Below are 55,772 nucleotides of genomic sequence, written 5' to 3'. Positions count from 1 at the left end.
GTCACCTCGCTCGCCTCGCCACGCCGGTAATGCGCATAGTCCTCGATCAGGCCGTCGGCCTGCCAGGGATCCATCCCGAGTTGGTCGAGCGCCGCACGCATCTCCTGAGGGGACACGTCGACGAAGGCGACGGGCCGTCCGGTCGCCGCGGCGATCCTGCTCGCCATCTCGGCGTGGCTCAGAGCTTCCGGCCCGGTCAGCGTATAGATCCTTCCGGCATGGCCATCGTCCGTCAGCGCCGCCACGGCCACGGCGGCATTGTCGCGCACGTCGACGACACTAACGCGGGCGCTGCCTGCCGCGGCGAAGAAGCGGCCCTGTTCGGCGATCGAGCCGGCAAAGGCCAGCAACCCCTGCATGAACAGGTTGGGCCGCAGGAAGGTCCATGCCATGCCGCTTGCACGGATCGCCTCCTCGACCGCCGCGTGGTAGCGCAGGAAGCGCACCGGCGAATCCCGATCCGCGGCGAACTGCGAGAACTTGACGATCTGGCGGACGCCTGCCGCCTGGGCCATCTCGACGAAGCGGAGTTGCCGCTCTTCGGCCTTCGCGGTGGAGGGCGTCAGAAGCAAGGCCCGCTCCACGCCATCCAGGGCATCCCGAAGCGATGCCGGATCGTCGAAATCGCCGCCGACCAGCTCGACGCCGTCGCACCTCGCCAGATCACCCGCCTTGGCGGGCGAGCGCACCATGGCGCGCACCCGTGCGTTCGCCTTCGCGAGCAGATCGACGACCTGCCGGCCGTTGGCACCCGTCGCACCCGTCACCAGGATCATGCGCTTCTCCTATCGATGGCCGCCCCGTCCGGCCCATCAGGCACTGTATCGAAGGCTTACGACAGTCCTCGGCCCTGAATCCTGCGGAATATCGACGGTCAGCGCCGCGGCTTCAGGGTCCGCATCTTTTCCGCTGTGTCCTCGAAGCTGCGGATGCCGGCGTCCGAGCCGAGGCCGGTGGCGACCAGCCCGGACGCGGCGGTGGCGAGGCGCGCCGCCGTCTCCAGGTCCATGCCCCAGGCGAGCCCGGCAATCATCCCGGCCACATAGGCATCGCCGCAACCGGTCGTGTCGACCACCGGGACGGCGAAGGCCGGGATGCGCAGGACGGTGCCGCCGGCATCGGCGACCACCGAGCCGCCGGCCCCGAGTGTCACCGCCACCGTGCCGGCGCCCTGATCGAGAAAGAACCTGGCGGCCTCGACCGGATCGTCCATTCCCGACAGGACGCGGGCCTCCTCGATGGACGGCATGAAATAGTCGACGAACGGCAGGAGTGGTCCGACCAGCGCCAGCCCGTCCTCCCCTGGCGCGATCAGGTCGAGGCTGGTCCGGCAGCCGGCCGCTCTGGCCGCCTGGAGGAACCGGAGCGACGGCGCCCCGTCGAAGCGGCGCATGAAGCCGGTGCCGCCCAGATGGACGAAGCGGGCGTCCAGCACCTGGGCGTAGCGCTCGGGCGGCAGCTCGAAATGGTCGGCGGCACCACGCATGTGCAGGGCCGGCCGCTCGCCGTTCGGACGCACGGTCATGATGGTGGTGGAGGTCGGCACGCCCGCGATGCGCTGCATCGCCGAGATGTCCACGCCGTGCCGCGCCAGCCGGTCCAGCACGAACCCGCCATGCTCGTCATCACCCACCGAGCCTGCCGCCAGCGTATGGAGGCCGAGCTTGGCGAGGTCGACCGCGGTGGCACCGGCCGTGCCGGACACCACCATGCGGATCTCGTCGACGAAGGCGACACCGCCGCCGTCCGGGATCGCCTCGACCGGCCGCGCCAGGATGTCGAGCGTATAGAAACCCACTGCCGCCGCGTCGTAGCGCACGCCGAATGCCTCCCCGGCCGTCCCCGCCTTTCGGGATGACTAGCCGGGCTCGGCCTAGCGGCCCAGGCTCTGCACGTAGATCTGCGCCGAGCCGATCCCGAGCAGCGCTACGATCACCAGGATCAGCAGGATGATGCCGACGGCCTTGAGGAGGCTGCGCGGCCGCACGCCCGGCCGGCACAGCGGCACCAGGTTGAAGGCCAGGCCGCCCACCACCACCAGGATGCAGCCGAGCGTGAACAGGTTGATGGTGAAGGGCTGGAAGATCATCACCAGCGCCGCGCAGCAAAGGGCGATGATCGCGTACTCGACGCGCTTGGCCGCCTTCGCGCTGAGGCCGCCCGGCGGCACGGGAGTGCTTGGGTTGGTCATGAGCGGACCGCCTGCTCGTCTGGGCCGAACACATGGACATAGCCCGGCTGGAACCGGACATGGAGCCGATCACCCTCGTCGATCGGCACCCGCCAGTCGCACACCACGCGCATGGACTGGGCGCCGTCGGACAGATGCGCCAGGGTCTCCGCCCCCATCGGCTCGACGATGTCGACCTGGAGGGTGAGCCCGTCCGGCACCGGTTCCGGCATGATCTCGAGATTGCGCGGCCGGATGCCCAGCGTGATTTCGGTGCCGGGGGCGAGCCGGCTCACCGCCGGGTCGACCTGCACCAGGATCTTCTGCCCACCCGGCAGGGCGAAGCCGCCATGGCCGCCATCCATCCCGGTGAAGCTGGCCGGGATCAGGTTCATCTGCGGCGTGCCGATGAAGCCTGCCACGAACAGGTTGGCGGGCTTGGCGAAGATGTCGTGCGGGGTCGCCACCTGCTCGATGATCCCGGCGCGCATCACCGCAATCCGATCGGCCATGGTCAGCGCTTCGAGCTGATCATGGGTGACGATCACGGTCGCCTTGGACAGGCCGGAGAGCACTTCCTTGATCTCGCCGCGCATCTGCTCGCGCAGGGTGACGTCCAGGCGCGAGAGCGGCTCGTCGAACAGGAAGCATTCCGGATCACGGATGATCGAGCGACCGACCGCGACCCGCTGCTTCTCGCCCTCGGAAAGCTGGGCGGGCTTGCGCCCGAGCACGCTCTCGAGCTGGAGGGTCTTCGCCACCTGGCGGACCTTCGCGTCCATCTCCGTGTGGCTGCGGCCCTCGGCGTGGAGCGGGAACTTCAAATTCTCCGCCACGGTGAGCGAGGGGTAGAGCGCGTAGAACTGGAAGGCCATGGCCACGTTGCGCTCGCGGGCGAGCAGATCGTTCACCCGCCTGCCGCCGATCTGGCACTCGCCCTCGGTGATGTCCTCCAGGCCCGCCACCATGCGCAGGGTCGTGGTCTTGCCGCAGCCAGAGGGCCCCAGCAGGCACATGACCTCGCCCTGGCCGACCGACAGGTTGATCCGCTCCACTGCCTTGAAGCCGTTGGGATAGACCTTGGTGACGTCCTTAATGTCGATGGTTGCCATGGCCTCACTTCCGAACCGTGCCGAAGGTGACGCCGCGCAGGAGCTGGTTCTGCAGGAGGAACGTCACGAAGAAGATCGGGATCAGGAACAGCGTCACGATCGCGGCCAGGAGGCCGTAGTCGACGCCCATCTCGCCACCCAGCGTGCGCGCCATCGCGACCGGCACGGTGCGGGTGTCCACGCCGGTGAGCAGCAGGGCGAACAGGAACTCGTTCCAGGTCAGGATCAGGCCGAACACGAAGGTGGCGGCAAGACCCGCCTTCACCTGCGGCAGGCAGATCCCGAAGAAGAGCTGGCGCTCGGTGGCACCATCCATGCGCGCCGCGTCCTCGATCTCGGTGTTCAGCTCGTCGAAGAAGGAGCGCACCATCCAGATGGTGAACGGCAGGTTGAACGCGGTGTAGAGGAAGATGATGCCGGCATAGGTGCCGGACAGGCCGATCTCGCGGAACATCAGGAAGATCGGGATCACCACCACGATCGCCGGCATCATCCGGGTCGTCAGGATGATGAACATGTAGGTCTCGTTCCCTTTCAGCGGGTAGCGCGAGAACCCGTAGGCGGCGATCGTGCCGATGATCAGCGCCAGGAGGCAGGAGACCCCGGCGATGAAGATCGAGTTGAAGAAATAGAGCGGGAACTCGGTCGCCTGGGCCGCACCACCGCCGGAGATCACCGCCCGGAAGAACACGCCGACGAAATTGTCCAGCGTCGGCGTGAAGAAGAACTTCGGCGGGACGGCCAGCGCGTCCGGGCGGGTCTTGAAGGCGGTCATGATGATCCACATGACCGGGAAGAAGTAGATCAGGGCGATGATGCCGGCGAACGCGGTCCAGCCCCAGCCGGCCCGGCCGATCTCACGTGACCTGGTCATGTCAGTCGACCTCCTGGGCGCGGCGGTTCACGGCGTAGAGATAGAGCGAGGTGAGCACGATCACGACGAACAGGATGATGTAGGCGAGCGCTGCAGACTGGCTGGTGCGGAAATACTGGAAGGCCAGCCGATAGACATAGACGCCGATCGTCTCGGTCGCCGTACCCGGGCCACCTTCGGTCAGGATGTAGACCACGTCGAACAGCTTGAAGGTCTCGATGGTGCGGAACAGCACCGCGAGCAGCAGCAGGCTCTTGATGTAGGGAAAGGTGATGGTCTGGAAGCGCCGCCACGGCGAGGTGCGGTCGATTTCGGCGGCTTCGTAGAGATATTTCGGCACCGACACGAGCCCGGCCAGCACCAGCAGCATCACGAAGGGCGACCACATCCAGGCATCCGCGATCACTACGCCGATGATGGCGCCGGTGGGCGAGCCCAGGAGAGCGTAGCGGTCGCCGGTGAACATCGCCACGGCCTGGCTCACCAGGCCGAAGGTCGGCTCGTAGAACAGCTTGAAGAACACGCCGACCGCGACCAGCGACAGCATCATCGGGGTCAGCACCAGCATCAGCAGGATGCGGCGCAGCGGGAACTGCTTGGCGAACAGCAGCGCCAGCAGGAAGCCGACCACCAGTTGCATCAGCACCGAGCTGGAAACGATGATCGCGGTGGTCTTGAAGCGTTCCCAGACCACCGGGTCGGTCACCACCCGCTCGAAGAAGCGCAGCCCCACGAAGTCGGGCACGTCGCGCTTCTTGGCGCTGTAGTTGTAGAAGCTCAGGCCGAACGACCAGAGCAGCGGGAAGATGTTCATCAGGAACAGGACGATCAGCGCCGGCGCCACGAGCAGCGGCCCGCGTCGTTGCGGTGCCAGCAGCCAGGGGAGGAACCCGCCTTCGGACCTGATCTCATGCGCGACGACAGCGCTGCTCGCCATGATGTGCTTGTCCAATCACCTCGAGGCGGGGCGGGCCTGTGGCCCGCCCCCTGCGGCCGCCGCCTCGGACGGGCCGGCGGCCGCCATGCTATCATGAAGTCATCGGGCGCGGCTCACTCGATGCGGCCGGCATCCTCCAGGGTCTGCTGCTGGAAGCGCGCGATCGAATCGAGCGCTTCCTGAGCGGTGATCTGGCCGGTGATCGCCTTGTCGAACTCTTCCTGCTGCTGGGTCAGCAGTTCGAAGAACTCCGGCACGTGCCAGACGTCGCGCTGCCAGTCGAGCATCTCCTTGTGCGCCCGGTTCCAGGGCCGCAGGCTGTCATATTCGGGATCGGCCATCACCGACATAAGGCCCGACTGACCGCCATTGGCGGCGAACTTCTTCTGGGTCTCCGGCTTCAGCCACCACTTCACCACTTCGATCGCCGCGGCATCGACCTCGGGGCTGTTCCAGGTGGTGAGCACGAAGGGCTGGCCGCCGATATTGCCGGTCCGGTCGATGGTGCCGTCCTCCTTGCGCACGCCGGGTGCGGGGCCGAAGGCCGACTTGTCGTGGACGCGCGACGTCTTGGGATCCAGCACCGGCTCGCCCAGACCCACCCAGTCGATCGTCGTCGCGGTCTTGCCCTGCATGTACAGGTCCTGGATCACGAAGATGTCGGCCTGGCCGGTCTTGGCCACCGGCGGCATGTACTGGATGAAGTTCAGGTACTGCTCGAACGCCTTGACGTTGATGTCGCTGTTGACCACGCCCTCGGCCTGCGCTTCCGGCTGCCTGGTCTCGTCCCAGATCTCGCCACCATTCTGCCAGATGAAGGCGTTCACCTGCATCGAGGAGAAGTCGTAGCTCTTGCCGGCCTGGAAGGAGACGCCGAAGAAGTCGTCGTCGGCCACGCCGTCGCCCAGCGGGTCGCCCTTCTTGCGCATGAAGTGCTTGCCGATGTTCTCGTAGACCGTCCAGTCGACGTCCTGCCAGTCCTCATAGGTGCAGGGCAACTTCTGATTGAACGATTCCTGGAACTTCTTCGCCTCGGTCTCGTTGCAGAACAGGTCCTTGCGGTAGAAGGTGACGTAGGTGTCCGGGAACTGCGGGAAGCCGTAGTAATGGGTGTCCGGCGCCGGAAACGGGTTGTCCTTGATGAACTGCGGGGACTTGTTCGGATAGGTCGAGTAGGCTGAGACCAGCGCCGGATGGAGATCCTTCATGATCGCGGTCAGTTCCGGGTCATTCTTGATTTCTTCCGTCAGGTCCTTGTAGTACCCGCCGTCCACGAACGAGCCCAGCCACTGGCTGTCCGTCACGATCATCTGGTATTTCTGCTCACCCGAGGTCAGCGACGCGGCGACACGCTCGTAGAAGCTCGGCCAGGGGATGTAGTCCATCTCCAGCGTGATGTTGTTGCCGGACGCGGACTTGAAGGAGCGATCGAACTCCTCCTTCATGAACCGGGTCGGCGGCCAGTCCGGCGCCGCCATGGTGATGGTGATGTCGGCGGCATTCGCCTGCCCCGGCGCCAGCATGAGTGACCCGGCCGCCAGCGCGACCAGGGACACGCCATGGAGCCAGCCTTCCCAGCTTCTCTTCATGTCGGTTCGACCTCCCTCAATCGGTGCATTGTTCCGCACCTTTCTGCAAACAACCGGAAAGCCGCCGGCATCACGCGATGCGGACACCGGTCTCGGCATGGAAAAGATGCACGTCCGCGGCCGAAAGGGTGACCTCGATCGGCGTGCCCGGCCCGAGCCCGAGCGCCCTTTCCTCGGGCAGCGCCATCTTCATGGCAGCACCGTTCACATCGAGATCGAGCAGGGTGACGTCGCCCAGCGGCTCGGTCAGGTGCACGGTCGCGGTGAAGCCGGGGCCACGCGTCGGATGGTGCCCCAGCAGCACGTCATGGGGCCGCACGCCGAACAGCACCGGCTCACCCCCGCTCAGATGGATCCGCCATGCATCCGCCGGCAGCGTCCCGAACGGCAGGTCCACGGCGAACCCGCCGTCGCGGCGCCGGATCGTGCCGGGCACCAGGTTGATGGCGGGCGAGCCGACCATGCCGGCGACATAGGTGTCCTGGGGTGCCGCATAGAGGCTACGCGGCGTGTCCACCTGCACGACCCGCCCGGCCTGCATCACGCCCACCCGCTGGCCCATGGTCAGCGCTTCCAGCTGGTCGGGTGTGGCATAGAGCATGGTCATGCCGAGCTCGCGGTGCAGCCGCTTGAACTCGGCACGGGTGTCATGGCGCAGCTTGGCGTCGAGATTGGTCAGCGGCTCGTCCAGCAGCAGGAGCTGCGGGCGGCGCACCAGGGCGCGGCCGATCGCGACCCGCTGCTGCTCACCGCCGGACAGGGTCGAGGGCAGCCGGTCGAGCGTGTGCCCGACCCGCAGGAGCTCGGCCACCTCGCCCACCCGCGTGCGGATCTCCTGGGCGGGCACGCCGGCGCGCTCCAGTGGATAGGCGAAGTTCGCGCGCACGGTCAGATGCGGGTAGAGGGCGAAGGTCTGGAAGATCATGGCGATGCCGCGGCCCTGGATCGGCGCTGCCGCCATGTCGCGGCCGCCGAACAGGATGCGCCCGCCGTCCAGCTGCTCCAGGCCCGAGATCGCCCGCAGCATCGTCGTCTTGCCGGCGGAGGACGGCCCGAGCAGGCAGTAGAACTCGCCCTCGCGCACCTCGAAGCTCATGCCGTCCAGGGCCGTGACCCGGCCGAATCGCTTGACGACGTCCTGCACGATCAGATCGGCCAAACCGTCCCCCATGCGCCCGTTTACCGGCGCTTGCTACCTTCCCTGTGACCGTGCCCGCCCCGGGGGCGATCCGTCCGCCTTGGCGGGCGCGGTGATCTCGATGAACTCTAGCGGCACTTCCCGACAGGAAAAAGTCATATCTATTAACTTGTTCCGTTGCCGGTGTGCGGCCGCTCAGCCGGCAGAGACGGGCAGCGGTCCGGCTGGGAGGTCGTCCTTCCAGGGGTTGGGCCCCCGGTCCTCGAAATAGGCCAGCTCGTTGATCGCGTTCTCGATCACCAGCCGCATCGCCTGCTCGGCACCGGCCGAGTCCTGGCGCCGGATCGCGTCCAGGATCGCGCCGTGCATCGGGCAGATCCGCCAGCGCAGGTGGGTCGGGTCCTCCCGGCGCAGCACGTGATGGCGATGCAGGTCGAACGCCCGGTCCAGTGCCGGCATCAGCGCCCGGCCGAGTTGGGTGAGGAAGCGGTTGTGCGAGGCGTCGAAGATGCCGGCATGGAAGGAGAGGTCGGCCGCATAGAAGGCGGCGAGATCGGCTTCCAGCGCGGTCGCTTCCATGGTCGAGAACTGGACCTGGATCGCCTCGACGTCGGCCAGGGTGGCACGCAGCGCTGCACCCCGCGCCGCCTGCGGCTCGATCGCGAGGCGTACTTCGGCCAACTCGGCCATCAGGCCCGGCTCCAACCGGAACGGGTCGATCCAGGCCAGCACGTCCGGATCGAGCAGGTTCCAGTCGGCCATCGGCCGGATCCGGCCGCCGGTCCGCTGGCGCAGCTCGATCAGGCCCTTGGCGGCCAGCACCCGCATCGCCTCGCGGATCGAGGTCCGGCTGACCCCGAACACGGCCAGCAGTTCGTCGATCGGCGGCAGCGCCTCGCCAGGCGCCAGCTCGCCCCGGCCGATCCGCCCGCCCAACTGGTGGACGAGCCGGCCATGCAGGCCGATGCGTGGATAGAGCCGAAGCCAGGTCGTGCCCGCCGGCCGCGGCTGCTCGTCGGGCAGACCCATGGTCTTCGTCCTGTCCGTCAGCCGTGGTCGATCCGGGTACCCAGCACGACCAGGCATTCGCGCATGAAGGCGGCCAGCCCCGGCCAGCCCTTGCCGGACACCAGCTTGCCCTGCCGGTGCGCGCCATCCGGCGGCACGTCGACATAGATGCCCCCGGCCAGGCGCACCTCCGGCTCGCAGTACTGAAGGGCGGCCACCTCGCGCCCCTTCAACACCCCGTCCACCGCCATCAGGATCTGCACGCCATGGCAGATCGTGAAGATCGGCTTGTCGGCCTCGTGGAAGTGCCGGACGATCCGCTGCACCCTGGGGTCGATCCGGATATATTCCGGCCCGCGCCCGCCCGCGCAGTAGACCGCGTCATAGTCCGCCGGGTCCACGTCCGCGAAGGTCTGGTTGATCAGGTGGTTGTGGCCGGGCTTCTCGGTATAGGTCTGGTCGTTCTCGAAGTCGTGGAGCGAGGTCTTGATGAACTCGCCCTTCTTCTTGTCCGGGCAGACCACGTGGACGGTGTGCCCAACCGCCTCCATGGCGTGCTGGAAGACGAAGATCTCGTATTCCTCGCTGAACTCGCCGGTCAGCATGAGGATCTTCTTGCCTGGCATGTCGTCTATCTCCCCAGTTTTCGTTATTGCAGAGGAACGTGAACTCCTTGCGCATCGGCCGCCCTGGCCAGTGCTCGGTCGAAGGTCAGGAGCGGGACCGTGAGCCTCATTGCCAGCTCGAGGTAGCCCGCATCGTAAACCGAAAGCCGGTGCTGCCGGGCCAGATGGACGAGCGGGCCGAACGCGATCATCGGCGTGTTCATGTCGATGTTGACGTTCAACTCGTTCAAGGAAGCGAACGCTGCGGACATGTGCGCCGACGTGAACCGCAACCGACGTTCGGCGGCGAGAAATCCGCTCGCGACCTCTGCGCTCCAGTAGGCGGGCGCATAGAGCGGACCCGCCGCAGCAGCCTCGGACAAGAGGATCCTGGCCCGCGGCGGCTCGTCCGGCATGAAAGCTCCGATCGCCACCGAAGCATCCACGACCATCAGTCCTGGTACCGCCGGCCGGCTTTCACCAGTTCCACCGGATCCACCCCCCGAAGCTCCTCGACGGGACCCAGAGAGTCGAAGCGATCGAACGCTGCTTTCAGCCGGACGAGATTGGCCTGCCTGGGACCCACCAGCCGCGCCACCGGCTTGCCATGCCGGGTGATCACGACTTCCTCACCCTTCTCCACCTGGTCGATCAGCCGGGAGAGATGGGTCTTCGCTTCGAGGATACCGACTTCAGTCATGCCGACGCTCCTGAGAATCTGACCATAAATCTAGTCAGACTCGGCTATCTGGTCAAAGCTCCGCCCCGGCCTCCTCCCACTGCCCGCTCTTCGCCGACCGCAGCACCGCCTCGCACACCTTCTGGGTCTGCAGCGCGTCGCGGAAGTCGGGATGCACCGTACCGCCCTGGCCCACCACACGGACGAAATCGGCGCAGGCATGCACGAAGCTGTGCTCATAGCCGATGATCAGACCCGGCACCCACCAGTGGTCCATGTAGGGGTGCTCGCCGTTGGTGACGTGGATCTTGCGCCAGCCGGTCAGGTGGCCCTCGTTCTTCTGGCCGGTCCCGTGGTTCTTGTACTCGAAATAGTTCAGATACTGCAGGTCGTGCAGGTCGAACGAGATGGACGCGTCCTCGCCGTTCAGCTCGAAGGTCTTGAGCGCCTTGTGGCCGCGGGCATAGCGGGTGCTCTCAAACAGGCCCATCGAGCCGTTGGCAAACCGCGCCAGGAAGGCGCAGGCATCGTCGATCCCGACCGGCTTCCTGTCGCCGGTCGCGACATGGACCCGCTCCTTCACGAAGGTCTCGGTGTCGGCCACCACCTTGGTGATCGGCCCGTTCAGCCACATCGCCGTGTCGATATTGTGCGCCAGCAGGTCACCGGTGACCCCGCTGCCGGCCGCCTCCACGTCCAGGCGCCACACCCCTGCCCCACCCTGCGGCACGTCCGGCGAGATCGTCCAGTCCTGGAGGAAGTTGGCGCGGTAGTGGAACACCCGGCCCATCCGGCCCTCGTCCACCAGCTGCTTGGCGAGCGTCACCGCCGGCACACGGCGATAATTGTACCAGACCATCGCCGGCACGCCCGCGGCCTCGACCGCCGCCACCATGCGCTCCCCTTCCGCCACGGACATGGCGAGCGGCTTCTCGCAGGTGATCATCTTGCCGGCCTTGGCCGCAGCAATCGCGATCTCGGCGTGGAGGTTGTTCGGCACGCAGATGTCGACCACGTCGACGTCGGGCGACTCCACCACCTTGCGCCAGTCCGTGGTCGTCTCGGCATAGCCCCAGGCATCGGCGAAGCCCTGCAGCTTCGCCTGGTCGCGCGCGCACGCCATCTGCAGCACCGGCACGTGGTCCAGCTCGGGAAAGAACCGCTCGACCTGCCGCCAGCCGTTCGAGTGGGCGCGGCCCATGAAGCCGTACCCGACCATGCCGATGCGTAGGGGCTTTTTCGCCATTTTCGTTGTCTGCCTCCCTCGATCGCGGGCGTTCCGGCCCGCGCACTATGTCATCGTGTCGTTTCCTGCGGCACCCAGGCGGGCCGGGTACCAGCCGCGCCGCAGGATCTCGTCCAGCGTGAACGGCCGCCCGGCAGGGATCGATCCGGCAGCCTCGATCTCGCCATGCGCTTCCAGGGCCTTGCGCGCCATCTCCGCGCCGTCGGCGTAGAGTTCGTCCAAATGCTCCTCCAGGTCCCGCCGCAGCGTCGCCGTCAGACGATCGGCCAGCTCGGCGCGCGCCGACACGACCGTGCGCTGCCAGCCGGCCCGCGGCGCCTGCGCCGGCGAATGGCGCAGCTTCAGGAGATGCTCGACGATCCTGCGGAGCTGGCTGCGCACACCCGCGCGCTGTTCGCTGCCCAAGGCCTCCAGTTCCTCCGCGAGATGGACGGCATCGATCGGCAGGTTGGAGCGCGTCGTCGCGAGGGCACGCAGCCGCTCCGCCTGGTCGACTGTCCAGGCATGGAAGTCCACGGTGTGGAGATCCTGATCGAGGGACATGGCCGGCTCCATCGGGCGGCTGCTGCTCGTCACCAGGATAGCAGCCACCGCGCTCATCTCACACGCTCGCCTTCACCCAGGCACCGTTCTTCTTGCTGCTCTCCACCACCGCCTCGCAGAACTTCACGCCTTCCAGGCCCTGCCGGATCCCCGGCACCAGCGTTGCCCCCTCGTCCGGCTCCCGGCCCTCGATCTTGGCCAGGATCAGCTCGGCGGCGTCGGTGTAGAGATTGGCGAAGCCTTCCAGATAGCCTTCCGGATGGCCGGACGGTACCCGCGTCACCCGTGCCGCCGCCGGGCCGGCACCGGCACCGCCGCGGGTGATCAGGCGGGGCGGTTCGCCATAGGGCGTGAAGGTCAGGTAGTTCGGGTTCTCCTGTTCCCAGGACAGGCCGCCCTTGTCGCCGTAGATCCGCACCTTCAGCGCATTCTCGTTGCCGGGTGCCACCTGCGAGGCCCAGAGCATGCCCTTCGCCCCGCCCTCATAGCGCAGCATGATATGGGCGTTGTCGTCGAGCGGGCGGCCTTCCACGAAGCTGGTGAGGTCGGCGGAGACCTCCTTCAGGCTGAGCCCGCTGATGAAGCCGGCGAGGTTCATGGCATGGGTGCCGATGTCGCCCACCGCCCCCACCGGGCCGGACTGGGCAGGATCGTTGCGCCAAGCTGCCTGCTTCTGGCCGGTGTCTTCCAGCTTGGTGGTGAGCCAGTCCTGGGCGTACTCGGCCTGCACGATCCGGAGATTGCCCAGCAGCCCGTCCGCCACCATCTGACGCGCCTGCCGGATCATCGGATAGGCCGTGTAGTTGTGGGTCAGCACGAACACGACGTCCGGCTGCTTCGCCAGCGCATCGGCGAGCTTCTTGCCTTCCCTCATCCCCACGGTCAGCGGCTTGTCGCAGATCACGTGGATGCCGCGCCGCACGAACTCGAGCGCCGCAGGAACGTGGACATGGTTCGGCGTCACGATCGCGACGACGTCGACGCTTTCCTTCAGCCGGGCCTCGCGCTGTGCCATCTCGGCATAGCTGCCGTAGCAGCGTGCCTCCGGCAGCCCCAGCTCCGCACCTGACGCCTTCGACTTCTCGGGCGTGGAGGAAAAGGCACCGGCCATCAGCTCGTAGCGGTCGTCCATTCGCGCCGCCAGGCGGTGCACCGCGCCGATGAAGGCGCCCTGCCCGCCGCCAACCATGCCGAGCCTGAGCCTGCGCCGCCCGGCCTTGGCCTGGCTGCTCTCACCGACCATCCATCGACTCCTTCAGCGCTCCAGGCCCAGCGAGCGGCGGGCCACCGAGGTGTCGGCTCCTTGGCCGATGAAGTCCTCGAAGCTGCTCTCGCTCACCTTGATGATGTGCTGGGCGATGAACTCCGCCCCCTCGCGGGCGCCATCCATGCTGTTCTTGATGGCGCATTCCCATTCCAGCACGGCCCAGCTGTCATAGTCGTGCACGGCGAGCTGGCTGAAGATCGCGCCGAAATCGACCTGGCCGTCGCCCAGCGAGCGGAACCGCCCTGCCCGGTGCGGCCAGTCCTGGAAGCCGGAATAGACGCCCTGCTTGCCGGACGTGTTGAGCTCGGCGTCCTTCACGTGGAACGCCTTGATGCGCTCGTGGTAGTGCTCGATGAAGGCCAGATAGTCGAGCCCCTGCAGACAGAAGTGTGAGGGGTCGTAGTTGATGTTGCAGCGTGCGTGGTTGCCCACGCGCTGGAGGAACATCTCGAAGGTGGCGCCGTCGAACAGGTCCTCGCCCGGATGGATCTCGTAGGCGACGTCGACGCCCACTTCCTCATGCGCATCCAGGATGGGCTTCCAGCGCCTGGCCAGCTCATCGAAGGCCGTGTCGATCAGGCCGGCCGGCCGGGGCGGCCAGGGATAGATATAGGGCCAAGCGAGCGCGCCGCTGAAGGTGACATGCACGTCCAGGCCGAGATGGCGGCTGGCCTTGGCAGCGGCCAGGACCTGCGAGACCGCCCATTCCTGCCGGGCCTTGGGATTGCCGCGCACATGCGGGGCGGCAAACGCGTCGAAGCCCTCGTCATAGGCCGGATGCACCGCGACGAGTTGGCCCTGCAGATGGGTCGACAGCTCGGTGATCTCCACGCCTGCCTCGTTGGCGATCCCCTTGATCTCGTCGCAATAGTCCTTGGACTGCGCGGCCTTCTCCAGGTCGATCATCCTGGCGTCCCAGGTCGGGATCTGCACGCCCTTGTAGCCCAGGCCCGCTGCCCAGCCACAGATCGACTTCAGGCTGTTGAACGGTGCCTGGTCGCCCAGGAACTGGGCGAGGAACAGGCCGGGACCCTTCATCGTCTTCATTCTGCATTCCCTCGAAAATGGGGCTCAGGCTTTGGCGTAGGCCTCGCGCAGGAAGTCGTGGCCGAACCGGTAGACCTCCTCGCGCGCCGGGAAGAAATCCCGCCAGACCCGGGTGGCGGCGGCCAGTGCCGGCAATGAGCGGCCGAACGCCTCGATCACGTAGAAGCCCTGGTAGCCGCCCTGCTTGAATGCGCGGAAGGTTTCCTCCCAGGGGACGTGGCCCTTGCCGGGCGTGCCGCGGTCGTTCTCCGACACGTGGACATGGTTGATCTCGGCCAGGTGCGACTGGATCACGCCGACCGGATCCTTCTCCTCGATGTTCTGGTGGAAGGTGTCGTAGAGCAGGCCGTAATTCGGTCGATCCACTCGCTTCACCACCTGGGCTGCGTCCGCCACCAGGTTCAGCGCATGGCACTCGAACCGGTTGAGCGGCTCCACGGCGAGCTTGAGCCCGAGCGTCGCCGCATAGTCCGCGGCCTTGCCATGCACCTCGACGATCCCGCACCGCTCCTCGATCGTGGCGGGCTCGCCGGTGAACTGGCCGAGCGGCTGGTAGAACGGTCCGCAGAGCAGCTCGCCGCCAGCCGCATGCAGGCAGTCCAGTGCCCAGACCAGCCGCTTGGTCGCGTTCAGCCGGGCACAGGGGTCGGCGCTGATCGCCGAGCAGTTCTCGTCGGGCAGGATGGTGACGCCGGTGACGCGCAGGCCCTGGTCCTTCGCGACCTGGCCGATCCTGCGGTAATGCTCCGGCTCCCCCTCAAAGATCGGGATCTCCACCCCGTCATAGCCGGTCTTCCTGATCTCGGCGAACAGCGGGAAATGCTCCTCGGTGACGTGCGTCGTCCAGAGCAGGAGGTTGAAGCCCAGGAGCATGGCGACCTCACCCGTACTTCTTGTTCAGCTCGTCCAGGGCAGCCTTGCACTTCTCGGTGGCGGCCCAGGCTTCCGGCCAGAAGCACAGGTCGACGGTCCACCAGTCATGGCCGACATCCTCCTTGACCAGGGCCGGCACCAGCTCGTCGAAGTCCAGCACGCCCTCGCCGAACGGCGGATGCGCGCTGGTCTCGTCATTGCCCTGCTCGTCCTTGTGGCAGGTGTTGTCGCTGTCGATCAGGTGGATGTGGTTGATCCGCCCGGACAGCCGCGAGATGAACTCGAGCTGCCCGCCTTTCAGCGTCTCCTTCCTGCCCTCCTGCCGGACACCGTTCACCGCCACCATCTGGCCATGGCAGGTGTCGTACATGATGCCGAAATTCTCGTGCGGCAGCCGGTCCAGCACGCGCTGGATGTCGGACGGCTTGTTGAAGGCGAAGCCCGGCTCGAACTCCCAGGCCACGTAGAGCCCGTGGTCGGCGGCCGTCTTGATGCACCAGTCCCAGGTCTCGACCAGGCGCTTCAGCAGGTCGTCATAGTCCGCCTCGCGATGGATGGTCGGCGGCTGCACCGTGTCGACCCGCACGCCCTTGATGCCGAGATCCTGCGCGAACTGGGCGTTCTCCTTGAACGCCGCCTTGTAGTCTGTCGTGTCGCGCGTGTTCAGGAGCTTCTGCGACCAGAGGTCCTGCGCGAAGCCCGAGAACGCCAGGCCGTGCCGCTGCACCTTCTCGACCAGGGCGGCGCGGTCGTCCTTGGTGGGGTGGTTCTGCGGGTTCGGGTAGCCGTTGAACCCGCCCAGCTCCAGCCCGTCGAACTTCAGTTCGGCGAGCTTCGCCAGCACCTCGTCGAAGGGGATCGGCTGGGCCCCGTAGGGTCCGACATTGTAGGCCCAGGTGCCGATCGACGTGCGACGCATACTCGAAGCCTCCACTGCTTTGGAAATGCCGGCAGCCCTAGTCGAGCCCCAGCGAGCGGCGTTCGGCCGGGCCGGGCACGGCCACGGTGCCGTCCGCCGCGATCACGCCCTTGGTCAGGATGAAGTTGGCATAGGGCCGGTCGTCGAGCGTCCAGACGATCGCCCGGCACTTCGTCGATTCCGGGTAGAAGGCGAAGCGCTCGATCGAGCCCATCGTCCAGTGCCGGCCCGCCACCTCGTGCATCATGGCGAGGAAGCCCTGGTGCCCGGCATTCATCTCCTCGGCTGCACCGGAGATCTCCATGCGCATCACCGGGTGGCGCACGAATCCGTCCAGCGGCAGCACCGACAGGATCGCGCGGCCGATCGCGACCGCGTCGAGGTCGGTGCGCAGCAGCGGGATCTTCCCCGCATCGGCCATGGCGGGACCAGGGAAGTTCCGGTCTGCGAGGCAGATCCGGTCGCCGTGACCCATGTCGCGCAGGATCGCCAGGAGGTCCCCGCTTAAGTGCGGGTCGATCCCGATCAGCATGCCAGCCTCCCTGGGCGGCGTCTTCGCGCCACACCCGCAGTCAAAAAATCCGATCTTTGTGGCGGAATCAACAAGTCCTTCCCTTCGTCTGCCAGATTCCATGTCGCAGGGCACCCGGTGAAGCGCCGGCCACCTTCCCTGCCGGACGGGCATCGCTAGTCTCGCCTCCGCAGAGCTGGGCACGGAGGGGGTGGATGAAGGACTGGGCGATCGAGGCGCGCGGTCTGACCAAGCGGTTCGGGACGGGTGCCGACACGGTCACCGCGCTGGACCGGGTTTCGGTCACCATCCGCGAGAACGAGTTCTTCACCCTCTTGGGTCCGTCCGGGTGCGGCAAGACCACCCTGCTCCGCCTGATCGCCGGCTTCGAGCTGCCCAGCGAAGGCAAACTGCTCCTGCACGGCCAGCGCATCGAGAACCTGCCGCCGTTCCGCCGCCCGGTGAACACGGTGTTCCAGTCCTACGCGCTGTTCCCGCACCTTTCCGTGCTGCGCAACGTGGCGTTCGGCCCGGAGATGCAGCGGCGGCCCAAGGCGGAGATCGAGGCCGAAGCCCGGCGGATGCTGGAGCTGGTGCGCCTGGAGGGCTTCGAGCGGCGCCTGCCGCGCGAGCTGTCCGGCGGCCAGCAGCAGCGCGTGGCGCTGGCCAGGGCGTTGGCCGGCCGGCCCAGGGTCCTGCTGCTGGACGAGCCGCTCTCGGCCCTCGACCTGAAGCTGCGCCGCGAGATGCAGATCGAGCTGAAGCGCCTCCAGCACGAGACCGGCATCACCTTCGTGTTCGTCACCCACGACCAGGAGGAGGCGCTGACCATGTCAGACCGGATCGCGGTGATGAGCGGCGGCCGGATCCTGCAGATCGGCACGCCCACCGAGATCTACGAGCAGCCGACCTCGCGCTTCGTCGCCGACTTCATCGGCGAGACCAACTTCCTGGACGCCCATTGCGAGCAGGTGGCCGAGGGCCGGGCCCAGTTCCGGCTGAGCTCGGGTGACCTGGTGCAGGGCTTGGCCATTCCTGGCCTCATGAGCGGTTCCGAGGTGACGCTGGCCGTCCGGCCGGAACGGCTCGACCTGCTGGCGGACGGGCAGCCGGGCATTCCGGCGACCATGCAGGACCTGCTCTATATCGGCAACGACACGGTCTGCACGGTGGCTCTGGCCGATGGCACGGAACTGCAGGTCCGGGTGCAGAACCGGCACGGTGCCATCCATGCCTCGGCGCCGGGCTCCGCAGTAAGGGTGGGCGTCGAGCCGCAGGCCGTGCGCGTGGTGGGGGACTGAGGTCATGGCGCGACAGAGCGGCGAAGGCAGGCGGCGCGCGCTGCTGATCGCCCCGTCCATCCTGATGATCGGCCTGTTCATGCTGGTGCCGGTCGGCATCATGGCGGCGATCAGCTTCATGGAGCGCGGCTCGGGCGGCGGGGTGAACTGGGGCAGCTTCACCACCGAGCCCTATCTCCAGTTCCTGTTCGAGCGCGACCTGGACGACAGCCTGCTGCTCAACACCGACTATCTGCAGATCTTCTTCCGCTCGATCTGGCTGGCGGCGCTGACCACGGCGCTGACCCTGGCGGTCGGCCTGCCCACCGCGCTGTTCATGGCGCTGCAGCCCGAGCGTCGCCGCAACCTCCTGATCTTCCTGGTCACCATCCCGTTCTGGACCAACCTGCTGGTCCGCAACTATGCCTGGATCCTGCTCCTGCGGAACAACGGGCTGATCGACCAGGTGCTGATGGGGCTGGGGCTACGCTCCGAGCCGATCGGCGTGCTCTATACGACCTTCTCGATCGCGGTCGGCCTCGCCTACACCTTCATGCCGTTCATGGTGCTGCCGATCTATGCCAGCCTGGAGAAGCTGGACTGGCGGCTGGTCGAGGCCGCCTATGACCTGGGTGCGGATCGCTGGCGAGCACTGCGCCGGGTGGTGGTGCCGCTGGCCATGCCCGGGATCGCGGCGGGCTGCATCCTGGTGTTCATCCCGTGCCTCGGCGCCTTCGTGACCCCGGAACTGCTCGGCGGAGGCAAGGCATTGATGATCGGCAACCTGATCCAGAGCCAGTTCGGTGCTGCGCGCAACTGGCCGTTCGGTGCCGCCCTGTCCATGGCGCTGCTGGCCGCCGTGCTGCTCGCGATGATGTTCTATCTGTGGCGCTACCGCCGGGCCCCTGGAGCCGTGTGACCCATGACCGATCCGGCCAAGAACCCGCTGTTCCGCTTCCCCGGGCTGAAGCCCGCCGCCTGGCTGTTCTTCGTCTTCCTCTACGCGCCGATCGTCGTGCTCCTGGCGCTGGCCTTCAACGACAACGAGCAGGCCACCATCTGGACCGGGTTCAGCACCCGCTGGTTCGGCATCGTGCTGGACAATGCCGACCTGATCCGGGCCTTCAACAACTCCCTGATCGTCGCCACCACGGCAACGCTGCTCGCCACGACCATCGCGACGCTGGCGGCGCTCGGCATGAACCGTGCACGGTTTCGCGGCCAGGACGGCGTCAACGCGCTGATCAGCCTGCCGCTGATCGTGCCCGAGATCGTCACCGCCGTGGCGACGCTGCTGTTCTTCATCATGCTGGGCTTCCGGCTGGGCCTGGGCACGGTGATCCTGGCGCATACCGTGTTCTGCATCCCGTTCGCCTACCTGCCGATCCGCGCCCGGCTGGAGGGCATGGACCCGCGCCTGGAGGAAGCCGCCCAGGACCTCTACGCCAATCGCCGCCAGACCTTCCTGCGCGTGGTCCTGCCGCAGCTCTGGCCCGGCATCATCTCCGGCGCGATGCTGGCCTTCATCATCAGCCTGGACGATTTCGTGATCACCTATTTCGTGGCCGGTGCCGGCGCCACGACCCTGCCGATCTACATTTTCGGCATGATCCGGATCGGCATCTCGCCCGAGGTCAATGCGGTCTCGGCCCTGATGCTGGCGATCTCGATCGTCTTCGTCGCCGCCTCCTGGCTGGTCGGGCGCGTGCGGCGCTGAACACTCCTCAGGATGGGGCAGGCCGGGCCACCGGGTATGGCGTCCGGCATCTCCGCCAGGACAGGCGGTGATGCCACGGCTACGGAGACGGCATGAGACAGCGCCATCTGTTCCTCGTCCTGGCGGCCATGGTTTCGGCACCTGCCCTGCTGGCGGGAGCGGCACGTGCGGCAGATGCCGCCGCCTGCTACGCGATCGGTGACGCCGACGCGCGCACCGCCTGCCTGGCCAGAGCGAGGCGGGATCCCGGCACGTGCTATGCCGTGCAGCAGGCGGACCGGCGGGCGCAGTGCCTGGCGGAGACGCGGGCCGGCTGATGCCGGCCCTGGCACGTTACGGCTCGTCGAACCGGGTCTTCCACGCCGGCACCGCCCGGGCAAACGTGCCCCGGTGCGAGGTCGGGCCGGTCGAGATCGCCTCCACCTGCGGATTCCCGTTCCCGATGGCGCGCTGGTAGGTCATGGCGAGTTGGCCCAGCTCGGTCGCGATCACCTCGTCGCTCTCGCCGTAATAGTTGCGCACCGGCGTCCGGATGATCCAGCGATAGGCCTGCGTCGCGGCCACGAGGCGGCCATAGGCGGATTCGGCGAAGAACTGCGGATCGAAATAGTCGGGTCGGATCAGCTGGCGCAGGTCGGTCGGGACGTCGGCCGGATCGAAGGGCTGCCGCTGGTAGGCCTTGCGCGAGACCTCGTAATGCTCGTCGTTGATGAGCGAGCGCGCCAGCCCCGGCACACCGTAATAGTTCTCGAACGAGAAGGACGACAGGATGAACAGCGTCGTCACCCAGGGCGCGTCGTTCTCCCGCGGGAAGTTGAGAAAGCCGTTGAGCGCCGCGAAGACATCGACCGGCGCGCTCGCCGTTGCGACCGCCGCGACCGGCACGCCCGCACTTTCCAGCTTCTCCAGGAAGGCCATGGTGACGAAGCCGCCCTGCGACCAGCCGGCCAGGAACAGCTCGTCGCTGTCGAGCCCGAGATCCGCCAGCACCGCACGGCTGGCCATCAGCATGTCGAAGGTCGCCTGCTGGTGGCTGCCCTTCACCATGTAGCCTTCCGGCTCCTCCGACTGGCCCATGCCGAAATAGTCGGCGCCGATCAGCAGATAGCCCTGGCCCGCGAACTGCGCGATCATCAACTGGGTCTCGGGCGACTGCTCGGGGAAGGACGGCACCTCCTCTTTGCCGTACACCGTGCCGTGCTGGTAGGAGACCATCGGCAGGGTCGTGCCTGCCACCTCGGGCACGGCCAGCAGGCCGGTGGCGACGATCGGCCGGTTGCCCCGCTCCGGGATCACGGACGGATAGGTGACGCGAAACAGCCGGACCGCGTTGGTGGCCGGCGTGTAGCTCGTCGTGATCCCGGCGAATTCCTGGGTATCCACCTCCAGGATATGGTTCAGGCGCTGGGCGTCCCAGCGGGCCAGGAACTGGTAGCTGATGCCCGATGCGAGCCGGACCGGCTCACCCTCCTGCGCGTGGGCCGTAGGCGGGGCGCTGGCGATGCCGAGCAGCAGGGCGAGGAGCGCGGCGAGCCGTGCAAGTGTTGACATCATTCTCTCCAGGCCGGGGCCGCGACCGCAAGATCAATTCCGGACGAGGTGGCCGTCCCGGCTGCATCATCACGCGTTTTTCTGTCTTGGTGTAGCCGCCGCCGATGTTTTTACTGGAAGTCAGTCAGCGTCCAGTTCGGCCCTGTCGGGAACGGCACAGCTCGACGCGAGTGTTGCCGAAACCGGGCAAGCTGCCGGGCGGTCCGTATGGCGCGTCTGGCGGACGGCCGGCTCGGTCACCGGAAGCAGCGGCGCCCTCAACCATGAACCGCCTTCCGTCCCATCTCTTCCAGGGCCAAGATCGGCCCACGGACGAACGGGCGATGGGGACGGACAGGTGAGCAACAGGCTGGTGGCGACGACGGCAGCCATGGTCGTGGCGCTGGGCGCGGCGAGTGGTGCCGCTCACGCGGACACGGTGAATTTCTACAACTGGAGCAACTACTTCCCGCCGGAGCTCCTGAAGAAGTTCGAGCAGGAGACCGGCACCAGCGTCGTGCTGGACGTCTACGATTCCAACGAGACCATGCTCGCCAAGCTGCAGGCCGGAGCCAGCGGCTACGACATCGTGGTGCCGAGCGACTACATGGTCCCGGTCATGATCGAGGCCGATCTCCTGGAGCCGTTCGACGCTTCGACCTTGGAGAGCTTCGCCAACATCCAGACCTCCTTCGCCGACCCCTGGTTCGACCCCGGCCGCAAGTACAGCGTGCCCTACATGTGGGGGACCACCGGGTTCAGCTACGACAGCGAGCGGGTGCCGGGCGGTAAGCTGGAGGAGAGCTGGAAGTCGTTCTTCGAGCCGCCGGCCGAGCTCAACGGCCAGGTCGCCGCGCTGAACGACGAGATCGAGCTCTGGAACGCCGCCGCCTTCTATCTGGGCCTGGACCAGTGCAGCGAGTCGACCGAGGACGCGCAGAAGATCCTGGCGGTCCTGGAGAAGCAGAAGCCGGTGCTGGCCATGTACCAGTCGGACGGCACGATCGAGCGGATGATCGCCAAGGAGGTGATCATGCACCAGCAGTGGAACGGTGCCGCGCACCGCACCAGGGAGCAGTTGCCGAGCCTGGTCTACGTGTACCCCAAGGAGGGTATCTCGATGTGGCAGGACAATTTCGTCATCCCGAAGGGCGCGCCGAACAAGGAGGGGGCGAAGAAGTTCCTGGCCTGGGTGATGAAGCCCGAGAACATCGCGCAGGCCTCCAACTTTACCGGCTACAACAACGCCATCGAGGGCTCGGCCGAGTTCATGGACGAGGCGCTGAGCAGCGATCCGGCCGTGGTGATGCCGAACGAGTATGCCGATCGCCTCAGGCCCGCGCGCGACTGCTCGGAAAAGACCCGCGAGCTGCGCAACCGGGTGTTCACGCGTCTGAAGAAGTGAGCGGCGGCCTGCCGGACCAGGACGAGGCCAGGCTCGTCCGCGAGCTGGTGACCGCCGGGCTGCGCTACCTGGCGCGGATCTCGGCGAGCCAAGCCTCGGTCCGGCGCGTCCTCCTGCGTAGGCTGGCCAAGCTCCGCCCGCCCGAGCCCGGCGCCGACCCGGCGGAGCTCGACCAGCGCCCGGTCGAGCAGGCGCTCGAGCGGCTGGTGGAACTCGGCTATGTCGACGATGCCGTGTTCGCCCGCGGCCGCGGCCGCACGCTGGTGAACCGCGGCCTGTCGCGCCTGGGCATCCGCCACCACATGGCCCGCCAGGGGGTGGATCGGGACACGGCGGATGCCGCCCTGGAGGCCATCACCGAGGAGATCCCCGAGCCCGAGGCTGCGGCCGCGCGGGCCTTCGTGCGCAAGCGCCGCCTGGGCTGGCACCGGCCCGAGGACGAGCGCGCCCCCAACCGCCAGGCCGACCTCGCCCGCCTCATGCGCCACGGCTTTCCGGCAGACATCGCCCGTGCGGCGCTGGACGAGCCGGAGGAGGACGAGCGCGCCTAGCAGCCGTTTAGGCGGCACCGGCCCAGGCCGGCCGGCTGGCGGCGCAGTTGCAGCAGCGCCAGCAGCAGCGCCATGACCAGCCAGGGCATGGGCAGCAGGGCGCGGGCCTGCGGCAGGTCCCGGAGCTCGGGCGTGGAGGAGATCCAGCTCGTCACCCAGCCGTTGAAGCGGGTGAACAGCAAGAGGAAGAGCACGAGGATGCCGGCCCGCCACCAGCGGCCATGGCGCTCCACGTCGCTGGCTGCCCGCAGGTACAGGCACAAGAAGCCCGGCAGCAGGAGGAACAGGTCGTAGGTGCGGTGGTAGACCGCCGTCGCCGACAGGGCGGCGACGATCGCGAAATCGAGGAGGTGCTCCTCCTCCGTGCGCGGTGCCTGGCGCAGCACGAAGGCCGTGGTCGCGCAGAGTACCACCAGCGCCAGCAGCACCGCCGCCCCGGCCAGGCCCGACGGCGCACCGAACAGGCGCAGCAGCAGCGCCTCCAGATGAATCATGTTGTAGTTGATCGTGAACCGCTCGCCCGGGTGGGTCGAAAGGAATTCCCCGCGTGCGTCACGCAGCTCCAAGGCCTGGCTGTACTCGAGCAGCCTGGTCAGGGGCTGCCCGGTCAGGACCAGCGGCAGGACCGTCAGGGCCAGCACGCCCAGAGCCGCCATCGCCACGAGCCGCCAGTTCCCTCGCAGGAGATGATACAGCGCGAACAGCGGCATGAACGAGGGCTTGAACGAGGTCAGGGCCAGCGCGATGCCGGCCGGCGCGCGGCGGCCGCTGCGCTCGAGCATGAAGGTGGCGAGCAGGAGGACCAGGATCAGGATCCCCCACTGCGTGTTGCGCAGGTTGATGTACAGCCCGATGCCGGGCAGGGCCGCCAGAAAGGCGAGCTCCACCAGCCCGACCGGCCGGAACCAGGACAGGATCCGGCCCATCAGCACCAGCGCCAGCACGGTCAGGGCGACATTGACGGCGAGCAGCAGGCGGGCGGCCTGCTCGATCGGCAGCCGCGTCCACAGCGCGAAGAAGGCCGAGGCCTGCGGCGGGTAGACATAGATGGCCCGGAGCTTGCGGTTGTACTCGGGACTTTCGGGGTCGAACCTGGCGAGCTCTGCCCAGAACGTCTTGGCATCGTAAGGCGACACGCGCTCGCGCCAGAGTTCCCCGGCGGCGTAGAAGACCTTGAAGTCGAAGAACACCCGGTTGCCCGGAAGCACACCGTTGCGGATGGTGCCGACGACGCCCAGGAGGATGAGGAACACGCAGCCGCACTGGATCAGGCGGCGGCGCCAGGCCGGCATCGCCCCGCCGATTCGTGCCACGCTGGCCATCAGCAGCCCCATCCGGGCGGCCTGCCCGCCCTCCCCCATGGTGCCGGGTTGCCAGAGCGGCGGCCGGCCCGGGCGTCGGCACGCTCCGGCATCAGGCGCAGGTGCATCTTGCCGTGCTCCTCGACAGAGGTCCCATGGATAGCGGATAGCGCTCGTCGTGGCTCCATGACCTCGATCAGCGGCGTCGTGCTATTCTCCCGGTGCCTCCGCCACGCGGAACAGCGCCGCCGTGTCGTTGGCCGTGAGCAGGTCGAGCTTGTCGGGGTTGACCCGGTGCAGGTCCGGGACGCCGCCCGCGTTCAGGATCAGCACAAAGTCATACTGCCGGGCCCAGTCCTTAAGGTAGGGCGCCTTTGCCAAGTCCTCCGGGTCCAGGCCCGTCCGGGCGGCTTCCGGCGAAAGGAGGCGATAGCTCGGCGGACGGCCTTCGGGCAGCGAGAGCGCATCATAGGGTGGCCGGGCACGCAGCGGCTGCTTGCCGGGCTCGGCGAACAGCAGCGGCCAGAAGGCATTACGCTCGATCGAGAGCAGGGCGGCCAGATGGAGGAAGGTCGAGGCGAGCCCGGAGACCTGCCGGCTTCGCCGCATGCCTTCCTGCCAGTAGCGCGGATTGTCCTTCTGCTCGCTGATCGCGACCAGAACCTTGCTGCCGGGCTCCACGCCGGCGATCGCCTCGCGCACCCGGGCGACATCGACCCGCGAATCGATCCATACCAGGACGAGGATCGCCATCCGGACCAGGAACAGCAGGGCAAAGCCGGTGCCGGCGGAGGCTGCCAGCCAGCGCGGCAGGCGATCGGGAACCATGCCGGCGAACAGCAGGAAGCCCATCATGGCCGGCATCCGGTAGTCCACGAAGGACGCGCCCATGAGCAGGAACGGCGACAGGAAGTAGCCGAGGCCCAGCACGAGCATGGCGATGACCGTGCACGGTGGCACCCTCATCCAGCCCCGCCACCAGGAAAGCAGGACGAACGCGCCGACCAGTGCGCCCGTGCCAAAGTCGAGCCCCACCCAGTAGTTGAGGAAGGGCAGGAACAGCCCGGCCGGCTTGCTGCCGAGCGGCCGCCAGTCCGCCGCTGCCGGATTGTCGCTGATGGGCGCCAGCGCGAGGAAGAGGACCGGAACCACGAGCACGCAGCCCAGCATGAGGGCGCTGCGCAGGAGTGCCGGCCAGACCGGTTGGCCGGGGCGCTGCTGCGGATGGAGCCGCATGAGCTCGTAGGAACCCAGCAGCACGGCCAGGAACAGCACGCTGAAGATGTGGAGGAAGAACAGCACGATGGCGCCGAGCGCAGCGCCGAGCACGGTCGCAGCCGGCATCCGGTTGCGCCACGCGATCCAGCCGGCCGCGACGATCAGGGCCAGGCCCAGCCCGATCTGGAAGTTCATGAACCCCAGCAGGGTGATGCCGTTATAGGCGACCAGGCCCGAGCCCAGGGACCAGAACGACCAGTTCCCGAACAGCGCCCGGCTGAACAGGATGGCGCCCGCGACCGGCAGCAGGACCGTGATCGCCAGCATGACCTTGCCGGCCGCGAACAGCGGCATGAACTGCAGCATCGGCGGCATGACGAGGTCGATGGCGATGTTCGGGATCAGGCCCCATTGGATCTCGTACATCCGGCTCAGCACCGGGTTGGCCGGCCCCTCCGCCAGGATCTTCATGCGGGCCAGATGGTTCGGGTAATCGAGGATCGGGGGTATTTCCGCAGCGAAGAGCGGAATCAGCAACACGACCGCCAGCAGCGCCGCCGTCACCCGCCAAAGCACGGGCGCCGAAAGACGACCATCCACGCGACGACCGCCCTGAGCTTCCATCGACAGTCCCGATGCACGGACCGGCTGCCCGCCTCGATCCTGCAGCAATAGCACTTCTCCGACCGAGGTTCCGGGCAGCGGCTGCGGCCGGCCCTCGAGGGAGGCGGCCTCCCGGGGCGCACCGTCCTGTTCCTCAAGCAGGCAGTTGACGGCACGGCGATCAGGACCGCTACGATCGGGAATATGGGTAAAATATCCGCAATGAGCGGGGAGGACGCTTTGTTCCGGAAAATGTTTCACCTGCCCCTCTACCCCTTCCTGCTCGCCGCGCACTTCCCCCTCTTCGTGCTGACCCGCAATCTCACCCTGCCGGGCCTCGACGTGGCCGTGCGGCCGATCCTGGTGATCATGGCAGGCACCCTCCTGGCCATGGTGCTGCTCTGGCTTCTGCTCCGCGACCTCCACCGCGCCGCCTTGTGGGCGGCGCTGGGCCTGGCCCTCGTCTGCTACTTCAAGCTGGCGGCCCCTGTGTTCGACCAGCTGATCGGGCTGGTGGCCGAGCCGCTGTCCCATCGCTACCTGCTGGCGGGCCTGATCGTCCTGGCGATCCCGGTGCTCCTGTTCGCGCGCCCCGGACCGGATGCGACCAGGATCGCCAATCTCGTGATGCTGACCATGCTGGTCTTCCCGGTGACGACCCTGCTCGGACGCGAGTCCCGGGCCGACGATGCCGGCGCGCGCGCCGCGGCCGAGCGGCAGCGGCAGGCCCTGTTCGGTGGGGCCGCCTCCACCGGAACCCCGCCCAACATCGTGCACGTCGTGCTGGACGGCTATGGGCGGGAGGACGTGCTGGCCGATCTGTACGGCTTCGACAACCGGCCCTTCCTGGACCAGCTGGCCGCGCTGGGGTTCCAGATCGCAGATCGGGCGACCACGCCCTACAACCAGACGCTGCTGGTGATGAACAGCGTGCTCTCGGCCGGCTATCTGGAGGACCTCCAGCCCGCGGAGCCGCCGGCCGACCTGCGCCAGACGCTCCAGGAGGCACTGCGGCACAACCCGGTGATGACGACGCTGCGCGGGTTCGGCTACCAGACCGCCGCCTTCGACGTACGCTACGATCCGGTGCGGATGGAGCAGGTCGACCGGCTGCTGGCGCCGCACCTGCTCTCCAACTTCGAGATGATCCTGCTGGAGGAGACCCTGATCGCCGATGCGGTGCGCGTCATCGACCTGAACGAGCCCAGCCTCGACCCCGCCATGTTCGGGCAACCCTACGAGGCCGACCTCACCCCGCCCTTCTTTCTCTACGTTCATGCCCTGGCGCCGCACCCGCCCTTCGACCTCGACCGCCACGGCACCAAGATCGCACCGGCCGGCGGCTCGGTCGGGCTGAACGACGGCTCGCACTTCATCAGGGACGAGCCGACGCGGCGTCGCTTCTACCGGGACGGCTATGTCGACAAGCTGATGTTCACCAACGATGTGGTGCTGGCTTACGTGACACGGCTGCTGGAGCGCATGCCCGAGCCTAAGCTGATCATCATCCACGGCGACCATGGCGGCGGGCTCTATTTCGACCATGATTCGGTCGAGCGGAGCTGCCTGATCGAGCGGTTCTCGCCGCTGCTGGCCGTATATGCCAGCGACGGCCGGCTTGAGCTGCCTCCCGACCTGAACCTCGCGAATCTTTACCGGCTGGTGTTCAACGCCTATTTCGGCACGGATCTGGAACTGCTGCCCAGCCGCAGCGTATTCGCCGGCTGGGAAGAGCCGGCACGGCAGACCGTGCTGACCCCGGAGCAGCTTCGCCGCTCCTGCCCGGCCGGGCCTGAGGTGCTGGACGAGGTATCGGCGGCACAGCCACGCTAAAGATGGAACGTGCTGCCCGCCCGGTGGCTTTGACCGTTGCGGCAGCGCGGCTATAGCCGTGGCCCTCCAGCAGACCTCGGGAGATTGCCTTGGAACGGATCGGCCTGGCCCTTTGGGCCTATGACGCGGGCGACCTGCCGGGCGACCTCGACGAGTTGGTGGAGCGGATCGACGCCCGCATGGCCGAGGCCGCCGCGGCCGGCGCCTCGATCCTGGTGCTGCCCGAGTGGAACGTCGAGCAGACCCTGCTCTGGGCGGCCACCCCGCCAGCCCCCACCGCCGAGCCGGGCTTCATGGCCGAGAGCGGTGCCGGCCTGCTCGCCAAGGTGCGCGACCTGCCGGCCAAGCACGGGGTGGCCCTGCTCGCCGGCACCTGGTCGGCCCGGCCGCTCAACGGCTCGGGCATGGTCAACCGCGCGCACCTCGTCTTCCCGGACGGCACGCTGTTCACCCAGGACAAGCTCTGCCTGGTCCCGTCTGAGAAGGACCCGGACGACTGGGCGCTGTTCCCCGGCTCGACCCTCAAGGTGATCACCTGGCGGGGCCTGCGCATCGCCATCCTGATCTGCCTGGACAGCGAGCTGCCGGCTTTGTCCCCGATCCTGGGCCAGGCCGACATCGATCTCCTGCTGGTCCCGTCCAACACCGCCAGGCGGTCCGGCTATTACCGGGTGTTCGGCTGCGCCAAGGCCCGGGCGATCGAGCTGGGCACGCTGGTGGGCGTGGTCGGCTGCGTCGGCACGATCCCTCTGGAGGTGCCGCGCACCAATTTCAGCGGTGCTGCCGTCTATGGCCCGTGCGAGGCTGTGTTCGGCGACGACGGCGTGTTCGCCTTCCTGGAGCCGCGTGACCAGGGCGGCGACCTGCTGATCGCCAAGGACCTGCCGGTCGGCGAGATCCGCCGCCTGCGCCGCGAGCGCGCCTTCGAGGTCTGGCCGGGCCCGTGGTCCGGCGGCCATGTCAGCCTGGAGGAAGTGGAGATCGGCGGGTGAGGACGATCTACAGCCCGGATCATGCGCGCCATTACGGCCAGTCCGAGCTGATCGACGGCAAGCTCCAGCCCTGCTTCGAGAAGCCGGAGCGCGCGTTTCTGGTGAAGGCCCGGATCGAGGAGCGCGGGATCGGCCCGGTGGAGCCGCCGCAGAGCTTCGGCCTGGAGCCGATCCGCCGGGTGCACAAGCCCGACTATGTGGCCTTCCTGGAGACGGCCTGGGCCGAATGGACCGCCCAGCGCGGCCCTTACGACGCCCTGCCGCTGGTCTGGCCGGTGCCGGGCATGCGCCGGGTGCTGCCCGAGACGATCGACGGCAAGCTCGGCTACTACTCGATCGATGCCGGCACGCCGATCACCGCCGGCACCTGGCAGGCGATCCGTGCCTCGGCCGATGTGGCGCTCACCGGTGCGTCCCTGATCGCATCCGGCGGAGAGCGCGCGGCCTTCTCGCTCTGCCGCCCGCCCGGCCACCATGCCGGCAGCGACTTCTTCGGCGGCTACTGCTACTTCAACAATGCCGCGGTCGCCGCCCAGCACCTGCGCGACAAAGGTGCGGCCCGGGTCGCGATCCTGGATGTCGACTACCATCACGGCAACGGCACCCAGGAGATCTTCTACGACCGGGCCGACGTGCTGCTGGTCAACATCCATGCCGACCCGAAGCAGGAATATCCTCATTTCCTGGGCCATGCCGACGAGACCGGCACGGGGCCGGGCGAAGGCCACAACCTCAATCTGCCGCTGCGCTGGGGCACCGGCTGGGCGCTGTGGAGCGAGGCGCTGGAAACCGGCTGCCAGAAGGTCGCGGAGTTCGCCCCGGACGCCCTGGTCGTCTCCCTGGGCGTGGACACGTTCAAGGAAGATCCGATCTCCCAGTTCCGCCTGGAAACCGAGCACTTCCCGCTGATCGGCCAGCGCATCGCAAGGCTCGGCCTGCCGACCCTGTTCGTGATGGAAGGCGGCTACGCGGTGAGCGAGATCGGCGTGAATGCCGTGGGCGTGCTGGAAGGCTATCTGGGCGGCTGACCGGCCCCGCCTGTCGCCGCACGATCGAGATCCTGTCGCGTGCGTGTCGAGCAGCGCCCGCACGCATGTCACCCGGCCATGATCAATCTCCTGCCGATCGGACGACCGTCCTGATCGGAATGTCAGCTCGGCAGGAGCCGGAACATGGCGCACGCCCGCCTGTGCATCGTCTCGGACATTCATTGCGGCCCGGAAACACCCACCAAGAAGGGCAATCGCGCGCTGGAGCTGCTGCGCCCCTTCGTGGATTATGCCCGGATCATGCAGCCCGACGTCCTCCTGGACCTGGGCGACCGCATCACCGATGTCGACACCCCGACCGACCGGCGCAACCTGGTCGAGGTCGCAGCCCGGCTGGGGGCGGTGCGCTGCGAGCGCATCCACCTCCTGGGCAACCATGATGTCGGCCGCATGAGCCGGACCGAGAATGCCGAGATCCTGGGCGTGCCGATGAAGAGCCGGGTGGTGCCGCTGGACGGCTGCCGGATCGTCGTGTGGCAGCCCCATGTCCGGGTGGAAGCCACGGGCCTGCCGCCGGCCGCCAGCACGCTCGACTGGCTGAGAACGGCGCTGGCGGCCTCGGACCTGCCGGCGATCGTGGTGTCGCACGTGCCGGTGTCCGGCCAGTCGCTGCTCGGCAACTATTATTTCGGCCGCGGCTCGAACATCGCCACCTATCCCGACCATGCCGAGGTGCGCCGGGTCGCGGAGGAAAGCGGCAAGGTCGCCTTGTGGCTGTCCGGCCATGTCCACTGGAACAGCCTGACGATCGTGAACGGCATCCCCCATGTCACGATCCAGTCGCTCACCGAAACCTTCACCACCCCGCCCGAGCCGAGCGGCGCCTATGCCGAGCTGGAGATCGCCGGCGGCATGTTCGAGCTGACCGTGCATGGCCGCGACCCGTTCCACCTGCGCCTGCCGTTCCGGCCATCCGGCGAGCGGCGCTGGCTCGGCAAGTGACGACCATCACATGCATGGCTGGCCAGCCGCCTAGTTTTCCGGGAGGTTGGTGGCGGTGGAGGAAACGAACCATGCGCAATCCCGCTCTCGCGGCCCTGGGCGGCCTGTGGCTGGTGGCGCTGATGGCGCCGGCGGCACTGGCGTTCGATGCCGGCGGCTTCGCCTTCCAGCAGCACCAGCACAGCCTGCAGCGCCAGCAGGCCGGCGTGGACGACGATCCCGCGGCCGGAGCGAATGGCACGCTGCCCGCCGGCACCCAGGAAGCGATGCTCCGGGAGATGGAACAGCTCAAGGAACAGGCGCGCGCGGAGCTCCAGCCGGAATATGAGCGCCGTGTCGCCGCCGACGGCCGTGAGGCGGCAAACCAGTGGCTGACGGCGGAAGCCCGGGCGCGCGGCGAGCAGGCGGGCCGCCTCCTGCGGAAGAAGTACGGCCTCGACTAAAAGGGCACCCGCGCCCTTCCTCAGCCGTGCCGCAGCCGGCGGATCATGCCGTCCTGCTTGGTCAGGATATAGACCTCGCCGTCCTCGCCCTGGCCGAAGCGCAGGTCGACCCGGCCGTTCATCCCCTGGACTAGGTTCTGCAGGGTGACGGTGCGGCCCTTGTGGCGGAAGGTCAGCTCGCGGATCGTCGCCTGGCGCCCGAGCCGCAGCTCGGCCACCGGCACATGGAACACGCGCCCGTTGGCGATGTCGCCGAACAGGTAGTGGCCGCGCAGGGCCGGCGCCGCGCTGCCGCGATAAACGAAGCCGCCCGCGATCGCCCGGCCCTCGTCATGGTCGTACTGCGCCACGGGATAGGTGTAGTTCGGGTCGTTGGAGGGCAGGCGCGACAGGTTGCGCGGGTTGCGCCGGTCGATGACGAAGGTGCCCTCCCGCAGCGGCCAGCCATAATTGGCGCCCTTGATGCCGAGATTGACCTCCTCGATATGCGACTGGCCGATATCGGTCACGATGAAGGCGCCGCTGCCGCCCGGGTCGAAGCACAGGTTCTGCGGGTTGCGCAGGCCGCGGGCGAAGATCTCGGTCAGGTGGCCGCTGCGGCCGACGAACGGGTTGTCGGCCGGCACGCCATAGGCGCTGCCGTTGCTCTGCTGGAGCGGGTCGATCCGCAGGATCTTGCCATGGGCACGACGCGCCGACTGCGCCGCATCGTGCGGGTCGATGAAGGACGGATTGTTGCCGCCGTCGCCGACGCCGATCAGGAGGTTGCCGTAGAAGCGGTCCGACGGCTTGGCGTTCGGGTTGAACATGATCTGCCCGGTATTGTGGTCGGGCAGGTTCTGCGCGATCCGCAGCACCTCGCGCCGGGACGCCCGGTCGACCCGGGTCGGATCGGCATTGTAGACCTTCCACTCCGCCAGCACGTCATGGAAGTTCGCGGTGAACTTCCCCTCGAACAGGCGCACGTTGCCGGGCCGGCTGCCGACCGTCTCGGTCGTGACCGTATAGAACTTGCGGTGGCCGGGCCTGCCGGGCTTGGCGAAGTCCGGATGGAAGGCGAAGCTGCGCAGGCCCATCTGGTTGCTGGTCGCGAGGAACGCGCTGCCGCGCACCGCCCGGACGTCCAGGAACAGCCGGGCCGCACCGCTCGTCCGGTCGATCAGCCAGATCTTGCCGCGCGTGTCACAGGCGAACAGCCGGCCACTGCCGTCGCCGGCATGGTAGAGCTGGTTCAGCAGCGTGTAGGGCTTGGTGCTGCGGCTGCGCGGCGGCGCGCTGAAGTCGACCAGCTCGATGGCCGGCAGGGAACTCTTCTGGATCCGTGCCGGGATCGGGTCGGTGATGGCCGCCTCGGCCTGCCCGACGAGGTCCGGTAGCCATGCGCCTGCCACCAGGCCGCCAATGCCGGCCATGACCTGCCGGCGGCTCGGTTGCTGCATGGCGATACGGTTGTTCCGCATGTCCCGCTCCCTGATCCATCCTGCCGGATGAGTGCGCAGCGCTGGCGTCCAGCCCGGCAGGACGCACGCGACCGGCAGGCAACCCTTTGGTCCTCAGGGAAGGAGTTAGATCATGTTTCCGGAAAGGCGATGCTTGCGGGGCTGCTGCGACAATGGGGCCGATGGCGGCCGCAGCAAAAAAAGTGGCCGGGTCTTGCGACCCGGCCGAGTAGATCAGGGAGGCTAAATGCTGGAACGAACCGTAGGCTCGCTGACCCGGTGAAACCGGGTCCGGCGGCGAGGGAGCGAACTCGACCTCATCGCCGGCAGGGCACTCCAGGCCGGTGCCTTGCTGCAGTGCAATATGCCGTCACCACCCCCGCCTGACAACCATGCGGATTGTGATGGCAGCCATGCGGTTTCCGGGAACCGCTTGACCTTCCAGAGGCCAACCGACGATCCGGCCCCCGGACGTCAGCCGGTGATCCGCCAGGTGCCGTCCGGCTGGCGGCAGGCCGAGCCGGTCGCGGTCTCCGGCCGCCCGTCCACATAGATCGTGGTCTCGTAGTCGCGGCAGTCATAGGCGCCCTGGCGATAGGTGCGGGTCGGCGTGGTGTAGCCGTAATTGCCGCTGTCCGGGTTGTGCCAGGAGGCCGGCGTGCCGGAGCGGTTGTATTCCAGGGCGTCGTTGGCGGCATAGCCGGCATACTGGCGGTCCATGTCGTCCAGCGAGGAGCCGATCGAGTTGCCGATCATCGCACCCAGGAGCGTGCCGACCGCCGTATAGACGAAGCCGCGGTCGCCGCTGGCGTTCTTGCCGATGGCGGCACCGAGCAGGCCGCCGCCGGCACCGCCCAGCACCGTGCCCATCGTCGCCTTGGGATTGTCGGCATAAAGGTTGTAGCTGGGCCCGGTCGAGCAGGCGGCCAGCAGGCTCAGAATCGGGACAACCATGAGGAGGCGGCGCATCGACATTCTCCGAGATCAGCCGGTTCCCGCCATCCTAGCGCGGGCTGCCTGAACGGAAGCTGTCAGAAACCGGTGCAAATCGAGGGCCGTGCTTGCCCTGCGTCCCGGCGAACGGCTAGGGCCGCCCTGCCTGGTCTGCTCCAGGGGGAGGCCGATCTGCCCACCGCCGCCGACAATCTGCGCGCCGCACTCCTCATGGCGTTCGCCTCGGTCGTGTTCACGGTCAACGACGCGCTGGTGAAGGTCCTGACTGGCGAGGGCGTGCCGATCGGCCTGATCCTGGCGGTGCGCGGCCTGTTCATGGCCCTGATCTTCCTGGTCCTGTTCCGTGGCCAGGGTGACGACTGGCGGCTCTACCAGTTCAAGGATCCGCTGGTGGTGCTGCGCGCCTGTGCCGAGGCGGCGCTGTCCTGGGTGATGTTCACGTCATTGATGCTCCTGCCGATCGCGACCGTGACCGCGCTGTTCTTCACCACGCCGATGCTGGCCACGGCACTGGGCGCCCTGTTCCTCGGCGAGCGGGTGCGGATCTGGCGCTGGACCGCGGTGGTGCTGGGCTTCGTCGGCATCCTGATCGCGACCCGGCCGGGCTCCGCCGCGTTCGAGCCGACCCTGCTCCTGCCGCTCCTGGCAGCCCTGATCGCGGCCCTGCGCGACCTCATCACCCGGCGCCTGGCGCACGGCATCCCGACCAGGGTCGTGGCGATGTCCACCACGGTCGCGACCTGCCTGAGCGGCTTCGCCTCGATCCCGCTCCTGCCCTGGCCGCCCTTGGAACTCACGCTGGTCGGCATCCTGGCCGGCTCGGCCCTGATCTCGGGCGTGGCGCTGTTCGCCTATATCGGCGCCAGCCGGTTGGGCGAGATCAGCTTCCTGGCGCCGATCCGCTACCTGTCCCTGCCAACCGCGGGCCTCCTGGGCTTCCTGGTCTGGGGCGACCTGCCCGACCGCTGGGCCCTGGCCGGCACGGCACTGATCGTGGGCTCGGGCGTGCTGATCTTCTACCGCGAGCAGCGCCTCGCCCGCCGCCGCTGACAGCAGAGGGTTCCCATGGCCGCCGTCACCGACAATCTGCGCGCCGCCGGCTTCGTGCTGGGCGCCATCGCCTTCTGGGCGATCGGCGACACCGTGGTGAAGCTGCTGGCCGAGACCATGTCGGTCCCGGCGATCGTGTTCCTGCGCGGCCTCGTCAGCGTGGTCCTGGTGGTGCTGCTGGCAAGGGCCGGCGGCTGGCGCCCCTCCCGGGAGACCCTCACTCATCCGATGGTGCTGCTGCGCGGCCTGTTCGAGGTGGGGACGGTGTTCACCTACCTGCTGGGCGTGGCGAACCTGCCGCTCGCGGTGGCCAACACCCTGATCTTCACCTCGCCGCTGTTCGGCGTGGCGCTGGGCGGGCTGGTGCTGCGCGAGCGGCTGGGGCCGGCGCGGCTGGGGGCGGTGGCGCTGGGCTTTGCCGGCATGCTGCTGGTGACCGACCCGCTGGGGGCGGCCGCCTCCTGGTGGCTGGTCTTCCCGCTGGCCGGGGCGGTCTTCCAGGCCCTGGGCGACCTCCTGACCCGGCGCATCCCGCAGCATGTCCCGACCGATTCGATCACGGTCGCTACCCTCGTCCTGATGACGCTGGGCGGCGGGATCGGCAGCATCGGCAGCCTGCACCTGCCGAGATCGGGCGAAACCGGTCTCCTCCTGCTCAGCGCGGTGCTCGTGGTCGGTGCCTATGCCTGCTACATCCGCGCCTTCCGCATCGGCGAGATGAGCTTCGCCGCCCCGTTCAAGTACGCCTCGATCCCACTCGCCATGCTGATCGGCTGGCTGGTCTGGGCGGACCGGCCGAGCTTAGGCATGCTCTGCGGTGCTGCGCTCATCATCATGGCCGGCATCCTGATCGTCTGGCAGGATCGGCCGGGCGATGCACAGCCCGCTGGAGTAGGCGACCCTTGAAGCTCGACATGATCGTTCGCAATGCCACCCTGCCCGACGGGCAGACCGGCATGGACATCCTGATCTCGGACGGCCTGATCCAGGCGGTGGGCCCCGGGATCGAGGCATCCGGGCACGAGGAGATCGACGCGGCCGGCCGGCTGGTCAGCCCGCCCTTCGTCGACTGCCATTTCCATATGGACGCAACCCTGTCGCTCGGCACGCCCCGGCTGAACCGCTCGGGCACGCTGCTGGAAGCCATCGCCCTCTGGGGCGAGCTCAAGCCGATGCTCACCCAGGAGGCGGTGATCGAGCGGGCGCTGCGCTATTGCGACATGGCGGTGGCCCAGGGGATCGGCGCCATCCGCACCCATGTCGACGTGTGCGACGACACGCTGACCGGGGTCGAGGCCCTGATCGAGGTGCGCGCCCGGGTGGCGCCCTATCTGACCCTCCAGCTCGTGGCCTTCCCCCAGGACGGCCTCTACCGCTCCCCCACGGCCCGGCAGAACCTCCTGCGCGCCCTCGACCTGGGCGTCGACGTGGTCGGCGGCATCCCGCATTTCGAGCGGACCATGGAGGATGGCCGCCGCTCGGTGACCGAATTGTGCGAGCTCGGCGCCAAGCTCGGCCGGATGGTCGACCTTCATTGCGACGAGAGCGACGACCCCCATTCCCGCCATGTCGAGCAGCTCGCCTACGAGACCCAGCGCCTGGGCCTGAGCAACCGGGTGACCGGCTCGCACCTGACCTCCATGCACAGCATGGACAACTACTATGCCAGCAAGCTGATCGACCTGATTGCCGAGAGCGGCATGAACGCGGTCTGCAACCCGCTGATCAACATCACGCTCCAGGGCCGCCACGACACCTACCCGCGCCGCCGCGGCCTGACCCGGGTGCCGGAGCTGCAGGCGGCCGGCGTGCCGGTGGCGTTCGGCCAGGACTGCGTGATGGACCCCTGGTACTCGCTGGGATCGGGCGACATGCTGGAGGTCGCCCATATGGGCGTCCACGCCGTGCCCATGACCTCGCTCAAGGACATCCGCGCCGCATTCGACGCGGTGACGGTCGTGCCGGCCGCCCTGATGGGCCTGGAAGGCTATGGGGTAGCACCCGGCTGCAAGGCCGACCTAGTGGTGCTGGACGCCGCCGACACGGTCGAGGCGGTGCGCATCAAGCCGGCCCGGCTGTTCGTGCTCCGTGCCGGCCGGGTGGTGGCCCGCGCCGCACCGCGCACCAGCAGCCTGGAACTGCCGGGCCGGCCGGCCTCCGTCACCTTCGGCCGCGGCATCTCCCCCGCCTGACGCCGAGGCCTCGCCCGAAGCCCGTCAGCCGCTGACGGGCTCGAGGTGCAGGGCACAGGACCATGCGCCTGGCGGTCGCGCTGCGGGCGGGGTCAGGCTGGCCTGGTGGCGTGGGTGTCGAGGCAGGCGGCGAGGTCGTGCTGCGTCACGCGCCATTCGCGCCCGAACTTGATGGCGCGCAGCTTGCCGGCACTGATCATCTGCCGGATCGTGCTTTCCTTGAGTTTCAGAATCTCGGCCACTTCGCGCACCGTCAGCAGTGGCTGGATGAGCATGGCGCAGACCTCGGGGAATTCACGGCGTCAAGCGGCGTTAATCCCGTGCTGGCCCACCACGCAACCGTTCTCGGCGCCGCATCGGCCGATGGTTACGTTCTGATGTCGGTATGTCACGCTTTGTCACCGTTTTCTTCGGTTGAAAGCGGTTCTCGATGGTTGCCATCGGCCTCCCGGCCCCCCAAATGGAGATTGTCGCACGTACCACCTTGACGCCGCGTCATCCCCCGACGGTAACGTCCGGCTGATGGCGCGGCGTTCTTTATCGGGCCGCGCTTGGCCCGGTCCGACGGGCTTCGGCTCCATCTGGTCGACGGTGATGCGGCGCATCCTTCCCCTGCTACTGGTTCTGCTCCTGGCCCTGCTGCCGGCACTGGCGCTGGGCGACGTGGCCGAGCTGCGCGCGTTCGGCCGCTCCCTGGGGCTGCGCGACCTGGACGGCTTCGTGGCGGCGGTCTCCGCCATCCGTGAGGACGGCGAATTGCCCGAGCGCTGGATCACCAAGCGCGAGGCTCGTCGGCTGGGCTGGCGGCCAGGCAGCGATCTGTGCGACGTGGCCGATGACCATGCGATCGGCGGCGACCGGTTCGGCAATCGCGAGGGCCTCCTGCCCGACCGCAAGGGCCGGCGCTGGCAGGAGGCCGATCTCGACTTCGCCTGCGGCCGGCGCGGTGCCAAGCGGCTGGTCTTCTCCAATGACGGCCTGATCTTCGTCACGATCGACCATTACGACAGCTTCCATGAGGTGCCGGAATGACCGCAGGCGGCCGGGAGGGGTCATCCGTGCGGCGCGTCCTGGTCGGCGCGGACCTGCCCACGCGCCAGGCGGCGTTCGACCGGCTGGCCACGCTCGCGGACCTGCCGGCAGGGGCGGTACGCAACCTGGACGCCCTGTTCGACGTGCTCAGCACCGATGCGCCGGGCCCGTTCGAGATCGTCTGGCGCCACCCTCGCGGCAGCGGGCTGGACGCGGTGCTGGACGTGCTGCAGGACGTGGCCGCGGAGCGGGACGACGTGCGGGTCGTGATCGAGGCGACCGGCGCGCAGTTTGCCGAGGATGGGATGAGGATGCGCTTTACCGACAAGACCGTGATCGTGACCGGTGCCGCGCAGGGGATCGGGCGCGCCTGCGTCGAGGCGTTCGCCGCCGAGGGTGCCCGGGTCGTGATCGCCGATGTCGACGCGGGCCAGGGCGAGCGCCTCGCTGCCGAGCTGCGCGACCGGGGTACCCAGGCCCTGTTCCATGCGACCGATGTCGGCGACAAGGCAGCGGTCCTGGCCATGGTCGAGGCTGCCAGGAACTTTGGCGGCGGCATCGACGTGCTGGTCAACAATGCCGGGATCATCCGGGCCGGCGACTTCCTGGACCTGGACGAGGCCGACTTCGACACCGTGTTGCGCGTCAACCTCAAGGGCGCCTTCCTGTGCAGCCAGGCGGCGGCCCGGGTCATGGTCGAGCAGGGCAAGGGCGGTGCCATCGTCAACATGTCCTCGGTCAACGCGGTCCTCGCGATCCCGAACCAGACCCCCTACAATGTCAGCAAGGGCGGGCTGAACCAGCTCACCAACGTCACGGCCCTGGCGCTGGCCGACAAGGGCATCCGGGTGAACGGGGTGGGCCCCGGCTCGATCATGACCGACATGCTCAAGACGATCATGGTCGACCAGGCGGCGCGGACGAAGGTGCTGGCGCGCACCCCGCTGGGGCGCTGCGGCGAGCCGGACGAGGTGGCCCGCGTCGTCCTGTTCCTGGCCTCGGACGATGCCGCCTATGTCACGGGGCAGACCGTCTACATTGACGGCGGCCGGCTCGGTCTCAACTATACCGTTCCGGTGCCCGACTGAGACGCCGCTTGAACCGTGCCGGGCGTTCCGTCAATAGAGCGCCTGGAATTGTGCCCATGCGACGCGGCGCACCTCCGGCCAGGGGGCGCCGCGTCGTCGTTTCGAGGAAGAAGGTGGATCGATGGATCGCCCGCTGATGCCGAAAGCCACGGCCGTATGGCTCGTGGAGAACACCGGTTTGACCTTCGAGCAGATCGCCGAGTTCACCGGCCTGCACACGCTCGAGATCAAGGGGATCGCGGACGGCGAGGTGAATGCCGGGGTGCGCGGGCTGGACCCGATCGGTGCCGGCATGCTGACGCGCCAGGAGATCGACCGGGTCTCGAAGGACCCGAATGCGCGGCTGCGCCTGCAGCGCTCGATCGCCGACACCAAGCTCGTGCCGAAGAAGAAGGAGCCGCGCTACACGCCGCTTTCCAAGCGGCAGGACCGGCCCGACGGCATCGCCTGGCTGTTGCGCAACCACCCCGAACTGTCCGAGCAGCAGATCTGCAAGCTGCTGGGCACCACCAAGAACACGATCCAGCAGGTGCGCGACCGCACCCACTGGAAGAGCCAGGACATCCGCCCGCGCGACCCGGTCCTGCTGGGCCTGTGCTCGCAGCTCGAGCTGGACGACGCGGTGGCGCGCGCCCGGGTCGCCAACCCCAAGGCGGTGCGCACCGAGCCGCTGCCGCCCGAGGACGGCGAGGAGATGCAGGCGCCGATCTTCGAGTGATGCCGGCGGCACGGGCCGTGCATGCCGTCATCCCCTGCCCCGGCCGCCGCTAGACCGGCCGTGGACGTGCTCGTCCTGCGCCTGTCGCGGCTGGCCGGCGTCGTCACCGTCGCCCTGTTCTTCACCCTGGTGGCGCTCGGCAACCTCACCGACCCCGGCGGCAACTGGCCGTTCGTCCAGCACGTCCTGGCTATGGACACGACGTTCGGCGACAGCCGCCTGATGTGGCGGGCGATCACCGACCCCTGGCTGCAGCGCCTCGCCTTCGGCCTGATCATCCTGTGGCAGGTGGCGACGGCGGCGGTGCTGTGGATCGGCGTCCTTCGGCTCGGGCGCACGCTGCGGGCCGACCGGCCGGCCTACCTGGTCGCCCGCAGCTGGGCGGTCGCCGGCCTTACCCTGGGCCTCCTGCTCTACGGGCTGGGCTTCATCGTGATCGGTGGCGAATGGTTCGCCATGTGGCAGTCCCAGACCTGGAACGGCCAGGACAAGGCCGCGATCTTCCTGCTCCTGATCGGCCTGGCGCTGTTGCACCTGACCGGCCCGGAAGGCTGACGGCAGCACCTGGGGCTCCCTGCCGGGAGCTTACCCGTCGATCGTGGCCAGCCGCGCCGGCGACAGTTCCGCCAGCAGGGCCCGCAGCTCGTCCGGCACGTCCCGCCCCGTGGCCAGGGCGGCGGCGATCTCGGCCAACGCCGGTGCGGTCATGAATCCGGCACCACCCTGCCCGGCCAGCCAGAGGAAGCGGTCGTGCCCGGGCAGGCAGCCCACCACCGGCGAGTGGTCGGGCACGAAGCTGCGCAGGCCTGCCCAGCGATGGTGGATGCGCCGCGGCTCGTGGCCGGTCAGGCGGGCATAGCGGTCGATCGCCACCGCCACGTCCCATTCCTCGGCGTGGACGTCCTGCGGCGGCACCTCGGTCGCATCGGCCGGCGACAGGAGCAGGCGGCCGCCCTCGGGCTTGAAGTACCATGTCTCGGCGATGTCGATCGCCATCGGCCAGCCGGACGGGTCGCTGCCCGGCGGCGGGTCCACCGTCACCGCGGTGCGGCGCAGTGCCTTCAGGCCCAAGGGCGGCATCCCTGCCAGCCGCGCCAGCCCGTCGGCCCAGGCACCGGCGGCATTCACCACCAGCTCCGCCTCGACCAGGCCGGCGGAGGTGGCGAGCCGGTAGCCGCTGCCGACAGGCTCGATGCCGGTCACCTCGGCATTGCACCGTAGCGTGCCGCCCGCCGCCTTGAGGCTGCGCAGGCAGAGCTGGAGAAAGCGGTGGTCGTCGATCGCCGCGGCGGCACGATCGAGCACGCCGCCGATCACCGCCTCCGGCCGGAGGATCGGCACCAGATCCAGCACCTCGCCCGCCGCCAGCCTTGCCAGGCCGGTCTCGGCGGCAAAGGCCTCCAGCAGCGCCTCCTGGCCGGGCGAGGCGACATGCAGCATGCCGCGCGGGTGCAGGAGCGGACCGCCGGGATGGCCGGCATCGGCCAGGAACGCCTGGCTGGCCAGCGCCAGGCGGCGCACCAGCCGATTGCCGTAGGCGGTGGCGAACATGGTGGCGGAGCGCCCGGACGCGTGGGTCCCGGGCTGTGCCTCGCGTTCCAGCAGGCAGACGGAACGGTGCGGTGCGATCCGGGCCGCAGCACTGGCCCCGGCGATCCCGGCGCCGACGACTGCGACCTCGACCCGCAGCACGGTCAGCGGCGTTCGCGTCCGGCGCTGCCGGGATCGACCGGCTCGACATGGAGCTGCCGGTCCGCCCAGAAGCGCTGGGACAGGAGGCGGCGGTCGCGCTCGATCAGGTCGGCAATGGCGCGCAGCTTGGCAGCCGCACTGCTCGGTAGCGTGCCGGGCCGGACCATGACCCGCACCGCCGGGATGTCGACCAGCTCGTGGCGCAGCCGCACCATCGGCTCGTCCCCCTCCGCGGTGGAGGCGAGGTCAAAGCTGACGAACTCCTCCGGCTCGCGGGCGGCATAGCCGTCGAGCAGGTCGTCGCGGCTGGGCACCTTGGCCGGCCCGTCCTCGACCATGCCCAGCGACAGCAGCTGCTTGATCTCGCGCGGCTGGTGGTTGAACACCTGCCGGGCATGGCGGAGTGCCTCCAGCGTGCCCTTCTGCAGGGCACGGCGGATCGCGTGCCACAGCAGATGGTCCTCGCCCAGCATCAGCTCCACGACGGGCTGCAGCTCGCCGAGGAACAGGGTCAGGCCGCGCTGCTCCCCCGGGTAACGTTCGCGCTGCATCCAGCCTGCCTCATGACTGTCACGAAGCAGAGCTTAAGGACTTCCTAACCATCCCGGAAGTGGGCTTGTCCGCCGGGAGATGCGCCAGGGGGTGCCCGGCGCACGGGGCCAAGTCCCGAGGGCTCAGCCGGCCGCCAAGTGCCGGTCGACCAGCCCGGTCCACCAGGCCATGCCCACCGGCAGGGCGGCGTCGTTGAAGTCGTAGCGGGCATTGTGCAGCACCCGCCCCTCCTCGAAGCCGCCGATGCCCATCCAGATATAGGCACCCGGGACCTGTTCCAGCATGAAGGAGAAGTCCTCGCCGCCCATCGACGGCAGGGGATCGCGCACGACGTTCTCGGCACCCACCACCTCGGCGGCGACCGCGGCACCGAAGTCACGTTGCTCGGGATGGTTGATGGTCGGCGGGTAGCCGGGCCGGTGGTGCAATTCGGCGCGCACCCCGAACGCTTGGCCGAACGCCTCCACCATCTGCCGGATGCGGCCGATGATCCGCTCGCGCGTGTCGGCGCGGAAGGTGCGCACCGTGCCCTTCAGCGTCGCCGTGTCGGGCACGACGTTGAAGGCGGTGCCGGCATTGATCGCAGTGACCGACAGGACCGCGCGGTCCATCGGGTCGGTCTCGCGGCTGATGATGTTCTGGAGGGCCGAGACGAGCTGGGCGGCCGCCACGATCGGGTCGATCCCGGTGTTGGGCATCGCGGCATGGCAGCCCTTGCCGGCCAGCTCGATGCGGATCTCGTCGGTGCCGGCCATGGCCGGGCCCTGGTGCATGGCGAAGGTGCCGACCGGCATCTGCGGCCAGTTGTGCAGCCCGTACACCACCTCGACCGGGAAGCGCTGGAACAGGCCGTCCTCCAGCATCCGCTTGGCCCCGGCACCGCCTTCCTCGGCCGGCTGGAAGATCACCACCACCGAGCCGGCGAAGTCGCGCGTCGCCGCCAGGTGCTTGGCAGCCCCCAGCAGCATGGCGGTGTGGCCGTCATGGCCGCAGGCATGCATCCGCCCGGGATTGGTCGAGGCATAGGGCTTGCCGGTCAGCTCGGTGATCGGCAGGGCGTCGATGTCGGCGCGCAGGCCGATCGCCCGGTTGCCCGGCCGCCTGCCCCGGATCAGGCCGACCACGCCGGTGCCGCCCATGCCGGCCACCACCTCGTCGACGCCGAACTCCTTGAGCTTCTCGGCCAGGAAGGCCTGGGTCGCATGCTCCTCGTAGCCCAGCTCCGGATGCGCGTGCAGATGCTGCCGCCAGGCCGTCACTTCCGGCACGAGGGCCTCTATTGCCGCAGGTATTCGCATCGATCACTCCGCTCGGGAACTGGTCCAAAAACGTGAAAGGGAGCCCGAGGCCGGGCTCCCTTCCTTGTAACAGCCGGATGCCGGCCAGGGCAGCACCCAAGGAGGCCCCTGGCCGCGCGCGGCGGCCTCCTGCCTACTGGACCTGGGTGTAGGCCCCGTCCTTGTACTCGAACCAGACATAGGTGTTCTCGGTGAGATCACCCTTCTCGTCGAAGCCGATCGAGCCGATCACCGTGTCCCAGCGCTTGGAGCGCATCGTCTCGGCGACCTGGGCGGCATCGGTGGTGCCGGCCTCGTTGGCCGCCGCCGCCCAGACCTGCACCGCGGCATAGGTCGAGAGCGTATAGCCCTCCGGGTCGTAGCCGCTGGCCTTGAACTCCTCGACCACCTTCTGCGCGGTCGGCAGGTTGCGCGCCTCGGCGGCGTTGGTGAACCGGGTGCCGTCCGACGCCGGGCCGGCGAGCTGCGCGTACTCGATCGTGTTCAGCGCATCGCCCGAGAACAGCGGGGCGTTGAGGCCCTGCTCGGCCGCCTGGCGGGCGATCAGCGCCGCCTCGGTATGGTAGCCGCCGAAATAGATCGCCTCGACGTTCTGCGACTTCAGCTTGGTGATCAGCGCGGTGAAGTCCTTGTCCCCGGCGGTGATCGCCTCGTAGGAGACCTCCTGGAGCCCGCCTTCGTTCATGAACTGCTTGGTCAGGTCGGCCAGGCCCTTGCCGTAGGTCGACTTGTCGTGGATCACCGCGACGTTCTTGCCCTTGAAGTTCTCCGCCATCCACTTGCCGGCGAAGTCGCCCTGCTGGTCGTCACGGCCGCAGGTCCGGAACACGGTGGTGATGCCGTTCTCGAACGGGCCCTCGGTATAGGCGGGGTTGGTCGAGGCGGGCGAGATCTGCAGTATGCCCTGCTCGGCATAGACGTCGCCGGCCGGGATCGAGGAACCGGAGCAGAAATGGCCGGCCACGAACACCGCACCCTGGTCGGCCAGGTCGTTGGCAACCGCCACCGCCTGCTTGGGATCACAGGCATCGTCGCCGATCGCGAGCCGGAGCTGCTCGCCGTTCACCCCGCCGGCAGCATTGATGTCCTTGACGGCCTGTTCCGCACCACGGCGCAACTGCTCGCCGAACGCGGCATAGGCGCCGGTCATGGGACCTGCGGAAGCGATCACGATTTCGGCCTGCGCCATCGCCGTGCTGCCCAGCAGCGCTGCGGCGAAGGTCGCCCCGGTCATCCACCTGGAAAGCTGCATAATTTTTTGCTCCCGCTTTCGAAAAAGCCCACCGATCCACTTCACGGCGCCCCGCCCTCGACCGCGGGTCGGGCGCGCCAACTTCTGCGACTTTAACGCCGCTTAATCGTCCCGCAAGCGGGACCTTCATGCGCCGCCGGAACGCTCTCGGACGGCGAACGGCCCGGCCCGCTCGTACAACCACGGGTACTGGGAGAGCAGCTTGTTGGTGCGCGCGATCCGGTGCGCCAGCAGAGCCAGCCCGATCAGGATCGCCGAGCAGACCAGGAACCCCGACAGGTGCAGGAGCGGCTCCTGGAACAAAGCGTAGGACATGAACCGGTCCGCAGCGCCCAGGAGCAGGCCATAGGGCACGATCTGCCAGATCGGCCGCCAGGTCCGGGCGATGGCGCGGCCCATCGCCATGGCCGCCGCCCCCGACAGGATCAGGGTGAGCCCGATGAACACGCCGAGCGACTGGCCGGTCACCGCTTCGAGCATGGCGCGATCTCCCCTTCAGTGCCCGCCTTCGAGATAGGCCCGCCGCACCTCCGGGTCGGCCAGGAGCTGGCGCCCGGTGCCGGTCATGGTGATCTGGCCGTTGACCAGTACATAGGCCCGGTGCGCCAGCTTCAGCGCGTGGAAGGCGTTCTGCTCGACCAGCAGCACGGTCACGCCCTGCTGGTTCAGCTCCCTGATGACGGAGAAGATCTGCCGGACGATCAAGGGTGCGAGACCCAGCGACGGCTCGTCCAGGAGCAGGAGCCTGGGCCTAGCCATCATCGCCCGGGCGATCGCCAGCATCTGCTGCTCGCCGCCGGACAGGGTGCCGGCCCGCTGGCCGCGCCTTCGCTCCAGGATCGGGAACAGCTCGAAGCAGCGCTGGATGTCGCCCTCGAAATGCGCGGGGTCGACGTTGATCGCCCCCATCTGCAAATTCTCGTAGACGGTCATACGCGGGAACACCCGCCGCCCTTCCGGCGACTGGGCGATACCGCGGCGCATGATCTGGTGGGTCGACATGGCCGTGATGTCGGTGCCCTCCAGCACGATCCGCCCGCCCTGGCCGCGCGGCTGGCCGCAGATGGTCATGAGCAGGGTCGACTTGCCGGCCCCGTTGGCGCCGATCAGGGTGACGATCTCGCCCTGCTTCACTTCCAGCGACACACCTTTCAGGGCCTCGATCCGCCCGTAGAAAGCGTGGATGCCCTCGATCACCAGCATCAGCGCGCTCCCGGGTCCAGGTCGAGGTCGGCGGCGACGATGTCGGGCAGGTCCTCCTCCTCGGGCTCGCCCAGATAGGCCTTGATCACCCTGGGGTCGTCGCGGATCTCGGCCGGCGTGCCCTCGGCGATCTTCTTGCCGTAGTCCAGCACCACGATCTTGTCCGAGATCCCCATCACCACGCTCATGTCGTGCTCGATCAGGAGGATGCCGATGCCGTGGATCTCCTTGATCCAGCGCAGGAGGTCGTTCAGCTCGTGGGATTCGGTATGGTTCAGGCCGGCGGCCGGCTCGTCCAGGCAGAGCAGCACCGGCTTGGTGCACATCGCCCGGGCGATCTCGAGCCGGCGCTGGTCGCCATAGGCCAGGGCGCCAGCCGGCCAGTCCGCCTTGTCGGTCAGGTTGATCCGGTCCAGCCAGGACCGGGCCAGGTGGACCGCCTCCTCCTCGGCCCGCCGGTAGGACGGCAGGCCCAGCAGGCCCTTCATGCTCCAGCCTGAGGCCCGCATCTGCTCGGTGTGCTGGGCGACCATCAGATTCTCCAGCACCGACATGCCGGTGAACAGGCGGATGTTCTGGAAGGTCCGGGCCACGCCCGCGTCGCGCACGATCCGGTGCCCGTCCAGCCGCTCCAGCAGGAAGTCGCCGCGCTCGCCCGCCAGGGTGAGCTGCCCGGTGGTCGGCTGGTAGAAGCCGGTCAGGCAGTTGAACATGGTGGTCTTGCCGGCCCCGTTCGGGCCGATGATCGAGGTGATCTGCGACTGCTCGGCGGTGAACGACACGTCGTCCACCGCGACCAGGCCGCCAAAGCGCATGGTCAGGTGCTCGACCGTGAGGAGCGGCGTCATCGCCCGTCTCCCCGCGGATGGAGCCGGATGGTCGGATCGCGATGCGAGACGAGGCCGGTGGGCTTCCAGATCATGATCAGCACCATGACGAGGCCGAAGGCGAGCATCCGGTAGTCTTCCAGCTCGCGGAAGAACTCCGGCAATCCGATCAGGATCGCGGCGGAGAACACGATGCCGAGCTGGCTGCCGAGCCCACCCAGCACCACGATCGACAGGATCACGGCACTCTCGATGAACACGAAGCTTTCCGGGCTGATGAAGCCCTGGCGCGCGGCGAAGAAGCTGCCGGCGAAGCCCGCGAACATCGCACCGATGCCGAACGCCGCGAGCTTCACGTTGGTCGGGTTGAGGCCCAGCGCCCGGCAGGCGATCTCGTCCTCGCGCAAGGCCTCCCAGGCCCGGCCGATCGGCAGCTTGCGGATGCGGATGGTGAACCAGTTGGTGAACAGCGCCAGCACCAGGATCACGTAGTAGAGGAAGGCGATCCGGTGGTACGGGTCGAAGCTCAGGCCGAAGAAGCTGGCGAAGGTCTCGCCGCCGCCTTTGGGTGCATTGGCCTGGAACGGCAGGCCGAAGAAGGACGGGCGCGGGATCCCGCCGATCCCGTCCGGGCCGCCGGTGAACTCGTACCAGTTGATCAGCACGACCCGGATGATCTCGCCGAAGCCCAGCGTCACGATCGCCAGGTAGTCGCCGCGCAGGCGGAGCACCGGGAAGCCCAGCACGATGCCGAAGCTGGCGGCGAACAGGCCGGCCAGCGGCAGGCAGACCCAGAAGCTCCAGCCGAAATATTCGGAAAGCAGGGCGTAGGAATAGGCGCCGACGGCGTAGAAGGCGACGTAGCCCAGGTCGAGCAGGCCGGCCAGGCCCACCACGATATTCAGTCCCCAGCCCAGCATGATGTAGATCAGGACGATCGTCAGGATGTCGACGAGCTGGCGCGAGCCCCAGGGGGAGACAGGGAAGGCGAACGCCGCCAGGATCAGCAGCAGGCCCAGGCCCATCGAGATCAGCTTGCCGGTGCGGCTCAGCTCGCGCCGCCTGGCGGCAGCGGCCGGCGGGCGCGCCGAGGCATAGGCGAGCTGGCCGGCGCGCATCAGGATGAAGGCCGGCAGGAACAGGGCCAGCCAGTTCAGCGGTGCCACCGGGAACGGCAGGAGGAAGGCCAGGTCCGAATCGAGATTGCCGGTGAGCAGCGGCACCAGGAGGAGCGCTGCCAGCACCACCCCCACCAGCATGGGCAGGCGCCAGCTGCGCTCGACCAGGGCGAACACCGCGGCGGAGCCCAGTGCCACCACCACCACGCAGTACAGGACGATGTGGTAGCGCGGCCGGAGCGACAGCCCGGTCTGGGTCGCCACCAGCTCCAGCCCCACGATCAGGCTGGTCATCAGGAAGGTGATGAGCACGGCACCCAGGACGTGGCGCAGCAGCTTGCCGCCGTCGAGCCCAGCGAGAAGACCCGTCATCGCCTCAGACCTTCTCGATCTCGGGACGGCCCAGGAGGCCGGTGGGGCGGAAGATGAGCACCAGGACCAGGACCCCGAACGAGGCCACGTCCTTGTACTCGACGGAGAAATAGCCCGACCAGAACGCCTCGATGAGCCCGATCAGAAGGCCGCCCAGCATCGCACCCGGCAAGGAGCCGATCCCGCCCAGCACGGCTGCGGTGAACGCCTTGATGCCGGCCACGAAGCCGATGAAGAAGTCGATCACGCCATAATAGAGCGTGAACATCAGCCCGGCCACGGCGGCCAGCGAGGCGCCGATCACGAAGGTGAGCGAGATGGTCCGGTCCACGTCCACGCCCAGCAGTGCCGCCATCTTGCGGTCCTGCTCGCAGGCGCGCTGCGCACGGCCCAGGGCCGTGCCCTTGATCAGCCAGGTGAACACCGCCATGAGCGCCAGCGTCAGCAGCACGATCACGATCTGGATATAGCTGACCCGGGCGGCGAAGCCGGCATCGCTCTCCATCAGGGTGATGCCGCCCGACACCATCTGCGACAGGGGCTTGGGCCGGGCACCCTGGGCGAGCTGCACGTAGTTCTGCAGGAAGATCGAGGCGCCGATCGCCGAGATCAGCGGCGCCAGGCGCGGCGAGGATCTGAGTGGCCGATAGGCGATCCGCTCCACCGACCAGCCATAGAGCGAGGTCAGGAGGATGCCCACGATCAGCACGATCAGCAGCGCCAGCGGCAGCCAGGAGATGCCGACCGCGCCCAGGATCAGGAACACGATCAGGGCATGGAAGGCACCGATCATGAAGATGTCGCCGTGGGCGAAGTTGATCATGCCGATGATCCCGTAGACCATCGAATAGCCGATCGCGATCAGGCCATAGACGGCGCCCAGCGTGACGCCGTTCACCAACTGCTGGAGGAAGTATTCCATCCCGGATGAGGCTCCCGCGGCAGGTGCGCGTCCCCCCGGGCAGCGGACGAGAACGCGCCGCGATCCGGTCGAGCCTCGATGGTTTCGCGCCGCACCCCTCGATATGACCCAGGCGGTACACGAAGCCCGGCGGCCTCTCAAGTGTCTCGATACATCCGTGGCGCCCGCCGTGACGGCGGCGGCACGCCCGTGCACGGCTCCCTCGCACGAGCCCCTTTGCACGCCCCCTTCACGCGACCCCTCGAGTGACAAGGCTTCGTTAACCCGGCCCGGCTAGATTGCATTCCCATGGAGGTGCCATGGAACGCAATGATCTCGACTTCGTCGCGGCCGGCGGGCCGCCCATCCTGGAGCACCGGCGGATCGGCGCGCTCCTGCGCGTGGCCGCCATCGATCCCGACAGCGGCACCGAGGTGGTGATCCAGGGCCGTGCCAGCGGCGACCATGCGGCGCTGGAGCGCCTGGCACTGCGCAAGCTGGCCTGGGCACTGGACCGCGCTGCCGGCCGCCGGCGCCCGGGGCCGCACTGATGCCGGCCGACCGCTGGCCGGGTGCCCCGCCCTTGCCCGGCCGATGCCGCACCTGGCGCGACCGGCTGCCCTGGGCACAAGACGATCCCGCGCCGGGCGAACCACATCCCCATGCCCTCCCACCCCCGGCACCGGCCGCGCCCGCTCCGCCTCGGCCGCTGCCAAGCCAGAGGGAGGGCAGCACGGGCGGATGACGTGGCTTGCATGGCGCCCGCCGGCAACGCCCTGCGGGTCCGCCCGAGGGAGAGCAGCAAGAAGAGTGACAAACTGGGCTGAGAGGCTGGCGGTCGGCTGGCGGCTCCTGGCAGCCGGATCGCACCGGGCACCTGACAGGTGGAGGTCTGCCGCCATGGCTGGAGCAGCGACGCCCGACGCTGGGAGCCACATCCGACGCGCCATGCCGGACGAGGACCAGCCCATGGCCGGATCGGCCTGCGAGCGGCGCGCGACCACTGTTCCGTCCGCCCGATGATCATTGTGTCGGCAGTCATCAGGCGTGCCTTCGCGGTAGGCAGCTCTGGACCGGGCCAGCCATGCTGCAGCGCCCAGCCTCCAGGACTTGGCGTGGACGCCAACCCTTAGCCGCTGCGAAGCCCAGCCACCTTGCCGTAACTTGGTCGCTCGCGCCCGCTCACGGCGGCTCTGCAGGGACTATGAGTGGCTGTCTCCGACAAGTGAGACCATGATCTATACGGCCATGAGCCGGATCATGCTGAAATTCTAGCAAGATCAGCGGCTTAAGCATTTGAACAGGATTTCTAGCCGCCAAGTACGGCTCATCCAGACAACGCTGCATGTGCTGCCCAGCCAGCGAGAAGCCCGCCCCTCCTCGCCGTGGAGCGCATCGGGCGCCGCCCCGATGACGGTATGGCCGAACCAGCACCGCCCACGCATGGCATGCCCCCCAAGCGCGACAGCCCCGGGCACAGGAAGCCTTCGGCGCAGTGATACGGGCCGCTGCCGGCGGGGGTGCATGGCAGGGCGTTCCGTGGCACAAGCCAGCGGCCCGGCTCGACCGGGCGCTTGGGCCGATCACGACATGGACGCATGATGGCGATGGAACCCTCGGCAGGGCGGCTGGAGGCCGGCATCGACCGGCGATTTCTGGAGGATGCGCCCAAGGATGGCAGCACCTTCGGCACCCCGTTCGACCTGAACCTGGTGGGCCTGTGGACCCTCTACCTGAAGGAGGTCCGCCGGTTCTTGAAGGTGTTCGGCCAGACCCTGCTGGCGCCGCTGGTCACCACCCTGATCTTCCTGGCGATCTTCGCCATGGCGCTGGGCGGCACCGGCCGCACCGTGGCGGGCCTGCCCTACCTCACCTTCCTGGCACCCGGCCTGATCATGATGGCGATCGTGCAGAACGCGTTCGCCAACACGTCCAGTTCCATCCTGATCGCCAAGGTCCAGGGCAACATCGTCGACTACCTGATGCCGCCGCTGAGCCCGGGCGAACTGGTGTTCGGCGTGGTGGCGGGCGGCATCACCCGGGGCGTGCTGGTGGGCCTGGTAGTGAGCCTGGCCATGGTGCCGATCGTCGACCTGGACCTGCCCCACCCCTTCTACCTGGTCCACAGCGTGCTGGCCGCCTCGGCGATGCTCTCGCTGCTGGGCCTCCTGGGCGGGCTCTGGGCCGAGAAGTTCGACCAGATGGCAGCGGTCACCAACTACGTGATCACCCCGCTCTCCTTCCTGTCCGGCACCTTCTACTCGATCCACGCCCTGCCCGAGCCCTTCCACCTCCTGGCCCTGGCCAACCCGTTCTTCTACATGATCGACGGCATCCGCTATGCCATGACCGGCCATGCCGACGGCATGCCGGCGCTGGGTGCGGTGATCCTGACGGTGACCGTGGTGATCCTCTGGTACCTGGCCTACCTGGCCTTCCGCCGCGGCTGGCGGCTCAAGGCCTAGGAACTCGGCAACCTTCTGCAGCCTCATGGATTCGATCGACCGATCAGGGACGTGTGGCTGAGGAGGATCTGGCGGATGGCACACCTGTACGGGCTGTCGGACACAGCCTGACACAGATGGAGCCGCATCTGCCCCATGGTCGGCCGGGGCAGCGCAAGGGTCGACGATCGACGGTTGGGATCCTGCACGTGCCCAAGACCGAAGCCTCTCGACCTCTGCCTCTCTGAAACGGATGATCGTCGATCCCCTGTGCGGCTCAACCCTGGCGGATCATTACGGGACGTGACGCCCTCCTACGGGCCAGCCACGACCATCTGCGATCGCTATACAGAGGGTCGCGGCGTGGCCTGTGGCAGCGCCTGTTCGAGCGAACTGTCAACACTGGATTAATGCCAGTCGAGCTTGCCCCGCGGCATTTGCGCCGAAGCCTTATCGTTCCGCTTCTGGCGGCAAGGGGCCAATGATGCCAGGCGATCAGCCATGGGCGTGGTGGCCGCACATCGAAGGCCCAGTGTCCGGGCGATGATCGTGGCCGGCCGTCGCGTTTGCCCTGACGACGGCCAACCTCGCCGACGTCAGCATGGCCATCCTGCTGCTCGTCAGCACACCGCCCAAGTGTCTCCTCAAGGCATGGCCTTGCTCTGTCGAAAGCCATGCCGAGTGCAGTTCTGAGATTCCATCTGTGCACAGCATGAACAATCGGCTTCTCCCCTTCGTACGCGCATCCATCGGAACAGGTCGAAGCGGCGCTGCGGGAGATGGTCCGGCGGGTAAGCCACACGAGGCGATCGACACACTAGATCGCCCTCGATTCAACAGGTCTCTTGCTGTCGTACACCTCGCGGTACTTCGCATGGCGTGCTTGGCGCCATCGAGACCAACCACCGCTTCCGTCAAGAATAGCTTGGGGTCGACAGGAGCGCCGCTCGGCCAAGGTGATCGCCACTACGCCCCATCAGCAGGAGATGGTCACGAGGCCGCGGATCGTGCTGACACCAACGGCGCCGGACGATCGAGACAGTCATATCGGTGGTCCAGCGCTGCTGTGGTGAGGCACTCGTGGCACGGCTGGAGTCCGTCCAACAGGCTCAGGCGCTCCTCAGAACTATCGCCTACGACATGCGATGCTTTATGATTCCCGGCTGCATGATTCCCGGCTGCCCAACATGGCCTATGATGCAGGCGGCCTGCGGGGCTGACTTGAGCCTCGATACAGTCGGGCCGTCCTCCCGTAGCACCCGTAGCACCATCCCCGTTCCGCACGACCGCGGAGCCTGCACCCGCCGCAGCTTGGTCAGGCGGTTGTTCTGCCGGCTCGAGAACCGACGGCGCATCGCCACCCGCTGACCGCCTCGCCGGGAACTGCCTGGCCGCCTCGAACTCATCGCCGTTGCCCCGACCTGGACCTGGATGAGTTCCCGACCTGGCATGGCAGGCAGCCATCACTGGCCGCACTCGGGGAAACACACTGATCCCTGGCACGGCCTCTTCGCCGCCTAGCCAATCCTACCCATGTCAGCGGCGGGTCGGCGGGACGAGGGAAGTGACCATGCAGCTCGGCATCTACAGTTTCGGCGACACCACGCCGGATCCGGTCACCGGCGCCGTCCCGCCGGCCGCCGGGCGCCTGCGGGACCTGATCGAGGAGATCGAGCTGGCCGACCAGGTCGGGCTCGACGTGTTCGGCTTAGGCGAGCATCACCGTCCGGACTATGCGATCTCGGCACCTGCGACCGTGCTCGCCGCCGCTGCCGCCCGCACCCGGCGGATCCGGCTGACCAGTGCGGTCACCGTGCTGGGCTCGGAGGAGCCGGTGCGGGTCTTCCAGCAGTTCGCCACGCTGGACCTCCTTTCGGGCGGGCGCGCCGAGATCATGGCCGGGCGCGGCTCCTTCATCGAATCCTTCCCGCTGTTCGGCCTGGACCTGGACGACTACGACGCGCTGTTCGCCGAGAAGCTCGACCTGCTCCTGAAGCTGCGCGCAGCGGAACGAGTCACCTGGTCCGGCCGGCACCGGCCGGCCCTGCACGACCAGCCGGTCTATCCGCGCCCGCTCCAGTCCCCCCTGCCCGTCTGGATCGCGGTCGGCGGCAACCCGCCTTCCGCGGTGCGCGCCGGCACGCTGGGCCTGCCGATGGCGCTGGCCATCATCGGCGGCGAGCCCGCCCGCTTCGCGCCGCTGATCGAGCTCTACCGCGAGGCCGGAAGGCGTGCCGGCCACGACCCGGCGACCCTGTCGGTCGGCATCAACTCGCACGGCTTCATCGCCGCCGATTCCCAGGACGCCGCCGACACCGCCTTTCCCTATTATGCCGACGTGATGGGCCGGCTCGGACGGGAGCGCGGCTGGCCCGCCTATACCCGCCCGCGCTTCGAGGCCAGCCGCTCGCCGCGCGGCGCCGACTTCATCGGCAGCCCGCAGCAGGTGATCGACAAGATCCTGGCCCAGCACGAGATCTTCCGCCACGACCGGTTCCTGCTCCAGCTGAGCCTGGGCACCATGCCGCACGACCGGATCATGCGGGCGATCGAGCTGTACGGCACGGTGGTGGCACCGGCGGTCAGGAAGGCATTGGGCTGAGCCAGGGGTCACATCGAGGGGTGGCCCAACCGAGTCTGAAGGGCATGAACCGCTGCACGAGACCCAGGCTGAGACGTCCCAGCTGGGTGTCCAGGCACTCCGCAGTGCGGATCGTGCCGGCGACAACCGCATCCATCAGGTACGGACGGAGCAGTCGCGGCACTTCAGCTGGATCGACGTGAAGAAGGTCAGCCACGGGCACTCGTGCTGCAGCGGACATGGCTGCCTCCCCAAAGAATCTGCTCTACTGGACGCAGGCTCGGCGCTCGTTCAGCACCGGCCGGATGCCGACGCATCGTTCAGGGGCTGGTTTCGGAGCGGTGGCACACCCTCGCCAAGGCAAGCGCGACCCGGCTCTACAAGTTCTTGGAGCCAATCGCAGGTAGCGGCGAGGCAGAGCACGCCCATGACGGAGTTCGCCCTCTTCTCGTAGCGGACAGCGACCAGCCCCGATTCCTTCAGCCGGCCCCCGAGTCGATCGAGGCGGTTGCGCCTCATGACGCTAGGTGGGGATGGCCGGCCGGTCGAGCAGCGGGCACGCCATGGCCAACTCATGCCCCTGGCTGAACGCAAAGAAGGCAATCGCTTGCCGGCGGATGAACGTTGGTGCGGCTGCCCGCCAAGGTCCGGTTTGCAGGAAGCGGCTGCCACTTCGCCCCGCTCTGGTGGCGCTAGGTGATCCCTCCATGGTTCAGCGCAGATCGTGAGGCTGGGTCTTGTGCGTGCTGCGCACCTCGATCAGCGGTTCCCATACTGCCCCTCCTCATCCGTCAGTATGTCCATGATCTGCCCCATCTGCTGCTGACACAGCAGGAGATGTAACAGAACTTTGGGGATCAGCAGGGCCTGGTCTGGCCACTGGAATCATTCTGCAGGGCATCTCATTCTCCTGAGCACCCGCCCACCATAGCCCGTCCTAGTTGCCGAAAGGTTAACATCCAGCGCCGCCCACCAACCACGACCGCTTTACGCTCGGAATGAACCCGGGATGCATGGCCGCGGCAGGATCAGGCGAGCAATCAAGCTGTATGGCGCGGCGGCACGCAGAGCGGTGGACAATGCCGCCCAGAACGATCGGCCGGATCGAGCGACGGGAGTTCAGTCTGGACCGGGCGCCTGGTCAGCCTCCCCAGCGACGCCGTTCTTGCCCGGATCGGCCTGGCTGGGATCATGCGGGCAAGCGTCGGCGACGCTCTGCCAGTCCGCTGCATCGCCCAGTGCCTCCGCGGCCTGACGCGTCTCGATGCACTTGCGGTACTGGTCGATCGTCGCGTTGACCGCCGCCGTGCCGGCATAGGCGTTGGCGGCATCCAGATAGATCATGCCGTCCATGGCGCGTGCACCGCCGGCGCCCCCGCCCAACAGGGCCAGCAGGGCGAAAGTGGCGAGGCCGGTACGAATCATGCCGGTACGGATCACGGGAGTGCTCCTCGGGAGAATGGTCAGGAAGAGCCCGGGCCGGGCAGCCAGGGGGCTCAGCCGTCGTTCACGGCCCGGACCAGCCGGGCGAAGGCTTCCCGGTCCTGGCTGCCGGAGGACACCGCCACGTAGTCGTCGTGGCTGAGCCGCCCGTCCACGATCGCCTGGACGATCCGCCGGCACAGCTCGGCCGGGGCTGCCTGGGCATCCACCTCGAGCAACGCGCCGACCATCGCG

The 55,772-nt window shown here is 68.1% G+C and carries 57 protein-coding genes (2 of these 57 cut by a window edge); 21 read left to right on the top strand and 36 right to left on the bottom strand.

Annotated features, from left to right (window positions below):
• From HLA95_RS01290 to HLA95_RS01200, 19 genes are all read right to left on the bottom strand, one after another.
• Positions 1-776 carry the 5' portion of an SDR family oxidoreductase gene (locus tag HLA95_RS01290; RefSeq protein ID WP_191060152.1) on the bottom strand. Its footprint begins 109 nt before the window's first position, so the window shows 776 of its 885 coding nt (coding positions 1-776); it begins with the start codon at positions 774-776; the stop codon falls past the left edge of the window.
• Between the two features lie 98 nt (positions 777-874).
• Entirely contained in the window at positions 875-1,819 is a 945-nt protein-coding gene (locus HLA95_RS01285) for a carbohydrate kinase family protein (RefSeq protein ID WP_191060151.1), read from the bottom strand.
• Positions 1,820-1,873: 54 nt separating this feature from the next.
• On the bottom strand, positions 1,874-2,191 hold the full coding sequence (locus tag HLA95_RS01280) for a hypothetical protein (protein WP_191060150.1): 318 nt from the start codon (positions 2,189-2,191) through the stop codon (positions 1,874-1,876).
• The gene (locus tag HLA95_RS01275) at positions 2,188-3,282 is read right to left on the bottom strand and encodes an ABC transporter ATP-binding protein (protein WP_191060149.1); all 1,095 of its coding nucleotides are present in this window, start codon (positions 3,280-3,282) and stop codon (positions 2,188-2,190) included. The genes HLA95_RS01280 and HLA95_RS01275 overlap by 4 nt, the downstream gene beginning before the upstream one ends.
• Before the next feature lie 4 nt (positions 3,283-3,286).
• Positions 3,287-4,156 (bottom strand): carbohydrate ABC transporter permease, encoded by an 870-nt coding sequence (locus HLA95_RS01270; RefSeq protein ID WP_191060148.1) that lies wholly within the window; start codon positions 4,154-4,156, stop codon positions 3,287-3,289.
• A 1-nt stretch (position 4,157) separates the two neighbouring features.
• Positions 4,158-5,093 carry a carbohydrate ABC transporter permease gene (locus HLA95_RS01265; RefSeq protein ID WP_191060147.1) on the bottom strand — a complete coding sequence of 312 codons (936 nt, stop codon included), beginning with the start codon at positions 5,091-5,093 and terminating at the stop codon, positions 4,158-4,160.
• A 113-nt stretch (positions 5,094-5,206) separates the two neighbouring features.
• Positions 5,207-6,682 (bottom strand): extracellular solute-binding protein, encoded by a 1,476-nt coding sequence (locus HLA95_RS01260; RefSeq protein ID WP_191060519.1) that lies wholly within the window; start codon positions 6,680-6,682, stop codon positions 5,207-5,209.
• 70 nt (positions 6,683-6,752) lie between these two features.
• A complete protein-coding gene (locus HLA95_RS01255; protein WP_191060520.1) occupies positions 6,753-7,853 on the bottom strand; it encodes an ABC transporter ATP-binding protein in 1,101 nt (366 codons plus the stop codon).
• 162 nt (positions 7,854-8,015) lie between these two features.
• Positions 8,016-8,849, bottom strand: coding sequence for a FadR/GntR family transcriptional regulator (locus tag HLA95_RS01250; RefSeq protein WP_191060521.1), 834 nt, complete (start codon positions 8,847-8,849; stop codon positions 8,016-8,018).
• 17 nt (positions 8,850-8,866) lie between these two features.
• Entirely contained in the window at positions 8,867-9,454 is a 588-nt protein-coding gene (locus HLA95_RS01245; protein ID WP_191060522.1) for a DJ-1/PfpI family protein, read from the bottom strand.
• A gap of 23 nt (positions 9,455-9,477) precedes the next feature.
• The gene (locus HLA95_RS01240) at positions 9,478-9,885 is read right to left on the bottom strand and encodes a type II toxin-antitoxin system VapC family toxin (RefSeq protein WP_191060523.1); all 408 of its coding nucleotides are present in this window, start codon (positions 9,883-9,885) and stop codon (positions 9,478-9,480) included.
• Positions 9,885-10,133 carry a type II toxin-antitoxin system Phd/YefM family antitoxin gene (locus tag HLA95_RS01235; protein WP_191060524.1) on the bottom strand — a complete coding sequence of 83 codons (249 nt, stop codon included), beginning with the start codon at positions 10,131-10,133 and terminating at the stop codon, positions 9,885-9,887. The genes HLA95_RS01240 and HLA95_RS01235 overlap by 1 nt, the downstream gene beginning before the upstream one ends.
• Before the next feature lie 52 nt (positions 10,134-10,185).
• Complete coding sequence (locus HLA95_RS01230) at positions 10,186-11,358, bottom strand: Gfo/Idh/MocA family protein (RefSeq protein ID WP_222182103.1); 1,173 nt, start codon at positions 11,356-11,358, stop codon at positions 10,186-10,188.
• Positions 11,359-11,403: 45 nt separating this feature from the next.
• Positions 11,404-11,901, bottom strand: coding sequence for a DUF29 domain-containing protein (locus HLA95_RS01225; RefSeq protein ID WP_191062033.1), 498 nt, complete (start codon positions 11,899-11,901; stop codon positions 11,404-11,406).
• 58 nt (positions 11,902-11,959) lie between these two features.
• Positions 11,960-13,144: a Gfo/Idh/MocA family protein gene (locus tag HLA95_RS01220; protein ID WP_222182101.1), complete on the bottom strand. Its 1,185-nt coding sequence runs from the start codon at positions 13,142-13,144 to the stop codon at positions 11,960-11,962.
• A 12-nt stretch (positions 13,145-13,156) separates the two neighbouring features.
• Positions 13,157-14,215 (bottom strand): sugar phosphate isomerase/epimerase family protein, encoded by a 1,059-nt coding sequence (locus HLA95_RS01215; RefSeq protein ID WP_191060829.1) that lies wholly within the window; start codon positions 14,213-14,215, stop codon positions 13,157-13,159.
• A gap of 24 nt (positions 14,216-14,239) precedes the next feature.
• Positions 14,240-15,088, bottom strand: a complete 849-nt coding sequence (locus HLA95_RS01210) for a sugar phosphate isomerase/epimerase family protein (RefSeq protein WP_191060830.1) — start codon at positions 15,086-15,088, stop codon at positions 14,240-14,242.
• Between the two features lie 7 nt (positions 15,089-15,095).
• Positions 15,096-16,007 (bottom strand): sugar phosphate isomerase/epimerase family protein, encoded by a 912-nt coding sequence (locus tag HLA95_RS01205; protein WP_191060831.1) that lies wholly within the window; start codon positions 16,005-16,007, stop codon positions 15,096-15,098.
• Between the two features lie 37 nt (positions 16,008-16,044).
• Positions 16,045-16,539, bottom strand: a complete 495-nt coding sequence (locus HLA95_RS01200; protein WP_191060832.1) for an RbsD/FucU family protein — start codon at positions 16,537-16,539, stop codon at positions 16,045-16,047.
• A 194-nt stretch (positions 16,540-16,733) separates the two neighbouring features.
• Here HLA95_RS01200 and HLA95_RS01195 point away from each other — a divergent pair, with 194 nt between their 5' ends.
• The 4 genes from HLA95_RS01195 to HLA95_RS01180 all read left to right on the top strand — a co-directional run bounded on the left by HLA95_RS01195 (position 16,734) and on the right by HLA95_RS01180 (position 19,832).
• Positions 16,734-17,819 carry an ABC transporter ATP-binding protein gene (locus HLA95_RS01195; RefSeq protein WP_222182099.1) on the top strand — a complete coding sequence of 362 codons (1,086 nt, stop codon included), beginning with the start codon at positions 16,734-16,736 and terminating at the stop codon, positions 17,817-17,819.
• A gap of 4 nt (positions 17,820-17,823) precedes the next feature.
• On the top strand, positions 17,824-18,717 hold the full coding sequence (locus HLA95_RS01190) for an ABC transporter permease (RefSeq protein WP_191060620.1): 894 nt from the start codon (positions 17,824-17,826) through the stop codon (positions 18,715-18,717).
• 3 nt (positions 18,718-18,720) lie between these two features.
• Positions 18,721-19,515, top strand: a complete 795-nt coding sequence (locus HLA95_RS01185) for an ABC transporter permease (protein WP_191060621.1) — start codon at positions 18,721-18,723, stop codon at positions 19,513-19,515.
• Between the two features lie 92 nt (positions 19,516-19,607).
• Entirely contained in the window at positions 19,608-19,832 is a 225-nt protein-coding gene (locus HLA95_RS01180) for a hypothetical protein (RefSeq protein ID WP_191060622.1), read from the top strand.
• A gap of 16 nt (positions 19,833-19,848) precedes the next feature.
• Here HLA95_RS01180 and HLA95_RS01175 read toward each other — a convergent pair whose 3' ends face one another.
• Positions 19,849-21,066, bottom strand: coding sequence for an alpha/beta hydrolase family protein (locus HLA95_RS01175; RefSeq protein WP_222182097.1), 1,218 nt, complete (start codon positions 21,064-21,066; stop codon positions 19,849-19,851).
• A gap of 370 nt (positions 21,067-21,436) precedes the next feature.
• Between HLA95_RS01175 and HLA95_RS01170 the strand changes: the two genes are divergently transcribed.
• Positions 21,437-22,450: an extracellular solute-binding protein gene (locus HLA95_RS01170; protein ID WP_191060624.1), complete on the top strand. Its 1,014-nt coding sequence runs from the start codon at positions 21,437-21,439 to the stop codon at positions 22,448-22,450.
• Positions 22,447-23,001, top strand: a complete 555-nt coding sequence (locus tag HLA95_RS01165; protein WP_222182095.1) for a regulatory protein RecX — start codon at positions 22,447-22,449, stop codon at positions 22,999-23,001. Before HLA95_RS01170 ends, HLA95_RS01165 begins: the two co-directional genes overlap by 4 nt.
• Here the strand turns inward: HLA95_RS01165 and HLA95_RS01160 are convergent.
• Positions 22,998-24,362, bottom strand: a complete 1,365-nt coding sequence (locus tag HLA95_RS01160) for a glycosyltransferase family 87 protein (protein ID WP_222182093.1) — start codon at positions 24,360-24,362, stop codon at positions 22,998-23,000. The two genes, HLA95_RS01165 and HLA95_RS01160, sit on opposite strands and share 4 nt — an antisense overlap.
• Positions 24,363-24,512: 150 nt before the next feature.
• Positions 24,513-26,120, bottom strand: a complete 1,608-nt coding sequence (locus HLA95_RS01155) for a hypothetical protein (protein ID WP_222182091.1) — start codon at positions 26,118-26,120, stop codon at positions 24,513-24,515.
• Positions 26,121-26,363: 243 nt separating this feature from the next.
• Between HLA95_RS01155 and HLA95_RS01150 the strand changes: the two genes are divergently transcribed.
• From HLA95_RS01150 to HLA95_RS01130, 5 genes are all read left to right on the top strand, one after another.
• Positions 26,364-27,956, top strand: coding sequence for a sulfatase-like hydrolase/transferase (locus HLA95_RS01150; protein WP_222182089.1), 1,593 nt, complete (start codon positions 26,364-26,366; stop codon positions 27,954-27,956).
• A gap of 89 nt (positions 27,957-28,045) precedes the next feature.
• Positions 28,046-28,948, top strand: coding sequence for a nitrilase-related carbon-nitrogen hydrolase (locus HLA95_RS01145; RefSeq protein WP_191058572.1), 903 nt, complete (start codon positions 28,046-28,048; stop codon positions 28,946-28,948).
• A complete protein-coding gene (locus tag HLA95_RS01140; RefSeq protein WP_191058573.1) occupies positions 28,945-29,976 on the top strand; it encodes a histone deacetylase family protein in 1,032 nt (343 codons plus the stop codon). The genes HLA95_RS01145 and HLA95_RS01140 overlap by 4 nt, the downstream gene beginning before the upstream one ends.
• Positions 29,977-30,120: 144 nt before the next feature.
• The gene (locus HLA95_RS01135; protein WP_191058574.1) at positions 30,121-30,939 is read left to right on the top strand and encodes a metallophosphoesterase family protein; all 819 of its coding nucleotides are present in this window, start codon (positions 30,121-30,123) and stop codon (positions 30,937-30,939) included.
• A gap of 71 nt (positions 30,940-31,010) precedes the next feature.
• Complete coding sequence (locus tag HLA95_RS01130) at positions 31,011-31,382, top strand: hypothetical protein (protein ID WP_191058575.1); 372 nt, start codon at positions 31,011-31,013, stop codon at positions 31,380-31,382.
• Positions 31,383-31,402: 20 nt separating this feature from the next.
• Here HLA95_RS01130 and HLA95_RS01125 read toward each other — a convergent pair whose 3' ends face one another.
• Positions 31,403-32,842 carry a PQQ-dependent sugar dehydrogenase gene (locus HLA95_RS01125; RefSeq protein WP_191058576.1) on the bottom strand — a complete coding sequence of 480 codons (1,440 nt, stop codon included), beginning with the start codon at positions 32,840-32,842 and terminating at the stop codon, positions 31,403-31,405.
• A gap of 453 nt (positions 32,843-33,295) precedes the next feature.
• Positions 33,296-33,790, bottom strand: a complete 495-nt coding sequence (locus tag HLA95_RS01120) for an RT0821/Lpp0805 family surface protein (RefSeq protein ID WP_191058577.1) — start codon at positions 33,788-33,790, stop codon at positions 33,296-33,298.
• Between the two features lie 195 nt (positions 33,791-33,985).
• On the opposite strand from HLA95_RS01120, the gene HLA95_RS01115 reads away from it, so the two are divergent.
• From HLA95_RS01115 to HLA95_RS01105, 3 genes are read left to right on the top strand one after another with little or no spacing between them, the layout of a single operon-like run.
• Positions 33,986-34,825, top strand: coding sequence for a DMT family transporter (locus tag HLA95_RS01115; protein ID WP_191058578.1), 840 nt, complete (start codon positions 33,986-33,988; stop codon positions 34,823-34,825).
• Positions 34,826-34,840: 15 nt separating this feature from the next.
• The gene (locus HLA95_RS01110) at positions 34,841-35,731 is read left to right on the top strand and encodes a DMT family transporter (RefSeq protein WP_222182087.1); all 891 of its coding nucleotides are present in this window, start codon (positions 34,841-34,843) and stop codon (positions 35,729-35,731) included.
• A gap of 8 nt (positions 35,732-35,739) precedes the next feature.
• Positions 35,740-37,017, top strand: coding sequence for an amidohydrolase family protein (locus tag HLA95_RS01105; protein WP_255591219.1), 1,278 nt, complete (start codon positions 35,740-35,742; stop codon positions 37,015-37,017).
• Positions 37,018-37,109: 92 nt separating this feature from the next.
• On the opposite strand, the gene HLA95_RS01100 is transcribed toward HLA95_RS01105, so the two are convergent.
• A complete protein-coding gene (locus tag HLA95_RS01100; protein WP_191060925.1) occupies positions 37,110-37,292 on the bottom strand; it encodes a helix-turn-helix domain-containing protein in 183 nt (60 codons plus the stop codon).
• A gap of 319 nt (positions 37,293-37,611) precedes the next feature.
• Here HLA95_RS01100 and HLA95_RS01095 point away from each other — a divergent pair, with 319 nt between their 5' ends.
• The 4 genes from HLA95_RS01095 to HLA95_RS01080 all read left to right on the top strand — a co-directional run bounded on the left by HLA95_RS01095 (position 37,612) and on the right by HLA95_RS01080 (position 40,410).
• Positions 37,612-38,049, top strand: a complete 438-nt coding sequence (locus HLA95_RS01095) for a ribonuclease domain-containing protein (protein ID WP_191060924.1) — start codon at positions 37,612-37,614, stop codon at positions 38,047-38,049.
• Positions 38,050-38,075: 26 nt separating this feature from the next.
• Positions 38,076-39,137, top strand: a complete 1,062-nt coding sequence (locus tag HLA95_RS01090) for a glucose 1-dehydrogenase (RefSeq protein WP_191060923.1) — start codon at positions 38,076-38,078, stop codon at positions 39,135-39,137.
• Between the two features lie 136 nt (positions 39,138-39,273).
• Positions 39,274-39,855, top strand: coding sequence for a cell cycle transcriptional regulator TrcR (locus HLA95_RS01085; protein ID WP_322100085.1), 582 nt, complete (start codon positions 39,274-39,276; stop codon positions 39,853-39,855).
• Between the two features lie 60 nt (positions 39,856-39,915).
• Entirely contained in the window at positions 39,916-40,410 is a 495-nt protein-coding gene (locus HLA95_RS01080; protein ID WP_223861629.1) for a DUF2165 family protein, read from the top strand.
• A gap of 30 nt (positions 40,411-40,440) precedes the next feature.
• Here the strand turns inward: HLA95_RS01080 and HLA95_RS01075 are convergent, their stop codons facing one another.
• From HLA95_RS01075 to HLA95_RS01035, 9 genes are all read right to left on the bottom strand, one after another.
• Positions 40,441-41,547, bottom strand: coding sequence for an NAD(P)/FAD-dependent oxidoreductase (locus HLA95_RS01075; RefSeq protein WP_222182083.1), 1,107 nt, complete (start codon positions 41,545-41,547; stop codon positions 40,441-40,443).
• Between the two features lie 2 nt (positions 41,548-41,549).
• The gene (locus tag HLA95_RS01070; RefSeq protein WP_191059635.1) at positions 41,550-42,098 is read right to left on the bottom strand and encodes a hypothetical protein; all 549 of its coding nucleotides are present in this window, start codon (positions 42,096-42,098) and stop codon (positions 41,550-41,552) included.
• A gap of 123 nt (positions 42,099-42,221) precedes the next feature.
• Positions 42,222-43,397, bottom strand: coding sequence for a M20 aminoacylase family protein (locus HLA95_RS01065; protein ID WP_191059634.1), 1,176 nt, complete (start codon positions 43,395-43,397; stop codon positions 42,222-42,224).
• Positions 43,398-43,530: 133 nt separating this feature from the next.
• Positions 43,531-44,649: a branched-chain amino acid ABC transporter substrate-binding protein gene (locus HLA95_RS01060; RefSeq protein WP_223861507.1), complete on the bottom strand. Its 1,119-nt coding sequence runs from the start codon at positions 44,647-44,649 to the stop codon at positions 43,531-43,533.
• A gap of 126 nt (positions 44,650-44,775) precedes the next feature.
• Positions 44,776-45,129: a DUF6867 family protein gene (locus tag HLA95_RS01055; RefSeq protein WP_191059633.1), complete on the bottom strand. Its 354-nt coding sequence runs from the start codon at positions 45,127-45,129 to the stop codon at positions 44,776-44,778.
• Positions 45,130-45,144: 15 nt separating this feature from the next.
• Positions 45,145-45,852, bottom strand: coding sequence for an ABC transporter ATP-binding protein (locus tag HLA95_RS01050; protein ID WP_191059632.1), 708 nt, complete (start codon positions 45,850-45,852; stop codon positions 45,145-45,147).
• Positions 45,852-46,700 (bottom strand): ABC transporter ATP-binding protein, encoded by an 849-nt coding sequence (locus HLA95_RS01045; RefSeq protein ID WP_191059631.1) that lies wholly within the window; start codon positions 46,698-46,700, stop codon positions 45,852-45,854. The genes HLA95_RS01050 and HLA95_RS01045 overlap by 1 nt, the downstream gene beginning before the upstream one ends.
• On the bottom strand, positions 46,697-48,169 hold the full coding sequence (gene livM, locus HLA95_RS01040) for a high-affinity branched-chain amino acid ABC transporter permease LivM (RefSeq protein ID WP_223861506.1): 1,473 nt from the start codon (positions 48,167-48,169) through the stop codon (positions 46,697-46,699). Before livM ends, HLA95_RS01045 begins: the two co-directional genes overlap by 4 nt.
• 4 nt (positions 48,170-48,173) lie before the next feature.
• Positions 48,174-49,091, bottom strand: coding sequence for an ABC transporter permease subunit (locus HLA95_RS01035; RefSeq protein ID WP_191059630.1), 918 nt, complete (start codon positions 49,089-49,091; stop codon positions 48,174-48,176).
• 299 nt (positions 49,092-49,390) lie between these two features.
• On the opposite strand from HLA95_RS01035, the gene HLA95_RS01030 reads away from it, so the two are divergent.
• The 3 genes from HLA95_RS01030 (at position 49,391) to HLA95_RS01020 (ending at position 54,116) form a co-directional block, all read left to right on the top strand.
• On the top strand, positions 49,391-49,621 hold the full coding sequence (locus HLA95_RS01030) for a DUF6898 family protein (RefSeq protein ID WP_222182081.1): 231 nt from the start codon (positions 49,391-49,393) through the stop codon (positions 49,619-49,621).
• Between the two features lie 1,050 nt (positions 49,622-50,671).
• Positions 50,672-51,535, top strand: a complete 864-nt coding sequence (locus tag HLA95_RS01025) for an ABC transporter permease (protein ID WP_223861660.1) — start codon at positions 50,672-50,674, stop codon at positions 51,533-51,535.
• Between the two features lie 1,549 nt (positions 51,536-53,084).
• The gene (locus tag HLA95_RS01020; RefSeq protein ID WP_222182079.1) at positions 53,085-54,116 is read left to right on the top strand and encodes an LLM class flavin-dependent oxidoreductase; all 1,032 of its coding nucleotides are present in this window, start codon (positions 53,085-53,087) and stop codon (positions 54,114-54,116) included.
• 1,098 nt (positions 54,117-55,214) lie between these two features.
• Here HLA95_RS01020 and HLA95_RS01015 read toward each other — a convergent pair.
• Positions 55,215-55,535, bottom strand: a complete 321-nt coding sequence (locus HLA95_RS01015) for a hypothetical protein (protein ID WP_191060496.1) — start codon at positions 55,533-55,535, stop codon at positions 55,215-55,217.
• A 56-nt stretch (positions 55,536-55,591) separates the two neighbouring features.
• Positions 55,592-55,772, bottom strand: the final stretch of a protein-coding gene (locus tag HLA95_RS01010) for a hypothetical protein (RefSeq protein ID WP_191060497.1). 197 nt of this gene lie beyond the right edge of the window; the window shows 181 of its 378 coding nt (coding positions 198-378); its start codon lies off the right edge, out of view — the gene reads right to left on this strand; the stop codon is at positions 55,592-55,594.

Origin of the sequence: Geminicoccus harenae (assembly GCF_019800005.1) — a bacterium.
GTDB lineage: Bacteria > Pseudomonadota > Alphaproteobacteria > Geminicoccales > Geminicoccaceae > Geminicoccus > Geminicoccus harenae.
The sequence above is the reverse complement of the archived record's forward strand: the minus strand, read 5'-3'. Positions and strand labels throughout refer to the sequence as shown.

Coding starts and splice junctions, on each gene's coding strand:
- HLA95_RS01280 (WP_191060150.1), bottom strand. CDS start 2,191: ATGACCAACCCAAGCACTCCCGTGCCGCCGGGCGGCCTCAGCGCGAAG.
- HLA95_RS01275 (WP_191060149.1), bottom strand. CDS start 3,282: ATGGCAACCATCGACATTAAGGACGTCACCAAGGTCTATCCCAACGGC.
- HLA95_RS01270 (WP_191060148.1), bottom strand. CDS start 4,156: ATGACCAGGTCACGTGAGATCGGCCGGGCCGGCTGGGGCTGGACCGCG.
- HLA95_RS01265 (WP_191060147.1), bottom strand. CDS start 5,093: ATGGCGAGCAGCGCTGTCGTCGCGCATGAGATCAGGTCCGAAGGCGGG.
- HLA95_RS01260 (WP_191060519.1), bottom strand. CDS start 6,682: ATGAAGAGAAGCTGGGAAGGCTGGCTCCATGGCGTGTCCCTGGTCGCG.
- HLA95_RS01255 (WP_191060520.1), bottom strand. CDS start 7,853: ATGGGGGACGGTTTGGCCGATCTGATCGTGCAGGACGTCGTCAAGCGA.
- HLA95_RS01250 (WP_191060521.1), bottom strand. CDS start 8,849: ATGGGTCTGCCCGACGAGCAGCCGCGGCCGGCGGGCACGACCTGGCTT.
- HLA95_RS01245 (WP_191060522.1), bottom strand. CDS start 9,454: ATGCCAGGCAAGAAGATCCTCATGCTGACCGGCGAGTTCAGCGAGGAA.
- HLA95_RS01240 (WP_191060523.1), bottom strand. CDS start 9,885: ATGGTCGTGGATGCTTCGGTGGCGATCGGAGCTTTCATGCCGGACGAG.
- HLA95_RS01235 (WP_191060524.1), bottom strand. CDS start 10,133: ATGACTGAAGTCGGTATCCTCGAAGCGAAGACCCATCTCTCCCGGCTG.
- HLA95_RS01230 (WP_222182103.1), bottom strand. CDS start 11,358: ATGGCGAAAAAGCCCCTACGCATCGGCATGGTCGGGTACGGCTTCATG.
- HLA95_RS01225 (WP_191062033.1), bottom strand. CDS start 11,901: ATGTCCCTCGATCAGGATCTCCACACCGTGGACTTCCATGCCTGGACA.
- HLA95_RS01220 (WP_222182101.1), bottom strand. CDS start 13,144: ATGGTCGGTGAGAGCAGCCAGGCCAAGGCCGGGCGGCGCAGGCTCAGG.
- HLA95_RS01215 (WP_191060829.1), bottom strand. CDS start 14,215: ATGAAGACGATGAAGGGTCCCGGCCTGTTCCTCGCCCAGTTCCTGGGC.
- HLA95_RS01210 (WP_191060830.1), bottom strand. CDS start 15,088: ATGCTCCTGGGCTTCAACCTCCTGCTCTGGACGACGCACGTCACCGAG.
- HLA95_RS01205 (WP_191060831.1), bottom strand. CDS start 16,007: ATGCGTCGCACGTCGATCGGCACCTGGGCCTACAATGTCGGACCCTAC.
- HLA95_RS01200 (WP_191060832.1), bottom strand. CDS start 16,539: ATGCTGATCGGGATCGACCCGCACTTAAGCGGGGACCTCCTGGCGATC.
- HLA95_RS01195 (WP_222182099.1), top strand. CDS start 16,734: ATGAAGGACTGGGCGATCGAGGCGCGCGGTCTGACCAAGCGGTTCGGG.
- HLA95_RS01190 (WP_191060620.1), top strand. CDS start 17,824: ATGGCGCGACAGAGCGGCGAAGGCAGGCGGCGCGCGCTGCTGATCGCC.
- HLA95_RS01185 (WP_191060621.1), top strand. CDS start 18,721: ATGACCGATCCGGCCAAGAACCCGCTGTTCCGCTTCCCCGGGCTGAAG.
- HLA95_RS01180 (WP_191060622.1), top strand. CDS start 19,608: ATGAGACAGCGCCATCTGTTCCTCGTCCTGGCGGCCATGGTTTCGGCA.
- HLA95_RS01175 (WP_222182097.1), bottom strand. CDS start 21,066: ATGTCAACACTTGCACGGCTCGCCGCGCTCCTCGCCCTGCTGCTCGGC.
- HLA95_RS01170 (WP_191060624.1), top strand. CDS start 21,437: ATGGTCGTGGCGCTGGGCGCGGCGAGTGGTGCCGCTCACGCGGACACG.
- HLA95_RS01160 (WP_222182093.1), bottom strand. CDS start 24,362: ATGGGGGAGGGCGGGCAGGCCGCCCGGATGGGGCTGCTGATGGCCAGC.
- HLA95_RS01135 (WP_191058574.1), top strand. CDS start 30,121: ATGGCGCACGCCCGCCTGTGCATCGTCTCGGACATTCATTGCGGCCCG.
- HLA95_RS01130 (WP_191058575.1), top strand. CDS start 31,011: ATGCGCAATCCCGCTCTCGCGGCCCTGGGCGGCCTGTGGCTGGTGGCG.
- HLA95_RS01125 (WP_191058576.1), bottom strand. CDS start 32,842: ATGCGGAACAACCGTATCGCCATGCAGCAACCGAGCCGCCGGCAGGTC.
- HLA95_RS01120 (WP_191058577.1), bottom strand. CDS start 33,790: ATGCGCCGCCTCCTCATGGTTGTCCCGATTCTGAGCCTGCTGGCCGCC.
- HLA95_RS01115 (WP_191058578.1), top strand. CDS start 33,986: ATGGCGTTCGCCTCGGTCGTGTTCACGGTCAACGACGCGCTGGTGAAG.
- HLA95_RS01110 (WP_222182087.1), top strand. CDS start 34,841: ATGGCCGCCGTCACCGACAATCTGCGCGCCGCCGGCTTCGTGCTGGGC.
- HLA95_RS01105 (WP_255591219.1), top strand. CDS start 35,740: ATGATCGTTCGCAATGCCACCCTGCCCGACGGGCAGACCGGCATGGAC.
- HLA95_RS01100 (WP_191060925.1), bottom strand. CDS start 37,292: ATGCTCATCCAGCCACTGCTGACGGTGCGCGAAGTGGCCGAGATTCTG.
- HLA95_RS01095 (WP_191060924.1), top strand. CDS start 37,612: ATGCGGCGCATCCTTCCCCTGCTACTGGTTCTGCTCCTGGCCCTGCTG.
- HLA95_RS01085 (WP_322100085.1), top strand. CDS start 39,274: ATGCCGAAAGCCACGGCCGTATGGCTCGTGGAGAACACCGGTTTGACC.
- HLA95_RS01070 (WP_191059635.1), bottom strand. CDS start 42,098: ATGCAGCGCGAACGTTACCCGGGGGAGCAGCGCGGCCTGACCCTGTTC.
- HLA95_RS01065 (WP_191059634.1), bottom strand. CDS start 43,397: ATGCGAATACCTGCGGCAATAGAGGCCCTCGTGCCGGAAGTGACGGCC.
- HLA95_RS01060 (WP_223861507.1), bottom strand. CDS start 44,649: ATGCAGCTTTCCAGGTGGATGACCGGGGCGACCTTCGCCGCAGCGCTG.
- HLA95_RS01055 (WP_191059633.1), bottom strand. CDS start 45,129: ATGCTCGAAGCGGTGACCGGCCAGTCGCTCGGCGTGTTCATCGGGCTC.
- HLA95_RS01050 (WP_191059632.1), bottom strand. CDS start 45,852: ATGCTGGTGATCGAGGGCATCCACGCTTTCTACGGGCGGATCGAGGCC.
- HLA95_RS01045 (WP_191059631.1), bottom strand. CDS start 46,700: ATGACGCCGCTCCTCACGGTCGAGCACCTGACCATGCGCTTTGGCGGC.
- livM (WP_223861506.1), bottom strand. CDS start 48,169: ATGACGGGTCTTCTCGCTGGGCTCGACGGCGGCAAGCTGCTGCGCCAC.
- HLA95_RS01035 (WP_191059630.1), bottom strand. CDS start 49,091: ATGGAATACTTCCTCCAGCAGTTGGTGAACGGCGTCACGCTGGGCGCC.
- HLA95_RS01030 (WP_222182081.1), top strand. CDS start 49,391: ATGGAACGCAATGATCTCGACTTCGTCGCGGCCGGCGGGCCGCCCATC.
- HLA95_RS01025 (WP_223861660.1), top strand. CDS start 50,672: ATGGCGATGGAACCCTCGGCAGGGCGGCTGGAGGCCGGCATCGACCGG.
- HLA95_RS01020 (WP_222182079.1), top strand. CDS start 53,085: ATGCAGCTCGGCATCTACAGTTTCGGCGACACCACGCCGGATCCGGTC.